The sequence below is a fragment of the Pseudomonas sp. R25(2017) genome (assembly GCF_002112565.1).
GTDB classification, from domain to species: domain Bacteria; phylum Pseudomonadota; class Gammaproteobacteria; order Pseudomonadales; family Pseudomonadaceae; genus Aquipseudomonas; species Aquipseudomonas ekonensis.
Genome location: NZ_NEHZ01000019.1, coordinates 57,672 through 114,704, shown reverse-complemented (window position 1 = coordinate 114,704; position 57,033 = coordinate 57,672). Strand labels below are relative to the sequence as shown.

Genomic DNA, 57,033 nt, shown 5'->3' with positions numbered 1-57,033 from the left:
CCTGGGGCCGCCGACCAGAAGCGTTCCTGGCGGGCCTCGGCGGGCTCGCCCTGGCGCAGCAGCACCGGCAGCGCCCAGTTCAGGGTGTCGCCGAGGCTGTGCTGATAGTACTGGGCCGTCCACAGGCACAGCTTGAACAGGGCCGGCGGCAGCGGTGCGCTGGCGTCGAGCAGGGCCAGCGCGGGCTTGAGCTTGTCCGCCGGCACGTCGCTGGTGTCGCAGACCTCCACCAGGATCCCGATCATTTCCCGCCGGCCGAACGGCACCCGCAGGCGCATGCCCGGCTGCAGACGGTCGCGCGGCACGCCGGCCGGAGCGCGGTAGTCGAACAGGCGGCGCAGGGGGGAGGGCAAGGCGAGGCGCAAGATGGCGTCGGGCACGCGGGGTCTCGATCGGCAGACTGATGAAAGGAGCGGTCGCGCACATGACCTGTGGGGCGTCGCCTATGGGGCGGGAGCCTAGCAGACGGTCGGTTCAAGGGACAGCTTGCGTGATCGGCAAGGTCTGGTAGAATCCGCGCCCTAATTCCGTGCGGTATTCAACAATCGTGTTGGGTGGCGGCACGCTAGCTGAGGAAAGCACCATGAAAGCCGATATTCATCCAAACTACGTTGAAATCGATGTTACCTGCAGCTGCGGTAACAAGTTCGTCACCCGTTCGACTCACGGCAAAGCTCTGCCGATCGACGTTTGCAACGAGTGCCACCCGTTCTACACCGGTAAGCAGAAGACTCTGGACACCGGTGGTCGCGTTCAGAAGTTCGCCGACCGTTTCGGTGCTTTCGGCGCGAAAAAGGCCTAAGGCCGCTCATTCTGGAAAACCTTCAAGGCTTTTCCGGTCTGATGAAAAAGGCGTCCCTTGCGGGCGCCTTTTTTGTGTCCGCGATTTGGCTGCCGGGCGCCCAGGCGTTCTGCCCGGCGCCCGGCGGATTGGCTGATGTCGCGGTGCAGCGCGTGGTGGACGGCGACACCCTGCGCTTGAGCGACGGGCGCAGCGTGCGGATGATCGGGCTCAACACCCCGGAACTGGGCAAGCAGGGCCGCCGCGACGAGCCGTTCGCCGAGGCGGCGCGCCAGCGCCTGGCGTCGCTGGTGGCCGACAGCGGCGGGCGCGTCGGCCTGCTGCCCGGCAAGGAGTCCAAGGACCGTTACGGCCGGACGCTGGCGCACGTTTTCAGCCGCGGCGGCGTCAATCTCGAAGCGCAAATGCTCGCTGACGGCCTCGGGTATCAGGTGGCGGTGGCGCCGAACGTGGATTTCGTCGCCTGCCAGCAGGCCGCCGAACGCCAGGCGCGACGGGCCGGGCGCGGCGTGTGGAAGCGCTCGCCTGTACTGAAAGCGGAGCAGATCGCCCGCTCGGGCTTTGCCGTGGTCAGCGGGCGTGTGAGCACGGTCCGACGCAATCGGGGCGCAATCTTGATCGAAATACAGGACGCGCTTGTACTGCGCGTTGCGCCCAATCTGCTAGACCGTTTCGACGGCGCGGCGCTGCAACGGCTGGAAGGCAGGCAGATCGAGGCCCGTGGCTGGGTGGTCGACCGCTCGCGGCGCGGCGGATCGTCGCCGGGGCAGCCGCGCTGGCTGCTGCCGTTGACGGATCCGGCCATGCTGCAGCCTTCCCGCTGAAAAAAATTGTAGACATTTTTGCCGGTGATTGTGAACAGTCCAGCCCTTGCGGGCCGTGGCTCTTGGCCCAAAGTCGTAGGACAGCGCGCTTGACAGGGGTGACCGGCCAGTCTTGTGAGGACTTTGCGAGGCGCGTATCCTCGCTGACCAGTCTGTCCAACAGTAAAAAGCGGAATGCCAAAATGTCTGATCTGAAAACTGCCGCTCTCGAATATCACGCCAATCCTCGTCCAGGGAAGCTGAGTGTCGAGCTCACCAAGGCCACCGCCACCGCCCGCGACCTGTCGCTGGCCTACAGCCCCGGCGTAGCCGAGCCGGTACGCGAGATCGCCCGCGATCCTGAACTGGCCTACAAGTACACCGGCAAGGGCAACCTGGTTGCAGTCATTTCCGATGGCACCGCGATTCTCGGCCTGGGCAACCTCGGCCCGCTGGCCTCCAAGCCTGTGATGGAAGGCAAGGGCGTGCTGTTCAAGCGCTTCGCCGGCATCGACGTGTTCGACATCGAAGTCGACTCGGAAAGCCCGCAAGCCTTCATCGACACCGTCAAGCGCATCTCCATCACCTTCGGCGGCATCAACCTGGAAGACATCAAGGCACCCGAGTGCTTCGAGATCGAACGCGCCCTGATCGAACAGTGCGACATCCCGGTGTTCCACGATGACCAGCACGGCACCGCCATCGTGACCGCCGCCGGCATGATCAACGCCCTGGAAATCGCCGGCAAGACCCTGGCCGACGCCAAGATCGTCTGCCTGGGCGCCGGCGCCGCCGCCATCTCCTGCATGAAGCTGCTGGTGAGCATGGGCGCCAAGGTCGAGAACATCTACATGATCGACCGCACCGGTGTGATCCACGCCGGCCGTGACGACCTGAACCAGTACAAGGCCGTGTTCGCCCACGCCACCGACAAGCGCACCCTGGACGACGCCATCGAAGGCGCGGACGTGTTCGTCGGCCTGTCCGGCCCGAACCTGCTGACTGCCGAGCAGCTCAAGCGCATGGCGGCCAACCCGATCGTGTTCGCCTGCTCCAACCCGGATCCGGAAATCGCCCCGGAACTGGCCCACGCCACCCGCAACGACGTGATCATGGCCACCGGCCGTTCGGACTACCCGAACCAGGTCAACAACGTGCTGGGCTTCCCGTTCATCTTCCGCGGTGCCCTGGACGTTCGCGCCAAGCGCATCAACGAAGAAATGAAGATCGCCGCCGCCAACGCCCTGAAGGACCTGGCCAAGCTGCCGGTGCCGAAGGAAGTCTGCGCCGCCTACGGCGTCGACGCGCTGGAGTTCGGCCGTGAGTACATCATTCCGAAGCCGATGGACGCCCGCCTGATCACCGTCGTTTCCGACGCGGTGGCCAAGGCCGCCATCGAGACCGGTGTGGCGACCCTGCCGTATCCGAAGAACTACCCGCTGAAAAGCGTGGATGACGTGTTCAACGGCTAAGCCGTTGTAGCGCTTCAATCGAAGCCCCGGCTCGTGAGAGTCGGGGCTTTTTTGTGCCTGAGGGTTCTTGTACCGGCTTCACCGGCCCCATCGCCAGCAGGCTGGCTCCCACCGTTTTTTGCACTGTACCCACTCTGTGGGAACCAGCTTGCTGGCGATGAGACCAGTTCATTCACTGCAAATCCGACAGGTATAAAAAAAGCCCCGCACTTCTCGCGAAGGCGGGGCTCTTTTGGGGCTGCGATCAGAACAGATCGATCGGCGCCTGTTCGTCCGCCGGCAGCGGACTGCCCGGCACGGCGCCATTGCCGATCTCGTTGACCGACGGCGGTGTGTCTTCGGCCTTGAACAGCTCGAAGTACGCGCCCGGCGTGCTCGGCGAGGCGGCGCGGCCGCTGACCGGATCCACCCGCAGACTGAGGATGCCTTCCGGCTCCGCCTGGACATGCGGCGGCTTGTCCTTGAGGGCGGCGGACATGTAGTTCATCCAGATCGGCAGCGCCACGGTGCCGCCGAACTCCCGGCGGCCGAGGCTTTCTGGTTGGTCGAAACCGGTCCAGACCGTGGTCACGTAATCGGCGTTGTAGCCGGAGAACCAGGCGTCCTTCGATTCGTTGGTGGTGCCGGTCTTGCCGGCGATGTCGCTGCGGCCCATGGCCAGCGCACGGCGGCCGGTGCCGAGCTTGATCACGTCCTGCAGCATGCTGTTGAGGATGTAGGTGGTGCGGCCGTCGACGATCCGCTCGGCCACCGCCGGCGTCTGCGGGGCCACGGTGCTGCCGGGGGCTTCGCCCGGTGTCGCGTTGACGGTGAACGCTGGAGTGGCCGGGGCGGCGATGCCGTCGGTCGCCGCCGTGCCCTGGGGCACCGTCGGCGGGTTGGCGACGAACAGGGTGTCGCCGTTGCGGCTTTCGATCCTGTCGATGATGTACGGCGTGACCTTGTAGCCGCCGTTGGCGAAGGTGCTCCAGCCGGTGGCGATCTCCATCGGGGTCAGGGTCGCGGTGCCCAGCGCCAGGGACAGGTTCGGTGGCAGGTCCTGCTTGTTGAAGCCGAAGCGGGTGATGTAGTCGATGGTCTTGCCGACGCCCATCGCCTGCAGCAGGCGGATCGACACCAGGTTACGCGACTTGTACAGCGCTTCGCGCAGGCGGATCGGGCCGAGGAAGGTGTTGGTGTCGTTCTTCGGACGCCAGACCTTGTCCAGGTATTCGTCGACGAACACGATCGGCGCGTCGTTGACCAGGCTGGCGGCGGTGTAGCCATTGTCCAGCGCGGCGCTGTAGACGAACGGCTTGAAACTCGAACCCGGCTGGCGCTTGGCCTGCATGGCGCGGTTGTAATTGCTCTGCTCGAAGGCGAAGCCGCCGACCAGCGAGCGGATCGCGCCGTTCTGCGGATCCAGCGACACCAGCGCGCCCTGGGCCTGAGGAATCTGGCTGAACTTGAGCGAGTTGTTCGCCTGGCGCTGCACGCGCACCAGGTCGCCCACCTGCGCCACGTCCGATGGCTGGCGCGGGGCGGCGCCCATGCTGTTGGTGTTGAGGAACGGCCGGGCCCACTTCATGGTGTCCCAGGCGACGTGTTCTTCGCCGGTGCGGGTGAGCACCTGCAGGCCGTTCTTGTCGACCTGGGTGACGATGGCCGGCTCCAGGCTGCTGATGGTGCGCTGCTTGGTCAGCTCGTTGGCCCAGGCCTCGCGGGTCTTGCCGGGCAGGCGCGATTCGGGGCCGCGGTAGCCGTGGCGCTGGTCGTAGGTCATCAGGCCTTCATGCAAGGCGTTGTTGGCCATTTCCTGCAGGTTGCTCGGCACCGTGGTGGTGACGCGGAAGCCTTCGGTGTAAGCGTCGCTGCCGTAGCGACCGACCATTTCCGCCCGGGCCATTTCGGCGATGTACGGGGCGTTCACTTCCGGGGTCGGCACGTGGTAGCTGGCGTTCAGCGGCTCGTTGACGGCGGCGGTGTAGTCCGCCTCGGTGATCTTGCCCAGCTTGTACATGCGCCCCAGGATCCAGTCGCGGCGCTCCTTGCTGCGCGCCGGGTTGGCCAGCGGGTTGAAGCGCGACGGGGCCTTGGGCAGGCCGGCGATCATCGCCATCTGCGCCAGGCTGACCTCGCGGATCGACTTGCCGTAGTACACCTGCGCCGCGGCCTCGATGCCGTAGGCGCGGTTGCCCAGATAGATCTTGTTCACGTACAGCTCAAGGATCTCGTCCTTGGTCAGCTGCCGTTCGATCTGCAGGGCCAGGAGGATTTCGGTGGTCTTGCGCGAGAAGCTGCGTTCGCTGGTCAGGAAGAAGTTCTTCGCCACCTGCATGGTGATGGTGCTGCCGCCGGACTGGATGTGGCCGCTCTTGAGCAGTTGGGTCGCGGCGCGCATCAGGCTGCTCGGATCGACGCCGTAGTGGTTGGCGAAGTTGTCGTCTTCAGCACTTAGTAACGCATTGATGAAATTGGGGGGAATGTCGGCGAAACGGATCGGCGTGCGGCGCATTTCGCCAAATTCTGCGATCAACTTGTTGTCGCTGCTGTACACCCGGAGCGGAATCTGCAACTGAATGCTTCTCAGCGCCTCCACAGATGGCAAACCCGGACTAAGGTAAAGGAACGCGCCGCTGAGACCTAAAAGCAGTCCGCAGAAAACGGCGACGATGGACCAACCGAAAAATTTCAGCAGACGAATCAAGGCTCTTGGACATCCAGGGCAAAGAATGAAATTGGCGACGGGCTTGCGGCGACATGCACGAAGGGCCCGCGCTGGCGGTAAAAGCGGAAAAAATCGCTGGGCATTATAAGCACTTTTCCGCTGGGGGCGTCATTTGCGCTTCTGTCAAGACGGGGCGAGGGAACGCAAGGCGCATAACGGAGTCCGTAAGTCACGGATAGTCATAGGGATTGGGCAGTGCCAGGACTCTTCAACAAAAAGACCAACACGCTGCTGGGGATCGACATCAGCTCCACGTCGGTGAAGCTGCTGGAGCTGAGCCGCCAGGGCGAGCGCTACCGGGTCGAGGCCTACGCGGTGGAGCCGTTGCCGGCGAACGCCGTGGTCGAAAAGAACATCGCCGAACTCGAAGGCGTCGGCCATGCCCTGTCCAGGGTGCTGGCCAAGGCGCGCACGGGGCTCAAGGGCGTGGCGGTGGCGGTGGCCGGATCGGCGGTGATCACCAAGGTCATCGAGATGGATGCCGGCCTGTCCGACGACGAGATGGAGAACCAGCTCCGGATCGAGGCCGACCAGTACATTCCCTATCCGCTGGACGAAGTCGCCATCGATTTCGAAGTGCAGGGCGTGTCGCCGCGCAATGCCGAGCGGGTCAACGTGCTGCTGGCGGCCTGCCGCAAGGAGAACGTCGAAGTCCGCGAAGCGGCCCTGGCCCTGGCGGGACTCACGGCGCGGGTGGTGGATGTCGAGGCCTATGCCCTGGAGCGCTCGTTCGGCCTGCTCGCGACCCAGCTGGCGCAATCCCAGGAGCGCCTGACGGTCGCCGTGGTCGACATCGGTGCGACCATGACCACCCTGAGCGTCCTGCACAACGGCCGGATCATCTACACCCGCGAGCAACTGTTCGGCGGGCGCCAGCTCACCGAGGAGATCCAGCGCCGCTATGGCCTGACCTTCGAGCAGGCGGGGCTGGCGAAGAAACAGGGCGGCCTGCCGGACGACTATGTCGGCGAAGTGCTCCAGCCGTTCCGCGAGGCGCTGGTGCAGCAGGTGTCGCGTTCGCTGCAGTTCTTCTTCGCGTCCGGCCAGTACAATGCGGTCGACCATATCCTGCTGGCCGGGGGCACGGCATCGGTGCCGGGGCTCGACAGCCTGATCGAACAGCGCCTGGGCACGCCGACCCAGGTCGCCAACCCGTTTTCCGACATGGCGTTGAGCGGCAAGGTCAACGCCGGGGCGCTGGCCAGCGATGCGCCGGCCCTGATGATCGCCTGCGGGCTGGCGCTCAGGAGTTTCGACTGATGGCGCGGATCAACCTTCTGCCCTGGCGCGAGGAGCGCCGCGAAGAGCGGCGCAAGCGTTTCCTGCTGGCGTTGACCGGCGTGCTGGTGGGGTCGGTGGGCGCGGTGCTGATCGCCGACCAGATCATCGGCGCGGCCATCGAGCGGCAAACGTCGCGCAACGACTACATCGGCAAGCAGATCGCCTCGGTCGACGAGCGGATCAAACAGATCAGCGAACTCAAGGCCCGTCGCCAGCAACTGGTGGAGCGCATGCGCATCATCCAGGATCTGCAGGGCAACCGGCAGGTCAGCGGGCGGATCTTCGACCAGCTCGCCCGCACCCTGCCTGACGGGGTGTACTTCACCGACGTGAAGATGGTCGGCAAGACCTTGTCGATCAGCGGTGCGGCGGAGTCGAACAACCGCGTCTCCGACCTGATGCGCAACCTCGACGCCTCCGACTGGTTCGATGCGCCGGTCCTCAACGAAGTGAAGGCGACCACCGCCGGGCAGCTGGATCAGGCCAACACCTTTCAGCTGACCGTTCGCCAGACCCGGCCCAAGCTGGCGGAGGACGTCCAATGAAGCCATCCGAATGGCTGGGCAGCCTGCGCAGCATTGACTTCAACGACCTGGACACCGGCAACATCGGCTCCTGGCCGACCGCGGTGAAGGGTCTGGCCGGCGCGTTGCTGATGGTGCTGGTGCTGGCGCTTGGCTACAACTTCTTCATCAGCGATCTGGAGAACCAGCTCGAGCTCAAGCGCGAGGAAGAGGCCACGCTCAAGGAGCAGTTCGCGACCAAGGCGCACATGGCGGCCAACCTCGAGCTCTACACCCGGCAGATGAAGGAGATGGAAAACTCGTTCGGCGTGCTGCTGCGTCAGTTGCCCAGCGACACCGAGGTGCCGGGCCTGCTGGAGGACATCACCCGGACGGGGCTCGGCAGCGGGCTCGAGTTCGAAGAGATCAAGCTGCTGCCGGAGGTGGTCCAGCAGTTCTACATCGAGCTGCCGATCCAGATCACCGTCACCGGCGGCTATCACGACCTGGCGACCTTCGTCAGCGGCGTGGCCGGGTTGCCCCGGATCGTCACCTTGCACGATTTCGAACTCGCGCCGGCCAACCCCGAAGGCGGCTCGAAGCTGCGCATGAGCATCCTGGCCAAGACCTACCGCTACAACGACAAAGGACAGCCGCAAGACAAGGGGCCGACGCCATGAGCCCGATCCGGTGTTTCATTGCGCTTGCCCTGGCGCTGGGGCTGGGTGGCTGCGGGGGCGGCGACTTCAGCGACCTCGACGCGTACATGAACGAGATCCGCCAGCGCCCGCCCGGCAAGATCGAGCCCACGCCGGTCTTCCATGCCTATCCGACCTTCACCTACAGCGCAGCGAACCTGCGCAGCCCGTTCTCCCGCCAGGTGCGGGTCGACCTGGCGGGGCAGCGGCACGGCTCGCGCAATGTTCGGCCCGACCCCAACCGGGTCAAGCAGTACCTCGAAGGTTTCAACATCGAGCAGTTCGAGATGGTCGGCACGATTTCCAACGCCTCCGGCGCCTTCGCGCTGCTGCGCGGGGCGGGCGGGGTGCACCGGCTGAAGGTCGGCGACTACCTGGGGCGCAACGACGGTCGCATCGTCGCCATCAGCGCCTCCCAGGTCGATGTGGTCGAAATCGTTCCCGACGGCGAGGGCGCCTGGCTGGAGCGGCCGCGCACCATTCCTTTGAAAGAGCACTCATAGTGGAAGACGAACAATGAACAGGATTTTCGCAACCTTCGGTCTTTCGCTATGGATAGCGCTGCTGTCGCCGATGGTCGATGCGGCCACCCTCAAGGCCCTGGACGTGGCGGCGCTGCCGGGCGACCGGGTCGAGCTGAAGCTGTCCTTCGACGGCCCGCCGCCGCAGCCCAAGGGCTACACCACCGATTCGCCGGCACGGATCGCCCTCGACCTGCCGGGCGTCTCCAGCCAGTTGGCGAACAAGACCCGTGACCTGGGCAGCGGCAATGCCCGCTCGGCCACGGTGGTCGAGGCCAAGGACCGGACGCGGATGATCATCAACCTGACCCAGCTGGTGCCCTACGACACCCGGGTCGAAGGCAACACGCTGTTCGTCGTGGTCGGCCAGGGTGCCCGCAAGGCTGCGCCCCGCACGGCGGCGGCCACATCGCGCCCCGTGCCGGCCGCCGCGCCGGCCAAGGCTTACGCCCCGACGGCCAGGGCCATCCGGGGCGTGGACTTCCAGCGTGGCACGGCGGGCGAGGGCAATGTGGTCATCGACCTGTCCGACCCGGCCATCGCCCCGGACATCCAGGAACGCGACGGCAAGATCGTCCTCAACTTCACCCGCACCCAACTGCCCGAACCGCTGCGGGTGCGCCTCGACGTCAAGGACTTCGCCACGCCGGTGCAGTTCGTCAGCTCCAGCGTCAGCGGCGACCGGGCGACCGTGACCGTCGAGCCCGTCGGCACCTACGAGTACTCGACCTACCAGACCGACAACAAGCTCACCGTCAGCATCCGGCCGATGACGGTCGATGACCTGCAAAAGCGCAACGCCGACCGCAACAGCTACAGCGGCGAGAAGCTTTCGCTGAATTTCCAGGACATCGACGTGCGCTCGGTGCTGCAGCTGATCGCCGACTTCACCAACCTCAACCTGGTGGCCAGCGACACGGTGCAGGGCGGGATCACTTTGCGTCTGCAGAACGTGCCGTGGGATCAGGCCCTGGACCTGGTGCTCAAGACCAAGGGGCTGGACAAGCGCAAGATCGGCAACGTGCTGCTGGTGGCGCCGGCCGATGAGATCGCCGCCCGCGAGCGGCAGGAACTCGAGTCGCAGAAGCAGATCGCCGAACTGGCGCCGCTGCGCCGCGAGCTGCTGCAGGTCAACTACGCCAAGGCGGCGGACATCGCCAAGCTGTTCCAGTCGGTGACCAGCGCCGAGGCGAAAGTCGACGAACGCGGGTCGATCACCGTCGATGAACGCACCAACAACATCATTGCCTACCAGACCCAGGATCGCCTCGACGAGCTGCGGCGGATCGTGGCGCAACTGGACATCCCGGTGCGCCAGGTGATGATCGAGGCGCGGATCGTCGAGGCCAACGTCGATTACGACAAGAGCCTGGGCGTGCGCTGGGGCGGATCGATCCGCAACAAGGGCAACTGGAACACCTCCGGCGTGACCAACGGCGCGTCCACCACCATCGGCACGCCGGGCAGCACCAGCACCAACACGCCGTTCGTCGACATGGGCACCACCGGCAACACCTCGGGGATCGGCATCGCCTTCATCACCGACAACGTGCTGCTCGATCTCGAACTGACTGCCATGGAGAAGACCGGCAACGGGGAAATCGTCTCCCAGCCGAAGGTGGTCACCTCCGACAAGGAAACCGCCAAGATCCTCAAGGGCACCGAAATCCCCTACCAGGAAGCCAGCTCCAGCGGCGCCACCTCGGTGTCGTTCAAGGAGGCTTCGCTGTCGCTGGAGGTGACGCCACAGATCACCCCGGACAACCGCATCATCATGGAGGTCAAGGTCACCAAGGACGAACCGGACTACCTGAACAAGGTGCAGGATGTGCCGCCGATCAAGAAAAACGAGGTCAACGCCAAGGTGCTGGTGAACGACGGCGAAACCATCGTGATCGGGGGCGTTTTCTCAAATACTCAAAGCAAGGTCGTAGATAAGGTGCCATTTCTTGGCGATGTGCCGTATCTTGGCCGCCTTTTCCGGCGTGATGTGGTCTCGGAGAAAAAATCCGAGCTGCTGGTCTTCCTCACTCCGCGTATCATGAATAACCAGGCGATTGCTGTGAGTCGTTGATTCTGTGCGAAATTTGATTCTTGTAGGCCCGATGGGCGCTGGAAAAAGCACCATCGGCCGGTTGCTGGCCAAAGAGCTGCGCCTGCCGTTCAAAGATTCCGACAAGGAAATTGAACTGCGCACGGGCGCCAATATCCCGTGGATCTTCGACAAGGAAGGCGAGCCCGGCTTTCGTGACCGCGAGCAGGCGATGATCGCCGAGCTGTGCGCGTTCGACGGCGTGGTGCTGGCCACCGGCGGGGGCGCGGTGATGCGCGACGCCAACCGCAAGGCCCTGCACGAGGGCGGGCGGGTGGTGTACCTGCACGCCTCCGTCGAGCAGCAGGTCGGGCGCACGTCACGCGACCGCAACCGGCCGTTGCTGCGCACCGCCGATCCGGAAAAGACCTTGCGCGACCTGCTGGCGATCCGTGACCCGCTGTACCGGGAGATCGCCGATCTGGTGGTGGAAACCGACGAGCGGCCACCGCGCCTGGTGGTGCTCGACATCCTCGACCGTCTGCAGCAGCTTCCGCCCCGTTAAAGCGCCGCCCGAAATGCGCTATCCTCGGCGTCCCGTCATGCCCGGGGGTGTGGCGGATGGCGTGCGGGCGACGTCATACCGGCTAAGACCGCGGACATCCGATAATTCAGCCATCTTCACTGTGGGGACACATGCAGACACTCAAGGTCGATCTGGGCGAGCGCAGCTACCCGATTCATATTGGCGAAGGTTTGTTGGACCGGCCTGAACTGTTGGCTCCGCACATCCATGGGCGGCAAGTGGCGATCGTCTCCAACGAGACCGTGGCGCCGCTCTATCTTGAGCGTCTGACCCGCACTCTGGCGCCGTACTCGGTGATCTCGGTGGTGCTGCCAGACGGCGAGGCGCACAAGAACTGGGAAACCCTGCAACTGATCTTCGACGGCCTGCTGACCGCCCGGCACGACCGCCGCACCACCGTGATCGCCCTGGGCGGCGGCGTCATCGGCGACATGGCCGGTTTTGCGGCCGCCTGCTACCAGCGCGGCGTCGACTTCATCCAGATCCCCACCACGCTACTGTCCCAGGTCGATTCGTCGGTGGGCGGCAAGACCGGGATCAACCATCCGCTGGGCAAGAACATGGTCGGCGCGTTCTATCAGCCGAACGTGGTGCTGATCGACACCGCCTCGCTCAAGACCTTGCCGGCGCGCGAGCTGTCCGCCGGTCTGGCGGAAGTCATCAAGTACGGGCTGATCTGCGACGAGCCGTTCCTGACCTGGCTCGAAGACAACGTCGACAAGCTGCGCAACCTCGACCCGCAGGCGCTGACCTACGCCATCGAGCGTTCCTGCGCGGCCAAGGCGGCCGTGGTCGGCGCCGACGAACGGGAGTCCGGCGTTCGCGCCACCCTCAACCTCGGCCATACCTTCGGCCACGCCATCGAGACCCACATGGGCTATGGTGTCTGGTTGCATGGCGAGGCGGTCGCCGCCGGTACGGTCATGGCCCTGGACATGTCCGCGCGCCTGGGCTGGATCAGCGCCCGGGAGCGTGACCGCGGCATCCGCCTGTTCCAGCGCGCCGGCCTGCCGGTGGTGCCGCCCGAAGAGATGACCGAGGCCGATTTCCTCGAACACATGGCAATTGACAAGAAAGTGATCGACGGTCGCTTGCGCCTGGTGCTGCTGCGCCGGATGGGCGAAGCGGTGGTGACCGACGATTATCCGAAAGAGGTTCTACAGGCCACGCTGGGAGCGGACTACCGTGCCCTGGCTCAGCTTAAAGGTTGATAGGATTCCGATGACCAGTTTGCATGCCGACGAGGCGTTCCTCGGCCATTTCCAGTTAAGTCACGACCCGTTCGCGCCAAGGGTGCCGGGCTTCAAATTCTTCCCCGCCCAGCGCAAGCCAGTGCTGGGCCAGCTTCATCATCTGGCGCGCTACAGCCAGTTGCTGCTGGTGGTCACCGGCCCTCAGGGCAGCGGCAAGACCCTGTTGCGCCAGGCGCTGGTGGCCAGCACCAACAAGCAGTCGGTGCAGAGCGTCGTCGTCTCGGCCCGTGGCGCCGGCGACGCGGCCGGTGTGCTGCGCCAGGTGGCCCAGGCGCTGGACGTGGTCCAGGCCGACGTCAACGCGATCCTCGCCCAGGTGGTGCAGTTGGCGCTGACCGGTCAGGAAGTCTACCTGCTGGTGGACGATGCCGAGCAGCTCGACGAGTCGGCCCTCGAGGCCCTGATGGCCTTGGGCGCCGGTGCGCCGGAGGGCCGTCCGCACGTGTTCCTGTTTGGCGAGTCGTCGCTGATCGCCCAGCTCGACGCGCTGCAGCTTGAGGAAGAGCGCTTCCATGTGATCGAGCTGCAGCCGTACACGGAAGAGGAAACCCGCGAGTACCTCGACCAGCGGCTCGAAGGCGCAGGCCGCGGCATCGAACTTTTCACCGCAGATCAGATCTCTGATATTCACGAAAGCTCCGAGGGCTGGCCGGGCAACATCAACCAGGTCGCCCGCGATGCGATGATCGAAGCCATGATCGCCAGCCGCACTGCGGTCAAGCGTCCAAGTATGGGGTTCAACATGCCGAAGAAACACGTATTGGCGATTTCCGCCGTGGTCGTGGTCGCGGTCGCGGCTGCCTGGCTGATGCCGGGCCGCAGCAAGGCGCCGACCGCCGGGGCACCGGCCAACGAACAGGCCCAACTGCCGCTGGGCCAGGGCGGTCAGGGCGGTGCTCCGTCCGTCGAGTTCAACGGCAACACCCAGCCGATGCCGTTGCCGTTGGTCGGCAACTCGCAGCCGGTGATGCGCGGCCCGCTGGCCGAAGCGGCCGGCGGCATCACCGAAGGCGACGACGGTGTGCCGGTCGAGGGCTCCAGCGCCACGCCGCCGACCGTGACCACCACCGCGCCGCCGGCAGGTGTGCCGGCCGGTCCTGCGCCGACCCCGGTTCCGGTGCCTGTGCCCGTGCCGGCGGCGAAGCCTGCGCCGGCCCCGACCCAAGTCGCCGTCGCCAAGCCTGCTCCTGTCGCGCCAGCGGCCAAACCGGCCCCGGCGCCGGCCAAGCCTGTGGCGGCCGCCAAACCGGCCGAGAAGCCCGCCGAGAAGCCGGTCGCCAAGGCTGCCGGCGGCAGCTGGTACGCCGGCCAGGCGCCGGGCAACTACGTGGTGCAGATCCTCGGCACCAGCTCCGAAGCGACCGCGCAAAGCTTCGTCAAGGAGCAGGGCGGCGAGTACCGCTATTTCAAGAAAGTCCTCAACGGCAAGCCTCTCTACGTGATCACCTATGGCAGCTTCGCCAACCGTGATGCGGCCGTTTCTGCCATCAAGGCCTTGCCAGCGAAGGTTCAGGCTGGTAAACCTTGGCCTCGCACTGTCGCCAGCGTCCAACAGGAACTGGCTACAACTCGCTGAAGATTCGGCGGCCTTACCCAGGCCGCCTCTCCCGGCACCTCAAAATCTCCACGAGTGCGCGCTTCCTTCCAAGGTCGCGTGCCTTGTGGTGTCTGCGTCACAGTAGTCTTTGAGTCGTTGCGGTCAGAATTAAAAAAGTTTTGACTAGCACAGCAGATCGCTTTAAACATTTCACAAACGCGACATGAATTTGCGACATTTCGTCGTCAAATTTGTGAGCCTCTGTGTCGCTGTGTACAATGACCACCCTTTTGCCCCCGCAAAGCCGGCGTACGTTCGGCGCGAGATGCAAGTGGTTGAATTGAAAAGAAATTTGCCTCGAAAAGAGGCAGCCTGGTGAGAAAGTGTCTATGAAAGCAGGTCTGTACCAACCAGATGAATTCAAGGATAACTGCGGCTTCGGCCTGATAGCCCACATGCAGGGCGAGCCCAGTCATACCCTTTTGCAAACGGCCATTGAGGCCCTGACCTGCATGACCCACCGCGGTGGGATCAACGCGGACGGCAAGACCGGTGACGGTTGCGGTCTGCTGATTCAAAAGCCTGATGCGTTCCTGCGCGCCATCGCCCAGGAAGCCTTCAGCGTCGAACTGCCCAAGCAATACGCCGTGGGCATGGTCTTCTTCAATCAGGATCCGGCCAAGGCCGAAGCCGCTCGCGAAAACATGAACCGCGAGATCCTCGCCGAAGGCCTGCAGCTGATCGGCTGGCGCAAGGTGCCGATCGACACCAGCGTCCTCGGCCGCCTGGCCCTGGAGCGCCTGCCGCAGATCGAGCAGGTGTACATCGGCGGCGAAGGCCTGAGCGACCAGGACATGGCGGTCAAGCTGTTCAGCGCCCGCCGTCGCTCGTCCGTGGCCAACGCCGCCGACACCGACCACTACATCTGCAGCTTTTCCCACAAGACCATCATCTATAAAGGCCTGATGATGCCGGCCGACCTGGCCGCGTTCTATCCGGACCTGGGTGACCAGCGCCTGCAGACCGCGATCTGCGTGTTCCACCAGCGCTTTTCCACCAACACCCTGCCGAAGTGGCCGCTGGCCCAGCCGTTCCGCTTCCTCGCCCACAACGGCGAGATCAACACCATCACCGGCAACCGCAACTGGGCCCAGGCCCGCCGCACCAAGTTCACCAACGATTTGATGGACCTGGAAGAGCTCGGCCCGCTGGTCAACCGCGTCGGTTCCGACTCCTCGAGCATGGACAACATGCTCGAACTGATGGTCACCGGCGGCATCGACCTGTTCCGCGGCGTGCGGATGATCATTCCGCCGGCCTGGCAGAACGTCGAGACCATGGATCCGGACCTGCGTGCGTTCTACGAGTACAACTCGATGCACATGGAGCCGTGGGACGGCCCGGCCGGCGTGGTGATGACCGACGGCCGCTACGCCGTGTGCCTGCTCGACCGCAACGGCCTGCGCCCGGCGCGCTGGGTCACCACCAAGAACGGTTTCATCACCCTGGCGTCGGAGATCGGCGTCTGGAACTACCAGCCTGAGGACGTGCTCGCCAAGGGCCGCGTCGGCCCTGGCCAGATCTTCGCCGTGGACACCGAAACCGGGCAGATCCTCGACACCGACGCCATCGACAACCGTCTCAAGTCCCGCCATCCGTACAAGCAATGGCTGCGCAAGAACGCCCTGCGCATCCAGGCGACCATGGAAGACAACGACCACGGTTCGGCCTTCTACGACGTCGACCAGCTCAAGCAGTACATGAAGATGTACCAGGTCACGTTCGAGGAGCGCGACCAGGTGCTGCGTCCGCTCGGCGAGCAAGGCTACGAAGCCGTCGGCTCGATGGGCGACGACACGCCGATGGCCGTGCTGTCCCAGCGCGTGCGCACGCCGTACGACTATTTCCGTCAGCAGTTCGCCCAGGTGACCAACCCGCCGATCGACCCGCTGCGCGAAGCGATCGTGATGTCGCTGGAGATCTGCCTCGGCGCCGAGCGCAACATCTTCCAGGAATCGCCGGAGCACGCCTCCCGCGTGATCCTCAGCTCGCCGGTCATTTCGCCGGCCAAGTGGCGTTCGCTGATGAACCTCGACCGTCCGGGGTTCGAGCGGCACATCATCGACCTGAACTACGACGAAAGCGTCGGCCTCGAAGCGGCGATCCGCAATGTCGCCGACCAGGCCGAAGAGGCCGTGCGCGCCGGCCGCACCCAGATCGTCCTGAGCGACCGCCACATCGCCCCGGGCAAGCTGCCGATCCACGCTTCGCTGGCCACCGGCGCGGTGCACCACCGCCTGACCGAAAAGGGCCTGCGCTGCGATTCCAACATCCTCGTCGAGACCGCCACCGCCCGCGACCCGCATCACTTCGCGGTGCTGATCGGCTTCGGCGCGTCGGCGGTCTACCCGTTCCTGGCCTATGAGGTGCTGGGCGACCTGATCCGCACCGGCGAAGTGCTGGGCGACCTCTACGAGGTGTTCAAGAACTACCGCAAAGGCATCACCAAGGGCCTGCTCAAGATCCTGTCGAAGATGGGCATCTCGACCATCGCCTCGTACCGCGGCGCCCAGCTGTTCGAAGCCATCGGCCTGTCGGAGGAAGTGTGCAACCTGAGCTTCCGCGGCGTGCCGAGCCGCATCAAGGGTGCGCGTTTCGTCGACATCGAAGCCGAGCAGAAGGCCCTGGCGACCGAAGCCTGGAGCCCGCGCAAGCCGATCCAGCAGGGCGGCCTGCTGAAGTTCGTCCACGGCGGCGAATACCACGCGTACAACCCGGACGTGGTCAACACCCTGCAGGCCGCCGTGCAGCAGGGCGACTACGCCAAGTTCAAGGAATACACCGCGCTGGTGGACAACCGTCCGGTGTCGATGATCCGCGACCTGCTCAAGGTCAAGACCCTCGACAAGCCGCTGGACCTCAGTGAGATCGAGCCGCTGGAATCGGTGCTCAAGCGCTTCGACTCCGCCGGCATCTCCCTCGGCGCCCTGTCGCCCGAGGCCCACGAGGCCCTGGCCGAAGCCATGAACCGCCTCGGCGCGCGTTCCAACTCCGGCGAAGGCGGTGAGGATCCGGCGCGTTACGGCACCCTCAAGAGCTCGAAGATCAAGCAGGTCGCGACCGGCCGTTTCGGCGTGACTCCCGAGTACCTGGTCAACGCCGAAGTGCTGCAGATCAAGGTCGCCCAGGGCGCCAAGCCGGGCGAGGGCGGTCAACTGCCGGGCGGCAAGGTCAACGGCCTGATCGCCAAGCTGCGCTATGCGGTGCCGGGCGTGACCCTGATTTCGCCGCCGCCGCACCACGACATCTATTCGATCGAAGACCTGTCGCAACTGATCTTCGACCTGAAGCAGGTCAACCCCCAGGCGCTGGTCTCGGTGAAGCTGGTGGCTGAAGCGGGCGTCGGCACCATCGCCGCCGGCGTGGCCAAGGCCTATGCCGACCTGATCACCATCTCCGGCTACGACGGCGGCACCGGCGCTTCCCCGCTGACCTCGATCAAGTACGCCGGCGCACCGTGGGAGCTCGGCCTGGCCGAAACCCACCAGACCCTGCGCGGCAACGACCTGCGCGGCAAGGTGCGGGTGCAGACCGACGGCGGCCTGAAGACCGGCCTCGACGTGATCAAGGCCGCGATCCTCGGCGCCGAAAGCTTCGGCTTCGGCACCGCGCCGATGATCGCCCTGGGCTGCAAGTACCTGCGCATCTGCCACCTGAACAACTGCGCCACCGGCGTGGCGACCCAGAACGAGAAGCTGCGCAAGGATCACTACATCGGCACCGTCGACATGGTGGTGAACTTCTTCACCTACGTCGCCGAAGAGACCCGCGAGTGGCTGGCCAAGCTCGGCGTGCGCTCGCTCGAAGAGCTGATCGGCCGCACCGACCTGCTGGAAGTGCTCGAAGGCCAGACCGAGAAGCAGCACCACCTGGACCTGACGCCGCTGCTGGGCAGCGACCACGTGCCGGCGGACAAGCCTCAGTTCTGCGGCGTGGAACGCAACCCGCCGTTCGACCAGGGCCTGCTGGCCGAGAAAATGGTCGAGATGGCGACCGCGGCGATCAACGACCTCAGCGGCGCCGAATTCAGCCTGGACATCTGCAACTGCGACCGTTCGATTGGTGCGCGGGTCTCCGGCGAAATCGCGCGCAAGCACGGCAACCAAGGGATGGCCAAGGCGCCGATCACCTTCCGCTTCAAGGGCACGGCGGGCCAGAGCTTCGGCGTGTGGAACGCCGGCGGCCTGAACATGCACCTGGAAGGCGACGCCAACGACTACGTCGGCAAAGGCATGACCGGCGGCAAGCTGACCATCGTGCCGCCCAAGGGCAGCGCCTATCAGACTCAGAACAGCGCCATCATCGGCAACACCTGCCTGTACGGCGCCACCGGCGGCAAGCTGTTCGCCGCCGGCACCGCAGGCGAGCGTTTCGCCGTGCGCAACTCCGGCGCCCACACGGTCGTGGAAGGCACCGGCGATCACTGCTGCGAATACATGACCGGCGGCTTTGTCTGCGTCCTGGGCAAGACCGGCTACAACTTCGGCTCCGGCATGACCGGCGGATTCGCCTACGTGCTCGACCAGGACAACACCTTCGTTGACCGGGTCAACCACGAACTGGTGGAGATCCAGCGGATCAGCGGCGAGGCGATGGAGGCCTATCGCAGCCACCTGCAGAACGTGCTGAACGAGTACGTCGCGGAAACCGACAGCGAGTGGGGTCGTGAGCTCGCCGAGAACCTCGACGATTACCTGCGCCGTTTCTGGTTGGTCAAGCCGAAGGCCGCCAACCTGAAATCGTTGCTTTCCAGCACCCGTGCCAACCCGCAGTGATGCGCCTGAAGAGTTTGATGAGGTTTTAACAATGGCTGAACGTCTGAATAACGACTTCCAGTTCATCGATGTCGGGCGCAAGGATCCGAAGAAGAAACTGTTGCGTCAGCGCAAGAAAGAGTTCGTCGAGATCTACGAACCGTTCAAACCCCAGCAGTCGGCCGACCAGGCCCACCGCTGCCTGGGTTGCGGCAACCCGTACTGCGAATGGAAGTGCCCGGTGCACAACTTCATTCCCAACTGGTTGAAGCTGGTGGCCGAGGGCAACATCCTCCAGGCCGCCGAACTCTCGCACCAGACCAACACCCTGCCGGAAGTCTGCGGCCGGGTGTGCCCGCAGGACCGTCTGTGCGAGGGTGCCTGCACCCTCAACGACGGCTTCGGCGCGGTGACCATCGGTTCGGTCGAGAAGTACATCACCGACACCGCGTTCGCCATGGGCTGGCGTCCGGACATGTCCAGGGTCAAGCCGACCGGCAAGCGCGTCGCGATCATCGGCGCGGGCCCGGCGGGCCTGGGTTGTGCCGACGTGCTGGTGCGCGGCGGCGTGACCCCGGTGGTGTTCGACAAGAACCCGGAAATCGGCGGTCTGCTGACCTTCGGCATCCCCGAGTTCAAGCTGGAGAAGACCGTGCTGAGCAACCGGCGCGAAGTCTTCACCGGCATGGGCATCGAGTTCCGCCTCAACACTGAGGTGGGCAAGGACGTGACCATGGAGCAACTGCTCGCCGAATACGATGCGGTGTTCATGGGCATGGGCACCTACACCTACATGAAGGGCGGCTTCGCCGGCGAGGATCTGCCGGGCGTCTATGACGCGCTGGATTTCCTGATCGCCAACGTCAACCGCAACCTGGGCTTCGAGAAGTCGCCGGAAGACTTCGTCGACATGAAAGGCAAGAAGGTCGTGGTGCTCGGCGGCGGCGACACGGCGATGGACTGCAACCGCACCTCCATCCGCCAGGGCGCCAAATCGGTGACCTGCGCCTACCGCCGTGACGAAGCGAACATGCCCGGCTCGCGCAAAGAGGTGAAGAACGCCAAGGAAGAAGGCGTGAAGTTCCTCTACAACCGCCAGCCGATCGCCATCGTCGGCGAAGACAAGGTCGAAGGCGTGAAGGTGGTCGAGACCCGTCTCGGTGAACCGGACGCCCGCGGCCGCCGCAGCCCTGAGCCGATCCCGGGCTCCGAAGAGATCATCCCGGCCGACGCCGTGGTCATCGCTTTCGGTTTCCGCCCGAGCCCGGCGCCGTGGTTCGAGCAGTTCAGCATCCAGACCGACAGCCAGGGCCGCGTCGTGGCTCCGGAGAAGGGCCAGTACAAGCACCAGACCAGCAACCCGAAGATCTTCGCCGGCGGCGACATGGTGCGCGGTTCTGACCTGGTGGTGACGGCGATCTTCGAAGGCCGCAATGCGGCGGAAGGGATCCTCGACTACCTGGGTGTCTGACCGGGCGGCACAAAGCCCTGTAGGAGCGAGCCTGCTCGCGATGAAGGTATTTCAGTCACTGCACAGTGGCTGATCCGCCGCCATCGCGAGCAGGCTCGCTCCTACAGTTGTTTCTCGGTGTTGCCGAAACCTGCGCATTCATTGCGACAAATTGACCCGATAGACAAAAGGCTGACCTGCATCCGTGCCTTTTGCGTCGCGCTCTGAGAAAATGCCCGCACTTTTTTTCCGGATGCCGACATGACTGCCCTGAAGAACGACCGTTTCCTCCGCGCCCTGCTCAAGCAACCCGTTGACGTCACCCCGGTGTGGATGATGCGCCAGGCCGGCCGCTACCTGCCTGAATACCGCGCCAGCCGTGCCCAGGCCGGTGACTTCATGAGCCTGTGCATGAACCCGGCGTTCGCTTGCGAAGTCACCCTGCAACCCCTCGACCGCTATCCGCAGCTGGACGCGGCGATCCTGTTCTCCGACATCCTCACCATTCCCGACGCCATGGGCCAGGGCCTGTACTTCGAGACCGGCGAAGGCCCGCGCTTCAAGAAAGTCGTCAGCACCCTGGCCGACATCGAAGCCCTGCCGATCCCCGATCCGCAGAAGGACCTGGGCTACGTGATGGACGCGGTCAGCACCATCCGCCGCGAACTGAACGGCCGCGTGCCGCTGATCGGTTTCTCCGGCAGCCCGTGGACCCTGGCGACCTACATGGTCGAAGGCGGCTCGTCGAAAGACTTCCGCAAGACCAAGGCCATGCTCTACGACAACCCGCAGGCCATGCACCTGCTGCTCGACAAGCTGGCGCAGTCGGTGACTTCCTACCTCAACGGCCAGATCAAGGCCGGCGCGCAGGCGGTGCAGATCTTCGACACTTGGGGCGGCAACCTGTCGGCGGCGGCTTACCAGGAATTCTCCCTGGCCTACATGAAGAAAATCGTCAGCGGCCTGATCCGCGAGCACGAAGGCCGCAAGGTGCCGGTGATCCTGTTCACCAAGAACGGCGGCCTGTGGCTGGAGAGCATCGCCGAGGCCGGCGCCGACGCGCTGGGCCTGGACTGGACGTGCGACCTGGGCAACGCCCGCGCCCGTGTCGGCGACAAGGTCGCGCTGCAAGGCAACATGGACCCGACCGTGCTCTACGCCAAGCCGGAAGCGATCCGCACCGAAGTCGGACGCATCCTCGCCAGCTACGGCAAGGGCAGCGGCCATGTGTTCAACCTCGGCCACGGCATCACCCCCGAGGTCGATCCGGAACACGCCGGCGCCTTCCTGCGGGCGGTGCATGAGTTGTCGGCGCAGTATCACGAGTAACCGACACCCGATACGAACGGTGGGAGCGAACCAGCTCGCGATGGCGGAGCGTCAGACACGCAAGTTCTGACGGATTCACCGCTATCGCGGGAAGGCTCGCTCCCACCGTTGTTTTTTGGCGGTCTGTCAGGCCTTCACGCCGCCGAGGGGTTGCAGTTTGGCCAGCTTCAACGCCACCAGCAGCGCCACCAGCAACAGCGCGCCGATGAACAGGCCGATGCCGTTCCACCCGCCCACGTGCCAGAACACCCCGCCCGCCGTGCCGGCGATGCTTGACCCCGCGTAGTAGCTGAACAGGTACAGCGACGAGGCCTGGCCCTTGGCCTTGGTCGCGCGGCGGCCGATCCAACTGCTGGCCACCGAGTGCGCGCCGAAGAAGCCGAAGGTGAAGATCAGCATGCCGGTGATCACCAGCGCCAGCGGTGTGGCCATCGTCAAGGCGAGGCCGGCGGACATCAGCACGATGGTGGCCCACAGCACTTTGCGCCGGCCCAGCCGGTCGGCCAAAGCGCCGATCTTCGCCGAGCTGTAGATGCCCGACAGGTACACCACCGACAGCAGGCCGACGAACGCCTGATCCAGGTGATACGGCTCGGCCAGCAAGCGGTAGCCGATGTAGTTGAACAGGGTGACGAACGCGCCCATCAGCACGAAGGCTTCCAGGAACAGCAGCGGCAGGCCGGCGTCGCGAAAGTGCATCAGGAAACCGTCGAGCAGGCTGCGCGGGTGCAGCGAACGCGGGCGGAAGTTGCGCGATTCGGGGAGGATCCGCCAGAACACCGCCGCCGCGATCAGCGCCAAGGCGCCGAGCACCAGCATTGCCGTGTGCCAGCTGACGAAGTCGATCAGCACGCCGACGATCAGGCGCCCGCACATGCCGCCGATCGCGTTGCCGCCGATGTACAGGCCCATGGCCAGGCCCAGGTGCTGCGGATGGATCTCTTCGCTCAGGTACGTCATGGCCACCGCCGCCAGGCCGCTCAGCGACAGCCCGACCAATGCACGCATGAACAGCACGCCGTGCCAGCCCGGCATCAGGGCGCTGCCGACCGTGCACAGCGCCGCGGCGAACAGGGCGGCCACCATCACCGGCTTGCGGCCGATGCGGTCGGATACGGGACCGGTGATCAACAGGCCCACGGCCAGCAGCGCGGTCGCGACCGACAGGATCAGGCTGCTTTGCGCGGCATTGACCGAAAACTCCTTGGACAGCAGCGGCATCATCGGCTGCACGCAGTACAGCAGGGCGAACGTCGCGAAGCCGCCGCAGAACAGCGCCAGCACCGTGCGGATGAACGCCGGCGTGCCTTTTTCGATGTAGATCTCTTGCAGTTCGGCCCTCACGTCGTCTTTCGCGACGTGAGGGATTTCATGGGCGAGGGGTGCGACGGCGGTTTTCACTTCAGACCTCGGAGGGCACAGGCAGGCGGGCAGTGAAAAAATCATATAGCTGGCTAATGTTTCTATCCAATATATTGTTCGACCTGTTTGATAGCTTTGACGACCTATTGGGAACGCCATGGAATTACGTCACCTGCGCTACTTCATCGCCGTGGCCGAAGAGCTGCATTTCGGCCGCGCCGCCCAGTCGCTGGGCATTTCCCAGCCTCCGTTGAGCCAGCAGATCCAGGCGCTGGAGCAGGAAATCGGTGCGCGCCTGTTCGAGCGCACCAACCGTCGGGTCGAGCTCAGCGAGGCCGGACGGCTGTTCCTGGAAGAGGCGCGGCTGGCGCTGGCCCAGGTCGACAAGGCGGCGGACGTCGCACGGCGTGCGCAGTTGGGGGAACTGGGTGAACTGAAGATCGGTTTCACTTCGTCGGCGCCGTTCAACTCGACCATTCCCCAGGCGATCTTCGCTTTCCGCCAGCGTTTTGCGGCAGTGCACCTGAAGCTGCGGGAGATGAGCAGCACGATGGTGGCCGATGCGCTGCTGGACGAGTCGATCGAGGTCGGCATCATGCGCCCGCTGGCGGGGCTGCCGGATTCGCTGAGCGTGGTGGAACTGACCCGGGAGCCGCTGGTGGCGGTGCTCAGCGCCAAGCATCCGTTGGCGTCGGGCAGCGAAGACGGCCTGTTCCTGTCGGCGTTGGCCTTGGAGCCGTTCGTGTTTTTCCCGCGCAGCTACGGCAGCGGCCTGTATGCACAACTGCTGAGCCTGGCCCGCGACGCCGGTTTCAGCCCGCATTTCGCCCAGGAGGCCGGCGAGGCGATGACCATCATCGGCCTGGTGGCGGCAGGGCTGGGCGTGTCGGTGCTGCCGGCGTCCTTCCAGCGGATGCGCATCGACGGCGTGGTCTACCGCCCGCTGCTCGACCCGGCGGCGGTGTCGGCGGTGTGGCTGGTGCAGCGCAAGGATCAGAAATCGCCGATGGCCAAGGCGTTCGTGGAGCTGCTGACGCGCAAGGTCGAGCCCTTGACGGCGTGAGGGCTGCGCCGTCGATCGCGAACAGGCTCGCTCCCGCAGGGATTGCGTCGGCTATTGTGGGAGGGGCCAGGACGCTCAAGGCACTCTGACCAGATCCCCCTTGAGCGCCACCCGCGTCACGAACACCCCGGCCCGGCATTCGTAGGTGTTCAGATCCTTGCGCACGTGCCCGTCGTAGAAGCTCACGATGTTGGTCACCGCATTCGCCCCGGCGCGCTTGGCCTCGGCCTGCAGCGCGATCAGGTTCGATTGCAGCACCCATTCGCACGAGTCGTGATCGCTCTTGTTGAACCCGTTGGTTTCCAGATCGCTGACCACGTCCCGGCGCAGCATCTGCTGAACCCCCGGCGGCGTGTTGCCGGTCAGGTAGAACTTCACGCTGCCGTCCAGCCGCCCGGCGCGGATCGCGTCCGACAGCACGGTCTCGAACGGCATGTACATCAGGTTGGTGGCGTGGCTGGCCACCGGCAGCAGGGCGAGGACAGCGGCGGCGATCAGGGCTTTCACTGGCATGGTCTACTCCTTGACGCGAAAGAGAACCGCGAGTGAAAGGCCCGCCGTTCCGACAGGCGTTTGCGCAGGCCTGCTTGAGCGAGTGTAGATGGTGCTGGCGAAGGGATTCGGTATTGAGGTTGCCGCTATACATCTCGCGTAACGGAACTGTCGTTGGGAAAGTCTTCGGTCTTGCCCAGAATCAGCCCTTCATTAAAACGAGTCTCATGGCCGTCTTCTGATGGTTAGGGGCCAAATGCCAGCCGTTGCCCGATATCGCTTGTCGGCCAATACTGTCGATGTTCCCGCAAGGGGCTTGTGAGACTCTGAGGATCCTGTGCAAGCAGCTATCGCAGAGCCAGGCAGGTGATGGGCCATGACACGCCGACCTGCCTGTGAAAGGGCGCCGCAAGGCGCCCTTTGTCATTTCCGGCGCCACTGCACCTTCATCAGATCGCCTTTCAGCGCCAACGCCGGAAGATCAACGACGTGTTGACGCCACCGAAGGCGAAGTTGTTGTTCATCACGTAGTCATGGCTCATCTGCCGGAATTCGCCGCGCAGGTAGTCGAGCTTGCCGCACAGCGGATCGATCTCGTCGAGGTTGAGCGTGTGCACGTACAGGTCGCGGTTGAGCATTTCGATGCTGAACCACGACTCCAGCGCCCCGCAGGCCCCCAGGGTGTGGCCCAGGAAGCTCTTCTGCGAGCTGATCGGCATGCGTTCACCGAACAGGCCGCTGGTGGCCAGGGTCTCGGCGATGTCGCCCTGTTCGGTGGCGGTGCCGTGGCCGTTCACGTAGCCGATGGCGTCCGGCGCAAGGCCGGCGTCCTCCAGCGCCAGTTCCATGGCCCGGCGCATGGTGACCAGCTCGGGACGGGTGGTGTGCTGGCCGTCGGCGTTGCTGCCGAAGCCGACGATCTCGGCGTGGATCCGCGCGCCGCGGGCCAGGGCGTGCTCCAGCTCCTCCAGCACCAGCATTCCGGCGCCTTCGCCGATCACCAGGCCGTCGCGGCCCTTGTCGTAGGGGCGCGGGGAGGTGTGCGGGGCGTCGTTCTTCAGGCTGGTGGCGTACAGGGCGTCGAACACCATGGCTTCGGTCGGGCACAGCTCTTCGGCGCCGCCGGCGAGCATCATCGGCAGACGGCCGAACTTGATCGCCTCGTAGGCGTAGCCGATGCCTTGGCTGCCGCTGGTGCAGGCGCTGGACGTCGGGATCAGGCGCCCGGTGAGGCCGAAGAAGATGCTGATGTTGGCCGCCGTGGTGTGCGGCATCATCCGCACGTAGGAGTTGGCGTTCAGGCCTTCGGCCACCGAGTTGAGCAGCATGTTGCCGAACGCCTTGATCTCGTCGGTGCTGCCGGTGGACGAACCGCAGGCCACGCCCATGCGGCCGTCCCGGATCGAGTCGTCGCCGAGCAGCCCGGCGTCGGCCAGCGCCTGTTCGGCGGCGCCGACGGCGAGGCGCGAAACCCGGCCCATGCTGCGCAGTTGCTTGCGCGTCCAGTGCGCGGGCACGGAAAAGTCATCGATGGGGCCGGCCAGGCGCGTGTTGAGTTCGCTGAACCGGTCCCATTCGTCCATCCGGCGGATGCCGCTGCGGTTGGCGGCGAAGTTGCCGGCGATGGTATCCCAGTCGCTGCCAAGCGAGGTGATGCCGGCCATGCCGGTGACGACGACGCGTTTCATCAGCACAGGCCTCCGTTGACCGCCAGCACCTGGCGGGTGATGTACGACGCTTCCGCCGACATCAGGAAATTCACCGCGCCGGCCACCTCTTCCGGGGTGCCCATGCGTTGCGCCGGGATCATTTTCATCAGTTCCTCCACCGGCACGTTCTCGTCGAGCATCGCCGTGTCGATCAGGCCCGGCGCGACGCAGTTCACTGTGATTTTGCGCTTGGCCAGCTCGATCGCCAACGCCTTTGCCGCGCCGATCACGCCGGCCTTGGAGGCGCTGTAGTTGACCTGGCCGCGGTTGCCGATCAGCCCCGACACCGAGGTGATGCAGACGATCCGACCGGCGGCGCGGCGGCGGATCATCGGCATCGTCAGCGGGTGCAGGACATTGTAGAAACCGTCGAGGTTGGTGCGCAGCACCACGTCCCAGTCGTCCTCGCCCAGGGCCGGAAAGGCGCCGTCACGGGTCAGGCCGGCGTTGAGCACCACGCCGTAGCAGGCGCCGTGGACTTCGACGTCGGCTTCCAGCACGGCCTTGCAGGCCTCGCGGTCGGCCACGTCGAACTGCAGGATCCGGGCGTTGCGGCCCATCGCTTCGATCTCGGCCTTCACGGCCTGCGCCTCGGCCATGCCGCTGCGGCAATGCAAGACGATGTCATGGCCTGCGCGGGCCAGGCGCAAGGCGATGGCGCGGCCGATGCCACGGCTGGAGCCGGTGACCAGTACGGATTCAGTCATCGTTCGACTCCCTTTTCTGTCCAGAGGTTGTTTGATCGAGGTAAGCGGCCGGCCGCGGCGGGCGGAACACGTTGAGCCGGGCGCTGGCGTGGATGCCGGGGGCATCGATGTGGCATTCGAACACGCCCATGCCGTTGTCGTCCTCCAGCGAGCGGATGCCGTGGACGGTCAGCTCGCTGCCGGCCGGGAACGCCTCGACATTGCACTCGAAGCGACGGGTGCCGAGCAGGAAGCCCAGCTCCACCGGGTTGCCCTTTTGCCGGGCGTGGCAGCCGGCGAAGGCGGCGACGCTCTGCGCCATCAGTTCGAGGCCGACCCATGCCGGCAGGCTGCCGTCGGGCAGGCTGAACAGGCCGTCGGGGCGGACCGTGAGGCAGGTGCGGATCTGCTCGTCGTCGAAGCCTAGGATCCGGTCGATCAGGATCATGTCGCCGGCGTGGGGCAGCAGTTCGGCGAGCGGCCAGTCGTTCATGGTGCGTCTCCGATAATCAGGCTGACGTTGTTGCCGCCGAAGGCAAACGAGTTGCTCATCAGGTAGCGGGGTGCAATGGACGACAGGCGGTCGTGCGCGGTCACCCAGCGCAGGGCCGGCAACGCCGGATCCGCCTGACCGTCCCAGATGTGTGGCGGCAGGCGCCCTTCGCGGTTCTCGGCCGCCAGGCTCAGCCAGCAGAACGCGGCCTCCAGGGCCCCGGCGGCGCCAAGGGTGTGGCCGGTCATCGGCTTGGTCGAGGAGCACGGCACGCCGTCCGGAAACAGGCCGGCGACGGCCAGGCTTTCCATGGCGTCGTTGTGCTGGGTCGCCGTGCCGTGCAGGTTCAGGTAGCCGATCTGCGAGGCTTGCAGGCCGGCGCGGGCCAAGGCCTTCTGCATCGCTTGCAGCGCGCCGCGGCCGGAGGGCTCCGGTGCGGAGATGTGATGCGCATCGGAACTGGCGCCATCGCCCAGCAACGCGATCGCAGGACCTGCGCCGCGTTCGCGGCTCATCACGAACAGCACCGCCGCCTCGCCGATGTTGATGCCGTCGCGGTTGGCCGAGAACGGATTGCAGCGTTCGTCCGATACCGCTTCCAGCGCCGTGAAGCCGTTGATCGTCAGCTTGCACAGACTGTCGACGCCGCCGCACAGCACCGCGTCGCACACGCCCAGATCGAGCAGGCGGCGGGCGCTCATCAGCGCGCGGGCGCTGGAGGTGCAGGCGGTGGAAATCACATAGGCCGGGCCGCTCAGTTGCAGCCAGTCGACCAGGAAGTTCGCCGGAGCGCCCAGTTCCTGTTGCCGGTAGTCGTAGTCGGCCGGGAAGCGCTGCTCGCGGAGGTAGCGGGCCAGGCCCTGGCTGGCTTCGTCGATGCCCGAGGTGCTGGTGCCGAGCACCACGCCGACGCGGTCGGGGCCGTAGGTGCGGATCGCCTGATCGATGTCGTCGCGGATCTGCAGGGCGGCTTCGAGCAGCAGCCGGTTGTTGCGGCTGCCGTGCGCCGCCAGCGCCGGCGGAACGGGGGGCAGGTCGCCGTGGACGCCCGCCACCGGCAGCTCGCGCTCCGGCACCCAGCCGGCCTCGCGGCGCATGCCCGAGCAGTCGCCGGCGAACAGGTTGCGGGCGACTTCAGGCTTGTCGCGGCCCAGGGCGCAGATCACTCCGAGGGCATTGAGGTAGGTGGTCATGGCGTCGGTTCACCGAGCGGGGACACGCGGTAGTGCGGGCCTTGGGGCAGATTCAATTCGAAGCTCAACGGTTGTGCGTAACGGATGTCCCAGCGCGCCGGCAGGGAACGATGCCCGCCGCCCTGTTGCGCGGCGGGGTAATTGTGCGTCAGTTCGGCGGACGGGGTCAGGGCGAACAGCAGCGCGGCGAACAGTTCCCGGGCTTCCGGGTTGGGCGGCAGCAGGCCGTCGGCCTGCCAGCGTCCGTCGACCAGCCGCTGGCGGGCCTGGGGAATGCCCAAGGGATCCATCATCGACCAGCGGATCCCGCCGCCTTCGCGCTGGATCACCAGCAGCCAGTCCTGGCGCTGGCCGGCCAGTTGCCGCTCGATGTGCAGTTGCAGCGGCAAAGGCAGCGTCGGGTCGGCCGCCGGCAGCGGCGCCTGGCTGGCGCAGGCGCCCAGCAAGGCCAGGCCCGCGAGCGCGAACAGGCGCAGCAGCGCGGACACGGCGCGCCAAAGCCCGGCAACGGGGGCGGCCGGCACACGGCCTTCGCGGGCGAGCCCGCGCCCATACGGTACGCACAGCATCAGTCGGCGACCTCCAGCGGTTTGCGGGCGACGACGTTGACCAGGGTTTCCTCACGCTGGCCGAACGGTTTGGGCCGGCGCAGGCCGAAGCGTTCGAGCAGGCCGAAATCCTTCGCCCGGCTCCACCACAGGTACGGGTACGAGACGTTGCGCCCGGTGAACTCGAAGCCCTGCCCGCGGATCATCTCCAGGTACTGCGCCGCGCTCTTCTGCACCTGCATCGGGTGGCGGAACAGCCAGCGGATCACCCATGTATCAATGTAGGCCTCGGTGGACTCGGCGAACAGCAGGTGGCCGCCGGGCTTGAGCACCCGGTAGAACTCGGCGAGGGCCTTTTCCTGTTCCACCAGGTGATGGAAGGTCTGGTGGCAGAACAGCAGGTCGACGCTGTTGTCGGCCACCTTGAGGCTGGCGCAGTCGCTGCCGATCAGCTCGACGTCCAGGTCCAGGCTGGCGGCTTCCTCGGCGCTCAGGGCGAGGCTATGGGGGTCGGCGTCGAGGCCGATCAGGTACTTCGGCGCGAAGGTCTGGTGCAGGTGACGGAAGGACTTGCCTTGGCCGCAGCCGGCGTCCAGCAGCACCGGGCGCTCCGGCAGCGGCCCGTCGAACAGACCGCGCAGGTCATTGATCGCCACGCGCAGCACATGGTGCTGCCAGGTGTGGCTGCGCAGGAACCAGAAGCCGAAACGGGTCTCCTCGACGTAGCTGTCGCTCAAGTAGTTCATGGGGCGTCCTTTGCGCAGAGTTCGGAAATCGTTTTCAGCCGGCGGCGCGCTTCGCTGACGAACGGGTTGCGCCCGTCCCAGGCGTAGCCGGCGAGGATCGAGCAGATCATCCGGCGGATGTCGGGGGAGGCGTGCTCATGGAAGATCACGTCCTGGAAGGTGCCGGCATACCAGCCTTCGACGTAGGCGCGGAACGTGTCGACGCCGCGTTTGAGGGGGACGGCGAATTCGCTGTGCCAATCGACCGTTTCGCCCTGCAGCTGGCGGTGCAGCAGGCCGGCGGCCATGCTCGCCGAGCGCATTGCGATGGTCACCCCGGAGGAAAACACCGGGTCGAGGAATTCCGCCGCGTTGCCCAGCAGCGCGAAGCCCGGGCCGTGCAGGGCCTTGACGTTGGCCGCGTAGCCGCCGAGGGAACGCGCCGGGGTGTCCCACACGGCATGCGCCAGCACGCCGGCCAGGCTCGGCGTTTGTGCGATGAAGCCGCGCAGGCAGGCGTCGAGGTCGCCCTCGTGCCCCTGGAAGTGTTCGGCACCGGCCACCACGCCCACCGAGCAGCGGCCGTCGCTGAACGGAATGGTCCAGAACCAGACGTCCCGCTGCTGCGGGTGGACGGTGACGAGGATCTTCTCGCGGTCGAAGCCCGGGTGGGCGATGCGGTCTTCGACGTGGGTGAACACCGCCTGGCGCAGCGGGAAGTCCGACGGCGCCTCCAGGTCCAGCAAGCGCGCAAGCACCCGGCCGTAACCGCTGGCGTCGAGCACGAAATCCGCTTCGACGCGGTACTCGCCGCCGTCCTCCCGCTGCACGGTCAGTTGCGGCCGCGGACGGTCGAAGTCGACGCCGGCGATGGTTTCGCCGTAGCGGATCTCCACCCCTTGCAGGGCGGCCTGATCCGCCAGCAGCTTGTCGAAAGCGGCGCGCTGCACCTGGAAGGTGGTCGGTTTGCCGGCGGTGAAGGTGTCGCTGAAGTCAAAGGCGCTGTAACGCTCGCCCCAGGCGAACGCGGCGCCGGTCTTGCGCTGGAACCCGGCGGCGTTGACGGCATCGAGCATGCCGGCTTCCTCGACGAAGTCCAGGCAATGGCACAGCAGGCTCTCGCCGATGGAGAAACGCGGGAAGTGTTGGCGCTCGATCACCAGCACATCGTGCCCCTGGCGCTTGAGCAGCGCGGCGGCGATGGCGCCGGACGGGCCGGCGCCGATCATGGCCACCTGGCGGGATTCCATTTCAACGGTCGGCACGTGAGCTCCTGGCCGGGGCGGCGGTAGGGTTCGGCGACGCGCGGTGCAGGCCGATGAGGGCCGGCATCAGCGTTGCGAACAGCCCCATCAGCATCAGCGCGAAGTACAGCGCCGGGCTGATCAGGCCTTGTTGAAGCAGCAGGTTGAGAAAGACGATTTCGCTCAGGCCGCGGATGTTCAGCAGCACGCTTTCGCGCCAGCGGCTGGCGCCCGGGAACGAGGCGCCGGCCCAGCCGAGGCCGAGCCAGTTGCCCAGCAGTTTGCTGGCGACCGGTAACAGCAGCAGCGCCGCCCATTGCGCGGCTCCGAGGCTGGCGAGGGCGCTGTGCACGTCGATCTGGACGATGCCGAAGGTGAGGATCAGCGGAATGGCGATCCAGGTCTGCAGGCGGTTCATCCAGCGTGCCGGCAGCGGCAGCACCAGCGGTACCTTGAGCGCCGCCATGCACAGCAGGTAGCCGATGCCGAAGATCAGCGCATTGAGCTTGAAGTGTTCGGCCGTCACCAGCAGGCCGAAGAAAGCGAGGCTGTAGGACAGCGGCCGACGCACGCGCAACAGGCGCAGCAGCAACGGCACGCAGGCCAGCCCGAGCGGCAGCAGCAGGCTGCTCAGGTGCAGGCTGCCCTGGGCCAGGCCGAACAGCGTCCAGCAGGCCAGGTCGATCAGGATGGCGGTCTGCACCAGGCGCCGGGTGGCGGCCGGCGGGTAACCGATGTGGCGCAGGTACAGGTACAGCACCGGGATCGCGGTGATGGCGAACACCAGGCCGATGGCCAGCGAGCTGATCCACGGTTGCGCCGGCAGCAGCCAGTGCGCGGTCGCCAGGCCGCAGGCGAACGGCACGGCAAAGCTCGGCGCGGCGATCTTCACGCTCTGGCGGTCCAGGCGCAGGTCGATCACGTCGCTGAGGATGTGCCCCAGCAGCAGGGCGAAACTCAGGCTGTAGAGGTGTTTCAGCCAGTCCGGCGCGATCAGTTGCGCACCGCTCAGGTGCCACTGCGGTTCGATCCAGAAATACATCAGCCCCGGCAGGACGAAACTGGCCAGCAGCAACTGGCTGACGATCGGGATCAGGCCCAGGCACCGGCCGGCACGGGTCGCCCCGGCGAACAGCGCCAAGGCCATCAGCCAGAACGCGGCGACCGTCATGCTGCCGGCTCCGCGGCGACGGTCTCATGGGCATGACGGCCGGCCCAGGGGGCGAGCAGGAAGCTGAACGCCAGCCCCAGGCTCACCGACAGGCCGAAGTTGCTCACCGCCGGGGTGCTCGACACCGCCAGCAGGCCGAACGACAGCCAGGTCGTGGCCGCCGCCAGCAGGGTGCCGAGCAGGCTGACGGCGGCGCCGCCGACCTGTTCGCGCATGAGGATCGCGTAATCGACACTGATCGCCGTCACCAGCAACAGGCCGAACAGGCTGAACAGGGTCAAAGGCTGGCCCAGCCAGCCGAGACTGGCCAGGCTGCACAGCGCCGCCAGCAGCGGCAGGGACACGATGCGCAGCGCGCCGCCGAGGCCGAACGGCAGGATCAGCACCAGCACGATCAGCACGCAGGAGGCCAGCTTCAGTTCGGCGGCGCTGATCTGGGTGGCGGCGAACACCTCGTTCAGCTCGCCGAGGCGGTCCACCAACACCACCCCCGGCAAGTCCCGCGCCTGCACCCGCAGCAGCGCCGGGTTGTTCAGGCCTTGCAGGCTGGTCATCGCCGCCACGCCGCCGTCTTCGGTGGGGCCCAGCCACAAGGTGCGGTACGGCTCGCCGAGCGGGCCTGCCAGGGCGGTGTCGATGTCCTCGGCGGGCAGGGCCTGCAACCGGGCCAGTTCGGCGTGCAGCGCTTCGGGCGGCACGCCGAGGTCGATCAGCGGCTGCCAGAACTGCGGCAGCTTGCCCAGGGCTTCGCGCACCTGCTGCTGTTGGTCCGGCGGGCCGAGCAACTGGTCGAGGGCCAGATAGCCTTGCAGCTTGTCGAGGTTGACCAGTTGCTGCAGGCGTTCGCTCAACGCCGCTTGCCGCTCCAGCAGTTCCTGCTGGTTGGCGGCGCGCACCAGGAAGAACTGGCTGGTGGGCTGGAAGCCGGTGATGCGGGCGATGGCCTGGGCTTCGTCGGTCAGTCGTTTCGGTGCGCCGATCCACTGGCGGATGTCGTTGCGGGTGTCCAGCTGCAGCAGGCCTGCGGTGCAGAAGGCGATCAGCAGCGCCAACAGGACGGGAGTCTTGGCGTGCGCCAGCAGACGTTCGCGCAGGGTCACCAGTCGTTCGGCCAGGCGCAGCGGCCATTGCGCCGGCCGCAGCTCGACGTTGTCCAGCAGCGCCGGCAGCAGGCACACCGCCGACAGGTACGCGCCGAGCAGCCCGGCGGCGGAGAACACGGCGATCTGGGTCAGGGCCGGGAACGGCGTCCAGGCCAGGGCCAGGTAGCCGATGGCGCTGGTCACCAGGCTCAGGGTCAGCCCCGGCAGGGTCAGGCGCAGGGCCGGCCAGCTGCGCCAGGGCTTGAGGCTCCAGCCCTTGGACAGGTAATGCAGCGGGTAGTCCACCGCCACGCCGATCAGGCTGGAACCGAGCACCAGGGTCATCACATGCAGGTGGCCGAACAGCGCCACGCAGGCGACCGCGCCGAACAACATGCCCGCCAGCACCGGAACGAACGCCAGCAGCACCCGCCAGCGGCGGAAGGCGAACAGCAGCAGCAACAGGATGCCGAGGGTGGCGCCGCCGCCGACCCAGGTCATCTCCTGCGTGGCTTGCCGCTGGCCGCTGGCGGCGTACAGCAGGCCGCTGGCGGCCAGCAGTTGCACGTCCGCCGTCGCCGCCTGTTCGCGGCTGTGCTGCAGCAATGCGGCGACCTGCGGCGGCAGGTTCATGTCGAACGCGTTGCCGGTGCTGCGGGCGCGCAGCAGCACCCACTGCTTGCCGTCGGCCTCGGCGACCAGCGCGCCGCTGCCGATGTCCAGCTGCACGGTGCCGTGCTTGGGCTGGCTGTTCTGGATGCGCCCGGTCAGGCCCAGCCAGTCGTCCTGGCTGGGCACCAGGCTGAAACCGGCGAAGGGGTCGAACAGCGCCTGTACCCGTTGCTGGATGAACGCATCCGGGTGCTCGGTCAGCAGTTGCCGGTCATCCGCCGACAGCATCGCCAGCCGCCCTTGCAGCAGTTGCGTGCGCAGGGCCGGCAGGTTCGCCTGAAGGTTCCACTGCACCTTGTCGAACAGACCGCTGGCCTGCCAGCGCTCGCCCAGGGCCTGGGCCATGGCGACGGCTTGCCGGCGGTCGGCGTGGCCCACCAGCACCAGGATCTCGCGGTTGAGCGGCTCCTGCATGCGCTGTTCGGCCTTAAGCTCCAGCGCGTCGGGGTGGGTGCCCGGCACCAGCTCCATCAGGTTGGCCGACAGCGGCGCGCCGTTGCGCCATTGCCAGGCGCCCAGGGCGACGACCGCCAGCAGCAGGATCAGGAACAGCCATGGCAGCCGGCGTTCACGGGGCAAAGTCATGGCGCTCCGCGTCGCTCAGCGGTTGGCCGGCGGTGCTGTCCTGCATGCGCAGCACGGTGCTGTCGCCCTGGGTTTCCTGCAGTTCGATGGTCTGCACCAAGGCGCCGCCGCCGATGTCGATCCGGTCGAACACCTGCTTGAGCAGCACCGAACGCGGGGTCAGGGTCAGTTTCCACTGACCGGCGTCGCCGCTCAGGGCCAGTTCGAAATCCCGCTGCAGGCCGCTGCTGTCGCCTTGCAGCACGGCGAGGAACAGTCGGTTCTGTTCGGCGCCGGCGCTCTTGTCCGGCAGCATCTGCCAGCCGCCGGCATCGCGCCGGGCGATGCCCTGGGCGGTGATGCGGTAGTCCTGCTGCAGCGGGGTCTTCAGCAGCCAGAGCAGGCCGTGGTCTTTGGCCAGGACGAAACGGCCCTGGCTGATCAGCGGCTTGGGCAGCGCGCGCAGGTGCTTTTCCTGGATGAACCGGCCATGGATCACGTCAGGCTTGGCCAGCTGATCGCGCAGCTGCTCCAGGTCGAAGGCATTGGCCAGCGTCGTCACGGCCAGCAACGCCAAAGCGCCGAGCCATTTGCAGAGAACGGTCATCGCAGCATCCTTTCCACGGCTTGGGTGAAGACTTTCGGTGACGCCAGTTGCATCTCGCGGCTGCCGATCTCCACCGCCACCTGCACCGAGCTTGCGCGGGTCAGGCGCTCGCCGGTGACGGCGTCGGTGATCAGGTAATGGATCTTCAGCCGGTTTTCCCATTCCACCAGGCTGGCGCGCACGTTCAGTCGCTGGCCGAACACCGCGCCGCGCACGTAACGCAACTGCAGGTCGATCACCGGCCAGGCGTAGCCCGAGTCGGACATCTGACTGTAGTTGTGGCCGATCTTGTCCAGCAGCGCGCAGCGCGCCACTTCCAGGTATTTGACGTAATGGCCGTGCCAGACCACGTGCATGGAATCGACGTCGAAGAACGGCACGACCACTTCCGCATCGGCGTGAAGCACCCCGGCGCTACGCATGCAGCCTCCAGCGGCGTTCGCCGATGCGTTGCAGGCACAGGCGCAGTTCGCCTTCCAGGGCGCGGTCTTCGATCACCGGGGCAAAGTCCTCGGCGAGCGCTTCGTGCATCGCGGCCAGCGCCGGCGGCAACGGCCGCGCGTCTTCGGCCCGGCTGCGCAGCCACACGCCCTGCTGGGCGGCGAGCAACGTGGCGGCGGCCACCTGCTCGGTCAGCTCCAGCACGCGGATCGCATCCCGGGCGGCGATGGTGCCCATGCTCACCTTGTCCTGGTTGTGGCATTCGGTGGAGCGCGAGAACACGCTGGCCGGCATCGTGTTCTTCAAGGCTTCGGCGGTCCAGGCGCTGGCGCCGATCTGCACGGCCTTGAAACCGTGGTTGAGCATCGCCCGTTCGGCGTCGGCGCCGGACAGGTTGCTTGGCAGGCCGTGGTTGTAGCGCTCGTCCACCAGCAGGGCGAGCTGGCGGTCGAGCAGGTCGGCGACGTTGGCCACAAGGTTTTTCAGGCTGTCCATGGCGAACGCGATGTGGCCGCCGTAGAAGTGCCCGCCGTGCAGCACGCGTTCGGCCTCGGCGTCGATGATCGGGTTGTCGTTGGCGCTGTTGAGTTCGGTCTCGATGAACCCGCGCAGCCAGCCCAGGCTGTCGGCCAGCACGCCGAGCACGTGGGGCGCGCAGCGCAGGGAGTAGCGGTCCTGCAGGCGGTGCAGCGGCGCGGTCGGCGCGTCGATGGCCAGATCCTGGCGCAGCCATGCGGCGACCTGCATCTGCCCCGGATGCGGCTTGGCGGCGAACAGGCGCTCGTCGAAGTGCTCCGGATTGCCTTGCAGCGCCACCACGTTGAGCGCGGTGATGCGGGTGGCCAGCCGCAGCAGGTAATCGGCGCGGGCGAAGGCCAGGCACGCCAGGCCGGTCATCACGGCCGTGCCGTTCATCAGGGCCAGGGCCTCCTTGGGCCGCAGCACCAGCGGCGTCCAGCCCAGTTCGCGGTGCACGTCGGCGGCCTGGCGGCGTTCGCCGCGGAACATCACTTCGCGCTCGCCGGACAGGGTCGCGGCGACGTAGGACAGCGGCGTCAGGTCGCCGCTGGCGCCCACCGAGCCCTCTTCCGGAATCAGCGGCAGGATGTCGTGCTCAAGGAATGCCTGCAGCCGCTCCAGCAGTTCGACCCGCACCCCGGACACGCCGTGGCACAGCGACTGCAGCCGCGCGGCCAGCACCGCACGGGTGGCCTGGGCGTCGAGCAGCTTGCCCAGCCCGCAGCCGTGGAAGGTGAACAGGTGCTGCGGCAGCGCCTCGACGTGGTGCAGCGGCACCGCGACCACGCAGGAGTCGCCGTAGCCGGTGGTCACGCCGTAGATCACGCCTTCCTTGTCCAGCAGCGAGTCGAGGAACTGCGCGCCCTTGGCGATGCGCCGACGGTAGTCGGCGTCGCTCTGCAACTGCGCGGGCGCCCGGCGTTCGGCCAGGGCCAGCACGTCTTCGATGCGCAAGGGGCGTTCGCCGAAGGTTACCGGCTCAGGGGGTGGCGTGGTCATCGGTTTTCCAGAATGGGTAGAAATTGAACCATTGCAGCGGTGCTTCGAGGCAATAGTGACTCAGTCGCCGGGCATAGCGGGATGCCCACTGATGAATGACCTGTTCGCGTTCGCTGCGCTTCCATTCCACGCTGTCGGCGAAGGGTTCGAGGGTCAGGCGGTAGCGGCCGTCGGGCCGCTTCAGGCACATCAGGAGATTGACCGGGCACTTGAGCAGCCCGGCCAGCAGCCACGGTCCCTGGGGGAACGCGGCCGGATGGCCGAGGAAGTCCACGGTCACGCTGCGCCCGCCGTGCAGCGGCACGCGGTCGCCGGCGATCGCCAGCCATTCGCCGCGCTCCAGGCGTTCGTGCAGCTGCAGCATGATCACAGGATCCAGCTCGCTGACCTGGATCAGCCGCAGGTTGGTGGCCCCGGCCTCGCCCAGCAGGCGGTTGAACTGTTCGGCGTGCTTGGTGTGCACCAGCACGTTCATGGTGACCTTCTCGCCGATCTCCGCAAGCGCCCGGCACACCTCCAGGTTGCCCAGGTGCGAGCCCACCAGCAGTTGCCCGCGCTTGCCGCGCATCTGGTGGCGCAGCAGCGCCGGGTCGACGATCTCGATCTGTTCGAGGCCGATCTTGCCGTGCCACACGTCGAGCTTGTCGAGCATCGCATCGGCGAACGCCATGAACTGGCTGAACACCCGCCACAGGCCGGGGCGCAGGTCGTTGCGCCCGCTCCAGTCGGCGAGGCGCCGCTGGTATTGCCAGGCGCTCTGCCGGGCGCTGCGGCCGAACAGGAAAAAGTACAGGACGATGCCGTAGAGCAGCGGGCTCAGCAGGCGCCGGCCCAGCACCCGTGCGGCGAAGGCGGTGAATTTCATCAGCAGGAAGCTGCCGCGCTCCTGCCGGTCGGCCCAGTGCTTGTCTTCGGTCTCGGCGCTCATGTCCGCCACCGTCGCCAGAGGATCGCCGGCGCCCGCACGAGCATGCCGAAGAACAGCCGGGTGTGCATGCCCGAGATCAGCAGGTTGTCGTGGAACAGCCGGAAGTGCGACACGCCGTCCAGCGGGTAGTGCACGCGGGTCTGCAGCCAGTGCATCGGCCGGTTGCGCCACGCCAGGCGCACGAGGATGTCCGAATCGAAGTCCATGCGCTTGCCGATCCGCGCCGAGTCGATCACCGCCAGCGTCGGCTCCAGCGGGTACACGCGAAAGCCGCACATCGAATCGCGGATCTTGAGCGACAAGGTGTTGATCCACACCATCGCGTGGGTCAGGTAACGCGCGTACAGGCGCCCCTTGGGCACGCTGGCGTCGTACAGCGGATAGCCGCAGATGACCGCGCCGGGCAGCGCGCGGGAGGCTTCGATGAAGCGGGCGACGTCCTGCAGGTCGTGCTGGCCGTCGGCGTCCACCTGCAAGGCGTGGGTGAAGCCCAGCCGCGCCGCTTCGCGCAGGCCGGTCATCACCGCGCCGCCCTTGCCCTGGTTGGCGGTCAGGCGCACCAGGTGAACCCGTTCGCGCCCGGCCAGTGCGTCGAGCACCTGGGCGCAGGCGCGGTGGCTGGCGTCGTCCACCAGGATGCACGGCAGGCCTTGGGCGAGCAGGGCGTCAACCACCGTGGTGACGGCGGTTTCGTGGTTGTAGACGGGGATCACCGCGCAGGGGTTATGCATGCCGGCCCTCCGCTTGGGAAGGGCGGGGATCCCCCAGCAGGATCCGGCCGCTGGAGCAGGTGGCGGTTTCGTTGCGGTAGGCGAAATACACTTTGCCGCGCTCGGGATCGAAACGCAGGTGCAACTGGATCTCGTCGCCGGGGCGCACCAGTTGCTGGAACTTGAGCACTTCCATGCCGGCGAACGTTCCGCCGAGGTTCATGCAGTGCCGGGCGAGGTTGAATGCCCATTCCACCTGCACCACGCCGGGCAGCACCGGCGCCTTGGGAAAGTGCCCGCTGAAGTGGGCCAGATCCGGCGGCACCGCCAGTTGCAGGCTCCATTCGCCGTCGCTCTCGAGTTGCTCCAGCACCTCCGGCGCCTTCGGCCGGGGCGCCAGCAGCAATGCGTCGACATCGGCCTGGGGCAGTTTGCCCTGGGTGTTCAGGGGCAATTGCCGCATCAACCGCCAGCGCCGGGGCAGGGCCAGGGCTTCGCAGTGCGGGCTCAGGTGCCGGCGCAGGGTTTCGGTCAGGTGGCGCCGGCCGTGCTCGCGCAGTGTGTGCAATCCCTGCTCGCTGAGCACCAGCAAGGCGCCGAGGGAGGCGCGGTTTTCCTGCACCACGCCCAGTCGCGCCTCGGCGACCCAGTCGTGGGCCGTCAGTGCCTGTTCGAGCATCGGCAGGGAGATGCGCTTCTCCTCCAGTTTCACGATCCGGTCCAGCCGGCCCAGCAGCTCGAACCGGCCATCGGCCGCCATGCGGGCGGCGTCGGCGGTGTGTTCGATGTGGCCGGCGGGCAAGTAAGGCGAGGCGATCAGCAGGGCGCCGTCGTTGTCCTGACTCAGCTCGACGCCCTGGAAGGGCTGCCAGAGCGGTTCGCCCTGGCGCCAGGCGATGCCGCCGGTCTCGGAGCTGCCGAGGATTTCCGTCGGCCATTGCCCCAGGCGCCGGTGCAGATCCTGCGCGGCGTCCGGCGGCAGCGCGCCGCCGGAGGAAAATACCCGGCGCACGGCGCTCAGGGCCGGCCAGTCGAGGTTGTCGCCCATGCGCTTGAGCAAGGCCGGGCTGGCGACCCAGGCGAAGGACGGGTGTTCGCGGCTGGCGCGTTGCAGGTCTTCGGGGAACGGCAGTTGCCGGCGCACGAACGGGCGCCCGGCGCACAGCGGCCACAGCACGCGGAACAGCAGGCCGTAGATGTGCTGGGTGGCCACGCTGCCGATGATGCAGGCGTCGCCCAGATCCGCGCCCCAGAGCTGTTCGAGGGCTTCGACCTCGTTGGCCAGTTGGCGCAGGGTCTTGTCGATGCGCTTGGGTTCGCCGCTGGAGCCGGACGTGCACAGGCTCAGCCGGCAACGGTCGAGGTCGAGCTCGGCGGCGTCCAGGGGCGGAGGGTCGAAATCGTTCAGGTGCGGGTCGCCGGCCTGGTCGGTCAGCCACAGGTCGACGTCGTCCGACCAGCGCTGGCGGGTCTGGGCCTGCAGGTCCGCAGGCAGCAGCACGCCGACGCCTGCGCGCCAGGCGCCGAGCAGCGCCACGGCCAGCTCGGCGGCGTCCTCCAGGTGCACGGCGATCTGCCGCACGCCCCGGGCCTGCAGGCCGGCGGCCAGGCTCAGGGCCTGCCGGCGCAGTTGCGCGTGGTTCAGCGCCGGTGCGCAGGCGACTGCGCGGGCCGGCAGTTCCTTGAGCAACAGTCGCTCAAGTCTTGTCCAGTTCATGTACGGCCTCTTACCCGTTGTCGTATCAGCCATTCAATGGCAAACATCAGGCCGATCAGTCCGTAGGAGATCAGGCCGGTGTACAACATCCACCAATGCAGCGGCGCCCACAGGGTCAGGAGGGCGGCGCACAAACCGTTGCAGAAGAAGAACACGCTCCAGGCCACGGTGACCCGGCGGGTGTAGCGCACCGCGGCGGGCGGCAGGTGCGGTTCACGCAGGCGCGCCAGGCGCTCGGCCATCGGCGGGCCGTACTTCAGGCTCAGGCCGAACAGCGCCAGCATGAAGCCGCTGATCAGCACCGGATACCAGCGCAGCAGGCGCGGGCTGTCGAACACCGCCAGCACCAGGCAGAAGCCGATGGCCGTGGCGGCCATCCACAGGCTGCCGGGCTTGCGCCGACCGGTCAGCGCCCGGGCCAGCCACAGGCCGCCCAGCAGCAGCCCGAACTGCCACGGCGCAAAGTGCTCCATGCCGAAATACACCGCAAAGGGGTACAGCAGACCCGCCAGCAGCAGGCCGAGGCCGATCAGTCGGCTCATGCGGCCGGCTGAACCAGACGGTAGACCGCCTCGACCACGTCGCTGACGGTGCGCACCGACTTGAATTCCTCGGCGGCGATTTTCTTGCCGGTCTGGCGCTTGATGTGATCGATCAGGTCGACGGCGTCGATGCTGTCGATTTCCAGGTCCTGGTACAGGTTCGACTCCAGGCTCACGCGGGCCGGATCCAGTTCGAACAGTTCGACCAGGGCGTCGCGCAGGGTGTTGAAAATGTCGTCACGAGTTTGCATGGTGGGTCTCAAGCTGCCTGTTTGGCCGTGACGAAAGCCGCGAGGCTGGTCACGTTGGCGAAGTGGTTGCGGGTGTCCTTGGCATCGGCGTCGATCTTGATGCCGTACTTTTTCTGGATGGCCAGGCCCAGTTCCAGGGCGTCGACGGAATCCAGGCCCAGGCCTTCGCCGAACAGCGTCATGTCGTCGCCGATGTCGTCGACGCTGATGTCTTCGAGGCCCAGGGCATCGATGATCAGCCGTTTTATCTCACGGTGCAGATCGCTCATCTTCGGCGAGCTCCTTAATGAAAAGTTGGTGCAAATGATCGTTGAGCTTGCGCGAGGCCTGGGGTGCGGGCCCCTGCGCGGCAAAGGTCTGTGGGTCTATATCGGCGCCGACGCGAAAACTGAAATGCACGCGGCGGCTGGGGATCCGATACCAGGGTTCGGCCTTGGTCAGCGTGGTGGGGCTGACCTTGATGATCACCGGTGTGAGAAGTCTGGCTCCGCGCAGCGCGATGGCTGCGGCCCCCCGATGAAAGGCCGGCGCCTGGCCCGGGCGGGTGCGGGTGCCTTCGGGGAAAATGATCAGGGGCTGGCCGTCCTTCAGGGCGTCGGCGGCGGCATCGAGCATTTCCAGGCTGCCGTCGTTGCTGATGTAGCCGGTGCGGCGCAGCGGGCCGCGGGTGAACGGGTTGGTCCACAGGCTCTGTTTCACCACGCAGTTGGCGTGGGGCACCAGGCCGATCAGGAACACCACGTCGATCAGCGACGGGTGGTTGGCGATGATCATCTGGCCGGGCCGGCCGAGGCGTTCGGCGCCCTGGATGTCGTAGGTCAGCACGCCGGTGCGGGCCATGAACCGCACGAAGAACCAGAACAGCCGGCTGACGGTCTGGCGCGCCCGCCGGCGATGGGCCTGGGCGTCGCCCGGCAGGCAGGCCAGCAACGGAAACACCAGCAGGCGCAGGCACAGGCCGCCGAGCCCGAACAACGCGAAGCTTGCGGCAGTGGCCAGCAGGCGCCAGTGGTAGGCGTCGCGGTGTTTTCCGGTCACAGGTTGCGTTGCCAGGTCCATACTCGATTTTTCCAGGCATGTTGGCAAAGGGTTTGCTGGCCGAGCAGGGTCTGCACAAGGTTCAGCGCGTGGGGCCAGTGCGCGTTGGACAGCGCACCGGGGGCGCTGTTCAGCGTCAGCCGCCAGCCGGTGCCCGGCGTCAGCAGCAGGCCGAGGGCGTAGGGGAACGGCACGTCGTCGATCCACGCCGAATAGGCCTGGGGCGGCTGTTCTTCGGCGATCACCAGCAGGACGGCCGGTGCGCCTTCGTCCAGCAGTGCGCAGGCTTCGAGCATGCCGTGCTCCAGCCCGTCGCCGGCGGCGGCGAGCGCGGTCATCTCGCTGGTTTCGCCGCGCATGATCGACCACAGGCCGATGATCGCGTTGTGCACCGACAGGCTGAACTGGGTCGGCGACAGCGGTTGTTCCGTGGCCAGATCGCTGAGGATGTCGAAGGTGCGCGGGGTCTCGCCGTGCCGCGACACGAACACCAGCGGCAAGTCGTCCCGGCCTTCGGCCAGGGGCCAGCCGACGCTGAACGCCATCCGTGCCAGACGGCTGAGACGGCGGCGCTGCATGGCCGGCAGGAACGACACATCGGGGGCGGCGTCGCTCGCCTCGGGCACGAGCGGCCGCTGGCTCCATTCCTGCCAGGCCTGCTCGCTGTCGAGCCCCGGGGCCCATGCGCGCCATTGGGCGATGTTGAAGTTGATCACGGACATTCATCCCGCCCCTGCGGGCTTCGTTGACGCGGTTCGACCGATGCCGCGGCCGGGCTTCAGGTGCCGTGGGCGCGGCGCTTGGCGCCGGGTGGCGCGCATTATCCCGGTGCGACGAGTGTGTAGCAAATGTTGGTTACATTTTGTACAGCACAATGTACCGAATGGTGCGCATTGCGGACTGCCGGTGGCTATTTTCCAGATTGAGCAAGCCGTGTCTGTCAGCCAAGTCAGCGTGAGCGGGCAGAGTCTGCGCGAATGTTGTCGGCTATTTGCGTATGACCTTGTAGTCCGCTTCGGCGAAGGTAGCGAAGCAGGGCCAGGCGCATCTACACTCGGTCATTCTTTGATGGACGGAGGTCTAGTCATGCGGCGCGTGGTGTTCAATCAGAAAGGTGGCGTGGGCAAATCCAGCATTGCCTGCAATCTGGCGGCGGTCAGCGCCAGCGAAGGCTATCGCACGCTGTTGGTGGATCTCGACGCCCAGGCCAACTCGACCCAGTACCTGACCGGGCTCACCGGGGAAGACATCCCGATGGGCATCGCCGACTTCTTCAAACAGACGCTCTCGTCGGGGCCGTTCTCGAAGAAGAACCAGGTGGACATCTACGAGACCCCGTTCGACAACCTGCATGTCATCACCGCCACCGCCGAGCTGGCCGACCTGCAGCCCAAGCTTGAGGCCAAGCACAAGATCAACAAGCTGCGAAAGCTGCTGGAAGAGCTGGACGGCGAGTACGACCGGATCTACCTCGACACCCCGCCGGCGTTGAACTTTTATGCCGTATCGGCGTTGATCGCCGCTGACCGTGTGTTGATCCCCTTCGATTGCGACAGCTTCTCGCGCCAGGCACTGTACGGCCTGATGGCGGAGATCGAAGAACTGAAGGACGACCACAACGAAGCGCTGGAGGTGGAGGGCATCGTGGTCAACCAGTTCCAGGCCCGGGCCAGCCTGCCCCAGCAGATGCTCGACGAACTGATCGCCGAAGGCCTGCCGGTGCTGCCGGTTTACCTGGCCAGTTCGGTCAAGATGCGTGAGTCGCACCAGGCCAGCATCCCGTTGATCCACCTGGATCCGCGGCACAAGCTCACCCAGCAGTTCGTCGAGCTGCACAACCTGCTGACGGACGCCTGAAAAGGGTAGGAGCGAACCTGCTCGCGATGAGGGACGTTTGCTCAGCGCAGATGCCGAACGGGAAACCGCCTTCGCGAGCGGGCTCGCTCCTACATTGTTGGGGCCGCTGTCAGATGCCCTGGCTGCGCAGCCAGGCCATCAGTTGCGGCAGCGGAAACGCGCCGCTCTGGCGCGCCACCTCCTTGCCGTTCCTGAACAGGATCAGGCTCGGAATGGAGCGGATCCCCAACTGCGCCGCCAACTGCTGATTGGCCTCGCTGTCGAGCTTGGCCAGCCGGCATTTGCCCGCCAGTTGCGCCGCGGCCTGCTCGAACACCGGCGCAAACGACTTGCACGGCCCGCACCAGTCCGCCCACACGTCCACCAGCAACGGCAGGTCGCCCTTGATCTGGCTGGCGTAGTCGCCCTGATTCAGCTCGAAAGGCTTGTCCAGCAGGACGTCGGCCTTGCAGCGCCCACATTTCGGGTGGTCGCCCAGGCGATCGGCGGGGATGCGGTTGAGGCCGTTGCAGGTGGGGCAGGGGATGAGCAGTGCTTCAGTCATGGGGATTCTTCGATAGGCGTTCGGTGAGCATTAATTGGTGTCGCGGGAGCGAATTATCAATGTCGCAACTGCTCACAGTTTCAACCGGTTCCCGGTTCGAATCAAAACTACGCTGGCAGGCACCTGAACGTTTTGTGCGTCTATCGCCAGGAGATCGCTTTGCCTGAATCTGCGTGCTACTTTTGTTGCACTTTCGGGGAGTCCAATGACTCCTTTTTCTCGGAACGGAGTGACGCCATGTCTGTAACCTCCAGGATCCGTCGCCAAGGTGGGGCGGCGATCATCACGATACCGCCGACACTGCTCAAGCTCATGCACCTCGAAGTGGGGGCGCAGCTTGAACTGAATGTGGTGGATGGCGAACTGATTGCCCGCCCGGTGGATCCACCCGCACGTAAACGCTACCGGTTGTCTGAGCTGCTTGAGGGGGCTGAGCAGCTACAAGAGTTGAATGCTCAGACGGCTGAAGCCCGGGAAGGCAGTCCGATCGGGCGGGAATTGGGTTGATGGTGCGCAGGCAACCCCCGCAGCGGGGGGATGTGTACTGGATTGATCCCAATCCTGTTGCCGGAAGGGAAATGATGAACCGCCACCGCTTTGTCGTTATCACGCCACGCGAGATCAACGCGTTGGGCGTCAGCATGACCGTCCCGGTGACCAGCGGAGGCAACTTTGCCCGCAGTTCTGGCCTTGCCGTGACCGTCAGCGGCCATGAGACCAATGGTGTGGCGGTGTGCAACCAGGTGCGAAGTTTCGATATCGAGCAGCGCGTGCGAGAAGGCTCGGCCAAGTTCATCGAGCGGTTGGACGACGTGACGATGGCGGACATCGTCGCCCGTGTCGTGAGCGCCATCGACCCTCTGGAATGAAACGGCTCACGACGAACAACTGATCTCCAGATGCTTGCCCCACTCCGGCGGTCGCTCGGCGTAGCTTTCCATCCCCGGCTGTTCCTCGAACGGCTTGCTCAGCACCGCGTGCAGGCGGCGAACCTCTGAATAGTCGCCGCTCTCGGCCGCTTCGATGGCCCGCTGGGCCAGGTAGTTGCGCAGTATGTACAGCGGATTGACCGCGTGCATGCGCGCCCGGCGCTGGTCCTGGCCGGTGTCGCCGTCCCGTGCGGCGCGGGCGACATAGCGCTCGCCCCAGGCATCGAAGCCCTTGATGTCGACGAAGTCGTCGCGCAGCCGGGCGACGGCCTGCTCCGCCGGCTCTTCGCCCAGGCGGCGGAAGAACAGGGTGTAGTCGACGCCGCTGTTCTGCATCAGTTGCAGCAACTGTTCGAGCAATGCCTGATCCCCGTCCTCGGCGGTGGTGAAGCCGAAGCGGCGGCGCATCAGGTCCAGGTAATGGGCCTGGAACAGCGGCAGGTACAGGCCGAGGGTTTCGCGCAGGGCCTCGACGCTGATGAACGGCGTCAGGGCCTGGGCCAGGGCGCTGAGGTTCCACTGGCCGACCGGCACCTGGTTGCTGAAGGAGTAGCGCCCCTGGTCGTCGGAGTGGTTGCAGATGAAGTGGGCGTCGAAGTCGTCGAGGAAGGCATACGGGCCGTAGTCGAAGGTGATGCCGAGGATCGACATGTTGTCGGTGTTCATCACTCCGTGGCAGAAGCCGTAGGCCTGCCATTGGGCGATCAGTCCGGCATTGCGCTCGACGATCTCGCGGAACATCGCCAGGTACGGTTCCGGTTGTTCCAGGCAATGGGGGAAATGCTCAGCCAGCACGTGTTCGCCCAGTTGCTTCTGTTGCTCGGTGCGCTGGGTGTAGTAGAAGTATTCGAAGTGGCCGAAGCGGATGTGGCTGGGCGCCAGGCGCAGCACCATCGCCGCGCGTTCCTGTTTCTCGCGCCATACCGGGGTGTCTGAGCCGATCACGCACAAGGCGCGGCTGGTGGGGATGTTCAGGGCATGCAGCGCCTCGGAGGCGAGGAACTCGCGGATCGACGAACGCAGCACCGCACGGCCGTCGCCCATGCGCGAGAACGGCGTCTGCCCGGCGCCCTTGAGGTGCAGGTCCCAGTGTTCGCCGGCATCGTTGACCGCTTCGCCCAGCAGCAGGCCGCGACCGTCGCCCAACTGCGGCGTGTAGCCGCCGAACTGATGCCCGGAATAGACCATCGCCCGTGGTTCGGCCTCGGCCCAGAGCTTGTGGCCGCCGAACAGTTCGGCGAATTCCTTCGTTTCGGCCGTTGCGGGGTCGAGATCCAGCAGCGCCAGGGCGGCCGGGCTGGCGACCACCAGCCGCGGATTGTCGATGGGGTCGGGCAGCACATGGGCCGAGAACGCATCGCCCAGGCGGGCGAAGCGGTTGTCGAAGGTCAGTTCGTCGAGGGCTTTCAAGGGCCGGCTCCAGCAGAATGTCCGAGCATTCTGCTGGGAATAGGCCGGTTAGTCGAGCTTGGCCGGCGGCGGTTCCTGCAGCGGCTTTTGGTTGTCGGCGACCGGCACGATGGTTTTGGCCTCGGGCTCGATGGGCACCATCTTGTATTCCTGGCCGTGGAGGTTTTTCAGGTAGACCTCCATCTGGCGGAACGAGATGTTGATGTGCTGCTTCTTGAACTCGCGGTTGATGAAGCGGTTGACCTCGTCGATCACCGGGTTGCGGTCGCCGAGGTCGCGCACGTGCATGCGCAGCTCGTGGTCCAGGGTGCTTTCGCCGAAGTTGAGGAAGTACACGTGCGGCTCCGGCTCCTTGAGCACCCGCGGGTTTTCCCGGGCGGCCTTGAGCAGCAGTTCCTTGACCAGGTCCAGGTCCGAGCCGTAGTCCACGCCCAGCTTGAGCGTGACCCGGGTGATGGTGTCGGTCAGCGACCAGTTGATCAGTTGCCCGGTGATGAACGTCTTGTTCGGGACGATGATGTCCTTGCGGTCGAAGTCGGTGATGGTGGTGGCGCGGATGCGGATCTTGCTCACCGTGCCCGACAGGTTGCCGATGGTGATGGTGTCGCCGATCCGCACCGGGCGCTCGAACAGGATCATGATGCCGGAGATGAAGTTGGCGAAGATCTCCTGCATGCCGAAGCCCAGGCCCACCGACAGCGCCGCCACCAGCCATTGCAGCTTGTCCCAGCTCACGCCGAGGGTGGAGAGGGTGGAGACGAAGCCGACCCCGGCGATCACGTAGGACAGCAGCGTCGTGGTGGCGTAGGCGCTGCCCTGGGCCAGGTTCAGTTTCGACAGCACGAACACTTCCAGCAGGCCCGGCAGGTTGCGCGCCAGGGCGAAGGTGATGCCGATGATGATCAGCGCGCCGAGCATGTCGCCGATGCTGATCGGCACCATGCTCATGTTGGCGCCGGTGCCGCTGGTGTATTCGTAGAGGGTGACGTTGTCCAGGTACGAGAACACCGTGATCAGGTCCGCCCACGCCCAGTACAGCGCGGCGATGAAGCCGCCGAGCAGGGCCAGGCGGATCAGGCGCAGGGACTGTTCGTTGACCTTCTCGATGTCCAGGGTCGGCTCTTCGATGACGGCCTCGCCGTCGCCGGCCTCCTTGGCCGCCTGCCGCTTGGCCAGCGCCCGCTGGTAAGCCAGGCGCCGCGCCGCCACGGCCAGGCCGCGCACGAAGGTGGCCTCGATGACCAGCCAGAGCATCAGCAGGTACAGGGTGTTGATCAGGCGGTCGCTGAGCTTCAGCGCGGTGTAGTAGTAGCCGAAGCACACGGCGACGAACAGCGCGATCGGCAGCAGGGTGAACATGATCCCCACGGCCTTGCGAAACAGCGAGGCGTTCTCGTGGGTCGGGCTGCTGATCAGCAGGCGGCTGAGCAGCCAGGCCATCAGGGCGTAGCAGGTCAGCACCACCGGCATGCCGATCACGTCGTCGGCCAGCGCCGCCGGTTGCAGCTCGGCGACCGCCACCACGGCCACCAGCGCCATCACCACCAGCCCGAGCCGGCGGATCCAGCCCTGGAGGAACTCGACCTGCGGCTTTTCCCAGCGGAAATGCAGCTCGGCCACGCCGCCCGGCGCCAGGATCCGGTAGGCGGTGTAGAACACCAGCCAGGCCTGGGCCATCTGCAGCAAGGCCGCGCCCATGTTGGCGTTCTGCCCCCGGGCGTCGATCTGCAGGGCCAGGCCGCAGAGGGCCAGGCCCAGGGTCACCGGCATCGCCAGCAGGATGTTGATCAGGATCGCCTGGGGCGTGTGCCACTGGCTGTCGCGCTTGAAGTGGCCGATGTCCTGGTGGACCTTGTTCAGGCGCGCATACAGGTGCTTGCGCCGCCACAGCAGCGCGCCGATCAGCAGCGCCAGCGGCAGGAACAGCAGCGGACGCTGGGTCAGGCCGTCGGTCAGTTCGCTGAGGCTGGAGGCCAGCGGCAGGGTGTCGATCTGCCGTTTGAGGCGCTCCGGAATGCCGCGCATCCATTCCAGGTCCAGCGGCTTGTTGCTGGGGATCCAGAACATCTGCTCGTCGAGGGTCGCGCGCAGGCTCTGGGCGGTGCTCAGCAATTGCTTCTGGTTCAACTGCAGGGTGATCGATTCGTTGAGCACCGCGCTCAGTTCGCGGTTCAGGCGCTCCAACAGGTCGGCGCGGGTGTTGGCCAGCTCCAGCAGGCTTTTGCGCAGTTGCGGGGTGACCTGCTCCGGCGGCTGGGTGGACAGCAGGTTGTCGACGTAGGCGGCCGGGTTGCTCAGCAGCTCACGCTGCTGGCTGACTTCGAACTGGTACAGGCGGATGTCGGCGATCTGGTCCGCCAGGTCACGGTCGACCCGCAGCCGCGGCAGCGCCTGCTTCTGCTTGTAGAGGATCTTGGACAGCAGCAGGCTGCCCTTGAGCACGTTGATCTGCTCGTCGAGGGCCGAGTCGCTCTGGGTCAGGCTGTCCAGCTGCTGCTTGGTCTGCAGGTTCTGCTGGGTGACTTCGTTGAGGCGGTCGGTGCTCTTGAGCAAGTAGTCCGAGAGTTTCAGGTTGGCCGCGCTTTCGGTGGCCAGCAGGCTGCTGCCGCCGGCCTTCTGGGCCTCGATGGACTGTTGGGTGACGGTCTCCTGGGACTGGGCCAGGCGCTTCTGGTTGATCAGGGTCTGCAGTTCCTGAAGCTCGCGGTCCAGGCGGTCGGACTTCTCCGAGAGCAGGTCATGCTGGCTGTTGCCCAGGTCCTGCAGCTGGCTGTTGCCGGCCAGTTCCTGGCGGCGCAGCGGGATCAGGGCGTTCAGGGCCACGAGTTCGGCATTGAGCAGGTCGCGCTGTTCGGCGGTCAGCGGCTTGCCGCTGTCCTTGCCGGTCTTGAGTACGGTGTTGATCTGCTGGATGCGCGTCTGGCTTCCGGCGATCTCGGCCTGGGCGCGCTCGGGGCGGGTCTGGGCGGTGATGATCAGGCTGTTGGCGTCGGCCAGGGCCTTCTGCATGTCGCTCTGCTGGGTCGAGCGCTCGGCCAGCATCTGTTCCAGTTGCGCGATCGATTCCTTGGGGAAGCGCTGCGCCACCGGCACCACGCTGCTGGCCTTGAGCCGCGTCAGTTCGCGGGTGTTGTCGAGGGTCTGCTTGGGGGCGGTGGCCAGCTGCTGCTTGAGGTCGCTCAGCTTGCGTTCGTAGTCGCGCCGGTTGTTGAGCTGGGTCAGCGTGTTCTGCAGCACTGTCTGCAGGGCCTTCTGGTCGGCCTCGGGCAGTTTGCGGTCGGCGATCTTGTCCAGGCTGGCCTGCACGGCTTCGCTGGACGGCGGCTCGGCGGCGTGGAGCGGGCCGACGGAAAGACTCAGGCCCAGCAGGGCCGCGGCGAAAAAGGAACGCAGGGTAGGCATAGAGACCGGTCAAGCAAGTGAAGGTGGACGCAGTTTAGAGGAAGAGCCCGGGGCCCGGGCGACTTCCTTCGGGGAATCTGACGCCCACTTTGCCGATCTTGTTCCCGTCCATGACCGCGACCGTCCAGTGGGTGTTGTTCCACTCCACCTGGTCGCCGACCACCGGGGCGCCCCCGACTTTCTGGGCGATGAAGCGGCCCAGGGTCATGTCCGGATCGATGCCCTCGGCGGACAGGCCGTAAAGGGCGGCGACGGCTTTAAGCTGGGCGTCTCCTTCGAGCACGAAGTCGCCGAAGAAGCGCAGGTCCAGGCCCCGCTGCGGCGCCTGGCTGAACAGTTTTCCGAGGGCCGGCAGGTTGTGTTCGTGGCCGATGACGCACAGCAGATCGTCGACTTCCAGCACCGTACTACCCGACGGATGGAGCAGTTGCTGGCCACGGAACAGGGCTGCGATGCGGGTGCCTTCGGGCATTTTCAGCTCGCGCAGGGGCGAACCGATGCACCATTTCTCCGCGCCGAGGCGGTAGACGAACAGCTCCCACTCACTGGTGACGTGCACCTCCAGCGCCGAGCGGGAGATCGGCGCCGGCTCCGGCGGCACGGTGACCTTCAGCAGGCGGGCGACCCAGGGCAAGCTGGTGCCCTGCACCAGCAGCGACACCAGCACGATGAAGAAAGCGAGGTTGAAGTACAGCTGCGCATTGGGCAGCCCGGCCATCAGCGGGAACACCGCCAGGATGATCGGCACCGCGCCGCGCAGGCCGACCCAGGAAATGAAGGCTTTCTCGCGGCCGTGGAACGCCTTGAACGGCAGCAGGCCGACCACCACCGACAGCGGCCGGGCGAACAGAATCATCCACAGCGCCAGGCCCAGGGCGGGCAGGGCGATGGGCAGCAGGTCGTGCGGGGTGACCAGCAGCCCCAGCACCAGGAACATGCCGATCTGCGCCAGCCAGGCCATGCCGTCGAGCATGTGCAGGATGCCGTGGCGGCTGCGCACCGGGCGGTTGCCGATCACCAGGCCGCACAGGTAAACCGCCAGGAAGCCGCTGCCGTGCAGGGCGTTGGTCAGGGCAAACACCACCAGACCGCCGGCGATCACCAGGATCGGGTACAGGCCGGTGGCGAGGTTGATCCGGTTGACCAGTTGCAGCATCAGCCAGCCGCCGCCCAGGCCGATCACCCCGCCGATGCCGAACTCGCGGACCAGGTGGGTGAGCAGGCTCCAGTGCAGGCCGGTCTGGCCGCTGGCGAGCATGTCGATCAGGGTGACGGTGAGGAACACCGCCATCGGGTCGTTGCTGCCGGATTCGATCTCCAGGCTGGCGGTCACCCGCTCGTTCAGGCCTTTGCCGCCGAGCAGCGAGAACACCGCCGCGGCGTCGGTGGAGCCGACGATGGCGCCGATCAGCAGGCCCTGGATCAGGTTCAGGTCGAACAGCCAGGCCGCGGCCATGCCGGTCAGGCCCGTGGTGATCAGCACCCCGACCGTGGCCAGCGACAGCGCCGGCCACAGCGCCACGCGGAAACTCGACACCCGCGTGCGCAGGCCGCCGTCGAGCAGGATCACCGCGAGCGCCAGGTTGCCGACCAGGTAGGCCGTCGGGTAGTTGTCGAAGATGATCCCGCCGCCGTCGACCCCGGCGGTCATGCCCACGGCGAGGATGATGACCAGGATCGGGATGCCCAGGCGGGAGGACAGTGAGCTCACCAGAATGCTTGCACCTACCAGCAACGCGCCGATCAAGAACAGGCTGTTGATGGTCGTCGCATTCAAAGGCATCACTCCAGAAAAGCGTAAAGGCGGGCACGGACTGACCATGCAGTCTGTGTGCCAGCGATAATAACCTGCGCAAATGCGCGGCTGTCAAAGAGCTTTTTGCGCACCCCTTGCGATACCGCGGACAGACTTGGATTTTGTGGTGAGGGAGCAGGCTCCCTCACCGCTGGAGGGCTTAGAGGCTGAAGCGGCCGACCATGTTGTTCAGATCCAACGCCAGGCGCGACAGTTCGTTGCTCGCCGCACTAGTCTGATTCGCACCGGTGGCCGACTGCACCGACAGGTCGCGGATGTTCACCAGGTTGCGGTCCACTTCCCGCGCCACCTGCGCCTGCTCTTCGGCGGCGCTGGCGATCACCAGGTTGCGCTCGTTGATCTCGACGATGGCGCTGTTGATGGTGTCCAGCGACAGGCCGGCGCCGCGGGCGATGTTCAGGGTCGATTCGGCGCGTTCGGTGCTGTTGCGCATCGAGTCCACGGCGTGTTCGGTGCCGCTCTGGATGCTGCCGATCATCCGCTCGATCTCGCTGGTCGACTGCTGGGTGCGGTGGGCCAGGGCCCGCACTTCGTCGGCCACCACCGCGAAGCCGCGACCGGCTTCGCCTGCACGGGCGGCCTCGATGGCGGCGTTGAGGGCCAGCAGGTTGGTCTGGTCGGCCAGGCCGCGGATCACGTCCAGCACCTTGCCGATGTCGAGGGATTCGTTGGCCAGGTCGCCGATCAGGGTGGCGGTGCTCTGCACGTCGGCGCTCATGCGTTCGATGGCGCTGACGGTCTCCATCACCAGGTCGCGGCCGTCGCCGGCGGAGGTGGTGGCGTGCCTGGAGGCTTCGGAGGTGCTGACCGCGTTGCGGGCGACCTCTTCCACGGCGCTGGTCATTTCGTTGACCGCGGTGGCGGCCTGCTCGATCTCGTTGTTTTGCTGGGTCAGGCCACGGGCGCTTTCGTCGGTGACGCTGTTGAGCTCTTCGGCGGCGGAGGCCAGTTGGGTGGCCGAGCCGGAGATCCGCTGCAGGGTATCGCGCAGCTTGGACTGCATCTTGGCCATGGCCGCCAGCAGGCGACCGGCTTCGTCGCTGCCGTCGACGTGGATCGAGCGGGTCAGGTTGCCTTCGGCGATGGTTTCCGCCGCGTCCAGGGCCTTGGCGATCGGCTTGGTGATGCTGACGGTCAGCAGCCAGGCGAACAGGAACGTCAGGCCGGTGGCGATCACCAGCAGGCTCACCACTAGGGTGAACGCGGTGGCGTACTGGTCGGCGGCGTTCTGGTTGGTCTTGCTGATCTGCTCGCCGTTGATCTGCATCAGCTGGTTGAGCACGGTGTTGATCGCTTCGGAGTTGTCCAAAAGCTCGGTGTTCACCAGATTGCGCAGCGCATCCACCTGATTGTTGCGCGACAGGGTCTTCATCCGGTCTTCGATCTGGCGGTACTGCGCCAGCAACTGCACGTACTGGTCATAGGCGGCACGTTCCTGCGGGCTGCTGATCAGCGGCTCGTAGTCGGTCTGGGCCTTGCGGATCTGCTGGTTGCGCATCTCCAGCAGCTCGATGGTCTTTTGCTGGACGTCCGGCTCGCGGTTCACCAGCAGGCGGTACGACAGCACCCGCAGGCGCAGGGACAGCTGGGTGAACTCGTCGAGGTTCTTGATGCTCGGCACGCTGCTGGTGGTGATGTTCTCGGCGGCGCTGCGGATGTTGCTCATCTGGTTCAGGGCGAAGACGCCGAGGATCAGCATCAGGGCGCCGATCAGCGAGAAACCGGTGAAGGCCCGGGGGGCGATGTTCATGTTGCGAAGGGACATTGGGGATACCAGGAAGGGCCGCGTCCTTGCGGGCTGAGACTGCTGTTGGCTGACTTATCGGTCATGGGATGGAAGTCTTGAGCCCCTGTGCGCATTTGCCGCATCGGGCCCCAAGCGACGAAGTGCAGGAACCCAATCGGCCGACGGCAGTCTCTAAAGCTCGCGAGAACGGTCGACCGCCAGGAAAATCAAGGCCTTGCGCCGGTTTAACCCTGGCATCCACGGTGACTTTTCTTTATCGTACGCGCCCTTTGAAAAATGCCTGGAAATCAAAATGTTGGAAGCCTCCCTCAGCCAATTGGAACAGCTCGTCAGCGACCTGGTGCAACAGAACCAGACCCTTTCGCACACCAACCAGTCCCTGACCGCGGAACTGGCCCAGGCCAAGGATGAAAACGAAAGCCTGCAACTGAGCCTGATGGAGCAGGAAGAGAAGCACGGCGCCACCGCCGCCCGCATCCAGGCCCTGGTCGACCGGGTCAACGCAGGTCCGGTCAGCGTATGAGCCACGGAGCCGGGGTAAAGGTCATCTCCATTCTCGGGGAAGACTATTCGATCAAGGCACCGGCCGGGGAAGAACAGACCCTGATGGACGCGGCCATGATGCTCAAGGCCGCGCTGGCCGACACCAAGCGCAAGTACCCGACCCTGATCGGCGACCGCCTGCTGGTGCTGGCGGCGATGAACCTGTGCTCGCAGCAGATCGAAATGAAGAAGCAGCACCAGCAGGAACTCGAGCGTTACCAAGAGCAAGTCAGCGCCACGGTCGAGACCATCGCCAAGACCATCCACCAGGGTTGATGGCCTGAGCACAACCTGGGAATAAGATTGTCGATCGAGCTGTATACAATCGGCACGGCTGTTGCAGTGTTTCAGCCTCTTATTCCTCGGGGGTGATCCATGCAGTTCTGGCGGCGCAGTATTCAGTGGCAGTTGATCCTCGGCATGGGCACCGCCCTGCTGGTCAGCATTCTGATCGTGGTCGGCATTTATACCCTGGTGGTCAACCGCCTCGCCCAGAGCTATCTGGTGGAGCAGGCGCTGCCGTCGAGCATCGAGGCGACGCGCAACGACATCGAACGCATCCTCGTCCAGCCGCTGACGGCCGCCAAGGACATCGCCAGCAACCAGATGGTGCGCGACTGGCTCGCCAACGGCGAAGACAGCAGCCAAACGGCAGCCTTCGTGCAGTATCTGGAAGGCATCCGCGCCGAACATAAAGCATTCACGGCGTTGATCGTCGGCACCGCCTCCAACCATTACCTCACCGAAAAAGGCCTGGACCGCACCCTCAGCCGCTCCAACCCGGCCGATGCCTGGTTCTATGCCTTTCTGGACAGCGGCCAGCCGCGTACCCTCAACATCGACAAGGACGGCGCCACCGGCGAGCTGGCGCTGTTCATCGACCTCAAGGTCGAGCAGGCCGGCAAGACGGTGGGCGTGGCGGGGCTCGGGCTGAGCATGAAAGAGCTGTCGCAGCTGATCCACGACTTCAGCTTCGGCGAGCGCGGCAAGGTCTATCTCGTGCGTTCCGACGGTCTGATCCAGGTGCACCCCGAGGCGCAGTTCAGCGGCAAGCGCACGCTGAGCGAGCAGATCGGCGCAGGTGCCGCGCAAGCCGTGCTGGGCCAGAAGACCGCGGTGAGCGCCACCTTCAGGCGCGATGGCGAAGATTTCCTCGCCTTCAGCCTGCCGCTGCGCGATCTGGGCTGGACGCTGGTGGCCGAAGTGCCGCAGTCGCAGATCTACGCCGAGGCCCGCCGTGCGATGTGGATGAGCAGCGGCATCGGCGTCGCGGTGGCGCTGCTGTGCCTGGCGCTGGTGGTGTGGCTGGCCCAGGGATTGGTGCGGCCGATCCGTCAGGTAACAGCGGCATTGGTAGCGATCGGTAGCGGTGGTGGAGATTTGACCCATCGGTTAGATTCCAGCCGGGCCGATGAGCTGGGCGACCTCGCCCGCGGCTTCAACCGTTTCCTGGACAGCCAGCGCGCCATGATCGGCGAAGTGCTGACCACCAGCGAAAGCCTGCGCGTCGCCGTCGGCCAGGTTGCCCGGGTGGTGGACAACACCGCCGAGCGTTCCGGCCGCCAGCAGGAAATGACCGACATGGTCGCCACCGCCGTCCACGAAATGGGCCTCACCGTGCAGGAGATCGCGCAGAACGCCGGCAATGCCGCGCTCGCCTCGCAGACCGCCCGCGACGAGGCTCAGCAGGCGCAGGAAGTGGTCGGCGGCTCAATCCGCCATATCGAAAGCATGTCCGACGAGATCGGTGTCGCGGCCGGCGCGGTCGGCGAGCTGGCCCAGCAGGTGGCGTCCATCGATCAGGTGCTGGCGGTGATCCGCGGCGTGTCCGAACAGACCAACCTGCTGGCGCTCAACGCCGCCATCGAGGCGGCCCGGGCCGGGGACATGGGCCGTGGCTTTGCGGTGGTGGCCGATGAGGTGCGCACGCTGGCGCGGCGCACCCAGGCTTCCACCGACGAGATCCAGCAGATGATCGGCAGCCTCAAGCAAGGCGCGGAAAACGCCGTCTCGTCGATGCGCTCCGGCCAGGCCGCCACCGGCACCGGGGTCGAGTCGAGCCAGCGCACCGGCGCGTCGCTGACCGCTATCACCGGGCAGGTGGAACGCATCAGCGACATGAACCATCAGGTGGCGACGGCGACCGAAGAGCAGTCGGCGGTGACCGAAGAGATCAACCGCAACGTTCAGGGCATTTCCGATCTGGCCCGGGCCACGGCGGGAGAGGTCAGGGCGTGCCGC

At 66.0% G+C, this 57,033-nt stretch carries 49 protein-coding genes and 3 pseudogenes (2 of these 52 running past the window's edge); 22 read left to right on the top strand and 30 right to left on the bottom strand.

Annotated features, from left to right (window positions below):
* A protein-coding gene (locus tag CAG31_RS22785; protein WP_085585437.1) for a primosomal protein N' crosses the window boundary here: on the bottom strand, window positions 1-380 show its 5' end (the start). The gene continues 1,840 nt to the left of window position 1, outside the view; the window shows 380 of its 2,220 coding nt (coding positions 1-380); its start codon is at window positions 378-380; the stop codon falls past the left edge of the window.
* 203 nt (window positions 381-583) lie between these two features.
* Here CAG31_RS22785 and rpmE point away from each other — a divergent pair, with 203 nt between their 5' ends.
* The 3 genes from rpmE to CAG31_RS22770 all read left to right on the top strand — a co-directional run bounded on the left by rpmE (window position 584) and on the right by CAG31_RS22770 (window position 3,077).
* Entirely contained in the window at window positions 584-802 is a 219-nt protein-coding gene (gene rpmE / locus CAG31_RS22780; protein WP_085585435.1) for a 50S ribosomal protein L31, read from the top strand.
* A gap of 41 nt (window positions 803-843) precedes the next feature.
* Window positions 844-1,626 carry a thermonuclease family protein gene (locus tag CAG31_RS22775; RefSeq protein WP_085585433.1) on the top strand — a complete coding sequence of 261 codons (783 nt, stop codon included), beginning with the start codon at window positions 844-846 and terminating at the stop codon, window positions 1,624-1,626.
* 182 nt (window positions 1,627-1,808) lie between these two features.
* Window positions 1,809-3,077: a malic enzyme-like NAD(P)-binding protein gene (locus CAG31_RS22770; protein WP_085585431.1), complete on the top strand. Its 1,269-nt coding sequence runs from the start codon at window positions 1,809-1,811 to the stop codon at window positions 3,075-3,077.
* 244 nt (window positions 3,078-3,321) lie between these two features.
* Here CAG31_RS22770 and CAG31_RS22765 read toward each other — a convergent pair whose 3' ends face one another.
* The gene (locus tag CAG31_RS22765; protein ID WP_371856123.1) at window positions 3,322-5,760 is read right to left on the bottom strand and encodes a penicillin-binding protein 1A; all 2,439 of its coding nucleotides are present in this window, start codon (window positions 5,758-5,760) and stop codon (window positions 3,322-3,324) included.
* A 219-nt stretch (window positions 5,761-5,979) separates the two neighbouring features.
* Between CAG31_RS22765 and CAG31_RS22760 the strand changes: the two genes are divergently transcribed.
* The 11 genes from CAG31_RS22760 (at window position 5,980) to hemE (ending at window position 21,788) form a co-directional block, all read left to right on the top strand.
* Window positions 5,980-7,044, top strand: coding sequence for a pilus assembly protein PilM (locus CAG31_RS22760; protein WP_085585427.1), 1,065 nt, complete (start codon window positions 5,980-5,982; stop codon window positions 7,042-7,044).
* Entirely contained in the window at window positions 7,044-7,610 is a 567-nt protein-coding gene (locus tag CAG31_RS22755; RefSeq protein ID WP_085585425.1) for a PilN domain-containing protein, read from the top strand. The genes CAG31_RS22760 and CAG31_RS22755 overlap by 1 nt, the downstream gene beginning before the upstream one ends.
* The gene (gene pilO, locus CAG31_RS22750; RefSeq protein ID WP_085585423.1) at window positions 7,607-8,248 is read left to right on the top strand and encodes a type 4a pilus biogenesis protein PilO; all 642 of its coding nucleotides are present in this window, start codon (window positions 7,607-7,609) and stop codon (window positions 8,246-8,248) included. The genes CAG31_RS22755 and pilO overlap by 4 nt, the downstream gene beginning before the upstream one ends.
* The gene (locus CAG31_RS22745) at window positions 8,245-8,769 is read left to right on the top strand and encodes a pilus assembly protein PilP (RefSeq protein ID WP_085585421.1); all 525 of its coding nucleotides are present in this window, start codon (window positions 8,245-8,247) and stop codon (window positions 8,767-8,769) included. The genes pilO and CAG31_RS22745 overlap by 4 nt, the downstream gene beginning before the upstream one ends.
* A gap of 13 nt (window positions 8,770-8,782) precedes the next feature.
* Window positions 8,783-10,861, top strand: a complete 2,079-nt coding sequence (gene pilQ / locus CAG31_RS22740) for a type IV pilus secretin PilQ (RefSeq protein WP_085585419.1) — start codon at window positions 8,783-8,785, stop codon at window positions 10,859-10,861.
* A 4-nt stretch (window positions 10,862-10,865) separates the two neighbouring features.
* Complete coding sequence (gene aroK / locus CAG31_RS22735) at window positions 10,866-11,384, top strand: shikimate kinase AroK (protein WP_085585417.1); 519 nt, start codon at window positions 10,866-10,868, stop codon at window positions 11,382-11,384.
* Between the two features lie 131 nt (window positions 11,385-11,515).
* On the top strand, window positions 11,516-12,616 hold the full coding sequence (gene aroB / locus CAG31_RS22730; RefSeq protein WP_085585415.1) for a 3-dehydroquinate synthase: 1,101 nt from the start codon (window positions 11,516-11,518) through the stop codon (window positions 12,614-12,616).
* 10 nt (window positions 12,617-12,626) lie between these two features.
* Window positions 12,627-14,234: an AAA family ATPase gene (locus CAG31_RS22725; protein WP_085585413.1), complete on the top strand. Its 1,608-nt coding sequence runs from the start codon at window positions 12,627-12,629 to the stop codon at window positions 14,232-14,234.
* Between the two features lie 350 nt (window positions 14,235-14,584).
* Window positions 14,585-19,030, top strand: coding sequence for a glutamate synthase large subunit (gene gltB, locus CAG31_RS22715; RefSeq protein ID WP_085585411.1), 4,446 nt, complete (start codon window positions 14,585-14,587; stop codon window positions 19,028-19,030).
* A 31-nt stretch (window positions 19,031-19,061) separates the two neighbouring features.
* A complete protein-coding gene (locus tag CAG31_RS22710) occupies window positions 19,062-20,480 on the top strand; it encodes an FAD-dependent oxidoreductase (protein WP_085585409.1) in 1,419 nt (472 codons plus the stop codon).
* 240 nt (window positions 20,481-20,720) lie between these two features.
* The gene (gene hemE / locus CAG31_RS22705) at window positions 20,721-21,788 is read left to right on the top strand and encodes a uroporphyrinogen decarboxylase (protein ID WP_085585407.1); all 1,068 of its coding nucleotides are present in this window, start codon (window positions 20,721-20,723) and stop codon (window positions 21,786-21,788) included.
* 126 nt (window positions 21,789-21,914) lie between these two features.
* Here the strand turns inward: hemE and CAG31_RS22700 are convergent, their stop codons facing one another.
* Window positions 21,915-23,189, bottom strand: coding sequence for an MFS transporter (locus CAG31_RS22700; protein ID WP_085585405.1), 1,275 nt, complete (start codon window positions 23,187-23,189; stop codon window positions 21,915-21,917).
* A 118-nt stretch (window positions 23,190-23,307) separates the two neighbouring features.
* Between CAG31_RS22700 and CAG31_RS22695 the strand changes: the two genes are divergently transcribed.
* The gene (locus CAG31_RS22695) at window positions 23,308-24,213 is read left to right on the top strand and encodes a LysR family transcriptional regulator (RefSeq protein WP_085585403.1); all 906 of its coding nucleotides are present in this window, start codon (window positions 23,308-23,310) and stop codon (window positions 24,211-24,213) included.
* A gap of 75 nt (window positions 24,214-24,288) precedes the next feature.
* Here the strand turns inward: CAG31_RS22695 and CAG31_RS22690 are convergent, their stop codons facing one another.
* The 21 genes from CAG31_RS22690 to CAG31_RS22590 form a co-directional block, all read right to left on the bottom strand.
* On the bottom strand, window positions 24,289-24,726 hold the full coding sequence (locus tag CAG31_RS22690; RefSeq protein ID WP_085585399.1) for an excinuclease: 438 nt from the start codon (window positions 24,724-24,726) through the stop codon (window positions 24,289-24,291).
* A gap of 440 nt (window positions 24,727-25,166) precedes the next feature.
* On the bottom strand, window positions 25,167-26,393 hold the full coding sequence (locus CAG31_RS22685; protein WP_085585397.1) for a beta-ketoacyl-ACP synthase: 1,227 nt from the start codon (window positions 26,391-26,393) through the stop codon (window positions 25,167-25,169).
* Complete coding sequence (fabG, locus tag CAG31_RS22680) at window positions 26,393-27,121, bottom strand: 3-oxoacyl-ACP reductase FabG (RefSeq protein WP_085585396.1); 729 nt, start codon at window positions 27,119-27,121, stop codon at window positions 26,393-26,395. Before fabG ends, CAG31_RS22685 begins: the two co-directional genes overlap by 1 nt.
* A complete protein-coding gene (locus tag CAG31_RS22675) occupies window positions 27,114-27,593 on the bottom strand; it encodes a hotdog family protein (RefSeq protein WP_085585394.1) in 480 nt (159 codons plus the stop codon). Before CAG31_RS22675 ends, fabG begins: the two co-directional genes overlap by 8 nt.
* Window positions 27,590-28,786, bottom strand: a complete 1,197-nt coding sequence (locus CAG31_RS22670) for a beta-ketoacyl-[acyl-carrier-protein] synthase family protein (RefSeq protein ID WP_085585392.1) — start codon at window positions 28,784-28,786, stop codon at window positions 27,590-27,592. Before CAG31_RS22670 ends, CAG31_RS22675 begins: the two co-directional genes overlap by 4 nt.
* Complete coding sequence (locus CAG31_RS22665) at window positions 28,783-29,265, bottom strand: hypothetical protein (RefSeq protein WP_085585501.1); 483 nt, start codon at window positions 29,263-29,265, stop codon at window positions 28,783-28,785. Before CAG31_RS22665 ends, CAG31_RS22670 begins: the two co-directional genes overlap by 4 nt.
* Window positions 29,266-29,354: 89 nt before the next feature.
* The gene (locus CAG31_RS22660; protein ID WP_085585390.1) at window positions 29,355-30,080 is read right to left on the bottom strand and encodes a class I SAM-dependent methyltransferase; all 726 of its coding nucleotides are present in this window, start codon (window positions 30,078-30,080) and stop codon (window positions 29,355-29,357) included.
* Entirely contained in the window at window positions 30,077-31,324 is a 1,248-nt protein-coding gene (locus tag CAG31_RS22655; protein WP_085585388.1) for an NAD(P)/FAD-dependent oxidoreductase, read from the bottom strand. The genes CAG31_RS22660 and CAG31_RS22655 overlap by 4 nt, the downstream gene beginning before the upstream one ends.
* Window positions 31,311-32,474 (bottom strand): sodium:proton antiporter, encoded by a 1,164-nt coding sequence (locus tag CAG31_RS22650; protein WP_085585386.1) that lies wholly within the window; start codon window positions 32,472-32,474, stop codon window positions 31,311-31,313. The genes CAG31_RS22655 and CAG31_RS22650 overlap by 14 nt, the downstream gene beginning before the upstream one ends.
* Window positions 32,471-34,813: an MMPL family transporter gene (locus CAG31_RS22645; RefSeq protein WP_085585384.1), complete on the bottom strand. Its 2,343-nt coding sequence runs from the start codon at window positions 34,811-34,813 to the stop codon at window positions 32,471-32,473. Before CAG31_RS22645 ends, CAG31_RS22650 begins: the two co-directional genes overlap by 4 nt.
* Window positions 34,797-35,399, bottom strand: coding sequence for an outer membrane lipoprotein carrier protein LolA (locus CAG31_RS22640; protein ID WP_085585382.1), 603 nt, complete (start codon window positions 35,397-35,399; stop codon window positions 34,797-34,799). The genes CAG31_RS22645 and CAG31_RS22640 overlap by 17 nt, the downstream gene beginning before the upstream one ends.
* Complete coding sequence (locus tag CAG31_RS22635) at window positions 35,396-35,821, bottom strand: thioesterase family protein (protein ID WP_085585379.1); 426 nt, start codon at window positions 35,819-35,821, stop codon at window positions 35,396-35,398. Before CAG31_RS22635 ends, CAG31_RS22640 begins: the two co-directional genes overlap by 4 nt.
* On the bottom strand, window positions 35,814-37,358 hold the full coding sequence (gene hutH, locus CAG31_RS22630) for a histidine ammonia-lyase (RefSeq protein ID WP_085585377.1): 1,545 nt from the start codon (window positions 37,356-37,358) through the stop codon (window positions 35,814-35,816). The genes CAG31_RS22635 and hutH overlap by 8 nt, the downstream gene beginning before the upstream one ends.
* The gene (locus CAG31_RS22625; RefSeq protein WP_085585375.1) at window positions 37,339-38,286 is read right to left on the bottom strand and encodes a glycosyl transferase; all 948 of its coding nucleotides are present in this window, start codon (window positions 38,284-38,286) and stop codon (window positions 37,339-37,341) included. The genes hutH and CAG31_RS22625 overlap by 20 nt, the downstream gene beginning before the upstream one ends.
* Window positions 38,283-39,017, bottom strand: coding sequence for a glycosyltransferase family 2 protein (locus tag CAG31_RS22620; protein WP_085585373.1), 735 nt, complete (start codon window positions 39,015-39,017; stop codon window positions 38,283-38,285). Before CAG31_RS22620 ends, CAG31_RS22625 begins: the two co-directional genes overlap by 4 nt.
* A complete protein-coding gene (locus tag CAG31_RS22615) occupies window positions 39,010-40,713 on the bottom strand; it encodes an acyl-CoA synthetase family protein (protein WP_085585371.1) in 1,704 nt (567 codons plus the stop codon). Before CAG31_RS22615 ends, CAG31_RS22620 begins: the two co-directional genes overlap by 8 nt.
* The gene (locus tag CAG31_RS22610) at window positions 40,710-41,255 is read right to left on the bottom strand and encodes a hypothetical protein (protein WP_085585369.1); all 546 of its coding nucleotides are present in this window, start codon (window positions 41,253-41,255) and stop codon (window positions 40,710-40,712) included. Before CAG31_RS22610 ends, CAG31_RS22615 begins: the two co-directional genes overlap by 4 nt.
* Window positions 41,252-41,506: an acyl carrier protein gene (locus CAG31_RS22605; RefSeq protein WP_007947135.1), complete on the bottom strand. Its 255-nt coding sequence runs from the start codon at window positions 41,504-41,506 to the stop codon at window positions 41,252-41,254. The genes CAG31_RS22610 and CAG31_RS22605 overlap by 4 nt, the downstream gene beginning before the upstream one ends.
* Window positions 41,507-41,514: 8 nt before the next feature.
* The gene (locus CAG31_RS22600) at window positions 41,515-41,775 is read right to left on the bottom strand and encodes a phosphopantetheine-binding protein (RefSeq protein ID WP_085585367.1); all 261 of its coding nucleotides are present in this window, start codon (window positions 41,773-41,775) and stop codon (window positions 41,515-41,517) included.
* Window positions 41,756-42,565 carry a 1-acyl-sn-glycerol-3-phosphate acyltransferase gene (locus CAG31_RS22595; RefSeq protein ID WP_085585365.1) on the bottom strand — a complete coding sequence of 270 codons (810 nt, stop codon included), beginning with the start codon at window positions 42,563-42,565 and terminating at the stop codon, window positions 41,756-41,758. Before CAG31_RS22595 ends, CAG31_RS22600 begins: the two co-directional genes overlap by 20 nt.
* Window positions 42,541-43,266 (bottom strand): beta-ketoacyl synthase chain length factor, encoded by a 726-nt coding sequence (locus CAG31_RS22590; protein ID WP_085585363.1) that lies wholly within the window; start codon window positions 43,264-43,266, stop codon window positions 42,541-42,543. The genes CAG31_RS22595 and CAG31_RS22590 overlap by 25 nt, the downstream gene beginning before the upstream one ends.
* Before the next feature lie 364 nt (window positions 43,267-43,630).
* Here CAG31_RS22590 and CAG31_RS22585 point away from each other — a divergent pair, with 364 nt between their 5' ends.
* Complete coding sequence (locus CAG31_RS22585; protein ID WP_085585361.1) at window positions 43,631-44,401, top strand: ParA family protein; 771 nt, start codon at window positions 43,631-43,633, stop codon at window positions 44,399-44,401.
* A 109-nt stretch (window positions 44,402-44,510) separates the two neighbouring features.
* Here CAG31_RS22585 and trxC read toward each other — a convergent pair whose 3' ends face one another.
* Window positions 44,511-44,945: a thioredoxin TrxC gene (gene trxC, locus CAG31_RS22580; protein ID WP_085585359.1), complete on the bottom strand. Its 435-nt coding sequence runs from the start codon at window positions 44,943-44,945 to the stop codon at window positions 44,511-44,513.
* A gap of 237 nt (window positions 44,946-45,182) precedes the next feature.
* Between trxC and CAG31_RS22575 the strand changes: the two genes are divergently transcribed.
* Window positions 45,183-45,452 carry an AbrB/MazE/SpoVT family DNA-binding domain-containing protein gene (locus CAG31_RS22575; RefSeq protein ID WP_085585357.1) on the top strand — a complete coding sequence of 90 codons (270 nt, stop codon included), beginning with the start codon at window positions 45,183-45,185 and terminating at the stop codon, window positions 45,450-45,452.
* Window positions 45,452-45,814 (top strand): type II toxin-antitoxin system PemK/MazF family toxin, encoded by a 363-nt coding sequence (locus CAG31_RS22570; protein ID WP_085585355.1) that lies wholly within the window; start codon window positions 45,452-45,454, stop codon window positions 45,812-45,814. The genes CAG31_RS22575 and CAG31_RS22570 overlap by 1 nt, the downstream gene beginning before the upstream one ends.
* 6 nt (window positions 45,815-45,820) lie before the next feature.
* Here CAG31_RS22570 and selO read toward each other — a convergent pair whose 3' ends face one another.
* The 5 genes and pseudogenes from selO to CAG31_RS29075 all read right to left on the bottom strand — a co-directional run.
* Complete coding sequence (gene selO / locus CAG31_RS22565; RefSeq protein ID WP_085585353.1) at window positions 45,821-47,284, bottom strand: protein adenylyltransferase SelO; 1,464 nt, start codon at window positions 47,282-47,284, stop codon at window positions 45,821-45,823.
* Between the two features lie 48 nt (window positions 47,285-47,332).
* A complete protein-coding gene (gene mscK / locus CAG31_RS22560) occupies window positions 47,333-50,686 on the bottom strand; it encodes a mechanosensitive channel MscK (protein WP_085585351.1) in 3,354 nt (1,117 codons plus the stop codon).
* 34 nt (window positions 50,687-50,720) lie between these two features.
* Window positions 50,721-52,463, bottom strand: coding sequence for a potassium/proton antiporter (locus CAG31_RS22555; protein ID WP_085585348.1), 1,743 nt, complete (start codon window positions 52,461-52,463; stop codon window positions 50,721-50,723).
* A gap of 178 nt (window positions 52,464-52,641) precedes the next feature.
* Window positions 52,642-53,241 (bottom strand): annotated as a pseudogene (locus tag CAG31_RS29080) (methyl-accepting chemotaxis protein); the annotation flags it as partial.
* Between the two features lie 303 nt (window positions 53,242-53,544).
* A pseudogene (locus CAG31_RS29075) lies at window positions 53,545-54,201 on the bottom strand (MCP four helix bundle domain-containing protein); the annotation flags it as partial.
* 340 nt (window positions 54,202-54,541) lie between these two features.
* Between CAG31_RS29075 and CAG31_RS22545 the strand changes: the two are divergent.
* The 4 genes and pseudogenes from CAG31_RS22545 to CAG31_RS29065 all read left to right on the top strand — a co-directional run.
* Window positions 54,542-54,772, top strand: a complete 231-nt coding sequence (locus tag CAG31_RS22545) for a hypothetical protein (RefSeq protein ID WP_085585344.1) — start codon at window positions 54,542-54,544, stop codon at window positions 54,770-54,772.
* Window positions 54,769-55,068 carry a cell division protein ZapA gene (locus tag CAG31_RS22540; protein ID WP_085585342.1) on the top strand — a complete coding sequence of 100 codons (300 nt, stop codon included), beginning with the start codon at window positions 54,769-54,771 and terminating at the stop codon, window positions 55,066-55,068. The genes CAG31_RS22545 and CAG31_RS22540 overlap by 4 nt, the downstream gene beginning before the upstream one ends.
* A gap of 99 nt (window positions 55,069-55,167) precedes the next feature.
* Window positions 55,168-56,238: pseudogene (locus CAG31_RS29070) on the top strand (cache domain-containing protein); the annotation flags it as partial.
* A gap of 21 nt (window positions 56,239-56,259) precedes the next feature.
* On the top strand, window positions 56,260-57,033 hold the 5' portion of the coding sequence (locus CAG31_RS29065) for a methyl-accepting chemotaxis protein (protein WP_371856122.1). Its footprint extends 72 nt past the window's final position; the window shows 774 of its 846 coding nt (coding positions 1-774); the start codon lies at window positions 56,260-56,262; the stop codon falls past the right edge of the window.

Bases quoted from the DNA above. Each gene is read 5' to 3' on its own strand.
- rpmE (WP_085585435.1), top strand. From the start codon at position 584: ATGAAAGCCGATATTCATCCAAACTACGTTGAAATCGATGTTACCTGC.
- CAG31_RS22775 (WP_085585433.1), top strand. From the start codon at position 844: ATGAAAAAGGCGTCCCTTGCGGGCGCCTTTTTTGTGTCCGCGATTTGG.
- CAG31_RS22770 (WP_085585431.1), top strand. From the start codon at position 1,809: ATGTCTGATCTGAAAACTGCCGCTCTCGAATATCACGCCAATCCTCGT.
- CAG31_RS22755 (WP_085585425.1), top strand. From the start codon at position 7,044: ATGGCGCGGATCAACCTTCTGCCCTGGCGCGAGGAGCGCCGCGAAGAG.
- pilO (WP_085585423.1), top strand. From the start codon at position 7,607: ATGAAGCCATCCGAATGGCTGGGCAGCCTGCGCAGCATTGACTTCAAC.
- CAG31_RS22745 (WP_085585421.1), top strand. From the start codon at position 8,245: ATGAGCCCGATCCGGTGTTTCATTGCGCTTGCCCTGGCGCTGGGGCTG.
- pilQ (WP_085585419.1), top strand. From the start codon at position 8,783: ATGAACAGGATTTTCGCAACCTTCGGTCTTTCGCTATGGATAGCGCTG.
- aroB (WP_085585415.1), top strand. From the start codon at position 11,516: ATGCAGACACTCAAGGTCGATCTGGGCGAGCGCAGCTACCCGATTCAT.
- CAG31_RS22725 (WP_085585413.1), top strand. From the start codon at position 12,627: ATGACCAGTTTGCATGCCGACGAGGCGTTCCTCGGCCATTTCCAGTTA.
- gltB (WP_085585411.1), top strand. From the start codon at position 14,585: ATGAAAGCAGGTCTGTACCAACCAGATGAATTCAAGGATAACTGCGGC.
- CAG31_RS22710 (WP_085585409.1), top strand. From the start codon at position 19,062: ATGGCTGAACGTCTGAATAACGACTTCCAGTTCATCGATGTCGGGCGC.
- hemE (WP_085585407.1), top strand. From the start codon at position 20,721: ATGACTGCCCTGAAGAACGACCGTTTCCTCCGCGCCCTGCTCAAGCAA.
- CAG31_RS22695 (WP_085585403.1), top strand. From the start codon at position 23,308: ATGGAATTACGTCACCTGCGCTACTTCATCGCCGTGGCCGAAGAGCTG.
- CAG31_RS22690 (WP_085585399.1), bottom strand. From the start codon at position 24,726: ATGCCAGTGAAAGCCCTGATCGCCGCCGCTGTCCTCGCCCTGCTGCCG.
- CAG31_RS22685 (WP_085585397.1), bottom strand. From the start codon at position 26,393: ATGAAACGCGTCGTCGTCACCGGCATGGCCGGCATCACCTCGCTTGGC.
- fabG (WP_085585396.1), bottom strand. From the start codon at position 27,121: ATGACTGAATCCGTACTGGTCACCGGCTCCAGCCGTGGCATCGGCCGC.
- CAG31_RS22675 (WP_085585394.1), bottom strand. From the start codon at position 27,593: ATGAACGACTGGCCGCTCGCCGAACTGCTGCCCCACGCCGGCGACATG.
- CAG31_RS22670 (WP_085585392.1), bottom strand. From the start codon at position 28,786: ATGACCACCTACCTCAATGCCCTCGGAGTGATCTGCGCCCTGGGCCGC.
- CAG31_RS22660 (WP_085585390.1), bottom strand. From the start codon at position 30,080: ATGAACTACTTGAGCGACAGCTACGTCGAGGAGACCCGTTTCGGCTTC.
- CAG31_RS22650 (WP_085585386.1), bottom strand. From the start codon at position 32,474: ATGACGGTCGCCGCGTTCTGGCTGATGGCCTTGGCGCTGTTCGCCGGG.
- CAG31_RS22645 (WP_085585384.1), bottom strand. From the start codon at position 34,813: ATGACTTTGCCCCGTGAACGCCGGCTGCCATGGCTGTTCCTGATCCTG.
- CAG31_RS22640 (WP_085585382.1), bottom strand. From the start codon at position 35,399: ATGACCGTTCTCTGCAAATGGCTCGGCGCTTTGGCGTTGCTGGCCGTG.
- CAG31_RS22635 (WP_085585379.1), bottom strand. From the start codon at position 35,821: ATGCGTAGCGCCGGGGTGCTTCACGCCGATGCGGAAGTGGTCGTGCCG.
- hutH (WP_085585377.1), bottom strand. From the start codon at position 37,358: ATGACCACGCCACCCCCTGAGCCGGTAACCTTCGGCGAACGCCCCTTG.
- CAG31_RS22625 (WP_085585375.1), bottom strand. From the start codon at position 38,286: ATGAGCGCCGAGACCGAAGACAAGCACTGGGCCGACCGGCAGGAGCGC.
- CAG31_RS22620 (WP_085585373.1), bottom strand. From the start codon at position 39,017: ATGCATAACCCCTGCGCGGTGATCCCCGTCTACAACCACGAAACCGCC.
- CAG31_RS22615 (WP_085585371.1), bottom strand. From the start codon at position 40,713: ATGAACTGGACAAGACTTGAGCGACTGTTGCTCAAGGAACTGCCGGCC.
- CAG31_RS22610 (WP_085585369.1), bottom strand. From the start codon at position 41,255: ATGAGCCGACTGATCGGCCTCGGCCTGCTGCTGGCGGGTCTGCTGTAC.
- CAG31_RS22605 (WP_007947135.1), bottom strand. From the start codon at position 41,506: ATGCAAACTCGTGACGACATTTTCAACACCCTGCGCGACGCCCTGGTC.
- CAG31_RS22600 (WP_085585367.1), bottom strand. From the start codon at position 41,775: ATGAGCGATCTGCACCGTGAGATAAAACGGCTGATCATCGATGCCCTG.
- CAG31_RS22595 (WP_085585365.1), bottom strand. From the start codon at position 42,565: ATGGACCTGGCAACGCAACCTGTGACCGGAAAACACCGCGACGCCTAC.
- CAG31_RS22590 (WP_085585363.1), bottom strand. From the start codon at position 43,266: ATGTCCGTGATCAACTTCAACATCGCCCAATGGCGCGCATGGGCCCCG.
- CAG31_RS22585 (WP_085585361.1), top strand. From the start codon at position 43,631: ATGCGGCGCGTGGTGTTCAATCAGAAAGGTGGCGTGGGCAAATCCAGC.
- trxC (WP_085585359.1), bottom strand. From the start codon at position 44,945: ATGACTGAAGCACTGCTCATCCCCTGCCCCACCTGCAACGGCCTCAAC.
- CAG31_RS22575 (WP_085585357.1), top strand. From the start codon at position 45,183: ATGTCTGTAACCTCCAGGATCCGTCGCCAAGGTGGGGCGGCGATCATC.
- CAG31_RS22570 (WP_085585355.1), top strand. From the start codon at position 45,452: ATGGTGCGCAGGCAACCCCCGCAGCGGGGGGATGTGTACTGGATTGAT.
- mscK (WP_085585351.1), bottom strand. From the start codon at position 50,686: ATGCCTACCCTGCGTTCCTTTTTCGCCGCGGCCCTGCTGGGCCTGAGT.
- CAG31_RS22545 (WP_085585344.1), top strand. From the start codon at position 54,542: ATGTTGGAAGCCTCCCTCAGCCAATTGGAACAGCTCGTCAGCGACCTG.
- CAG31_RS22540 (WP_085585342.1), top strand. From the start codon at position 54,769: ATGAGCCACGGAGCCGGGGTAAAGGTCATCTCCATTCTCGGGGAAGAC.